At 60.8% G+C, this 57,671-nt stretch carries 51 protein-coding genes and 1 pseudogene (2 of these 52 cut by a window edge); 21 read left to right on the top strand and 31 right to left on the bottom strand.

The features are described from left to right. Positions 1 to 779: the 3' portion of a TIGR00341 family protein gene (locus F2P47_RS08030; protein ID WP_185681010.1), read on the top strand. Its footprint begins 229 nt before the window's first position; 779 of the gene's 1,008 nt are visible here — the last part of the coding sequence; the start codon falls outside the window, past its left edge; its stop codon occupies positions 777 to 779. 141 nt (positions 780 to 920) lie between these two features. Continuing rightward, a complete protein-coding gene (locus F2P47_RS08025) occupies positions 921 to 2,165 on the top strand; it encodes a cyclopropane fatty acid synthase (RefSeq protein ID WP_152215831.1) in 1,245 nt (414 codons plus the stop codon). 20 nt (positions 2,166 to 2,185) lie between these two features. Here the strand turns inward: F2P47_RS08025 and F2P47_RS08020 are convergent, their stop codons facing one another. Further along, the gene (locus F2P47_RS08020) at positions 2,186 to 2,578 is read right to left on the bottom strand and encodes a DoxX family protein (RefSeq protein ID WP_152215830.1); all 393 of its coding nucleotides are present in this window, start codon (positions 2,576 to 2,578) and stop codon (positions 2,186 to 2,188) included. 307 nt (positions 2,579 to 2,885) lie between these two features. Between F2P47_RS08020 and F2P47_RS08015 the strand changes: the two genes are divergently transcribed. From F2P47_RS08015 to F2P47_RS07980, 8 genes are all read left to right on the top strand, one after another. Continuing rightward, positions 2,886 to 4,385 (top strand): replicative DNA helicase, encoded by a 1,500-nt coding sequence (locus F2P47_RS08015; protein WP_152215829.1) that lies wholly within the window; start codon positions 2,886 to 2,888, stop codon positions 4,383 to 4,385. After that, the gene (alr, locus tag F2P47_RS08010) at positions 4,382 to 5,539 is read left to right on the top strand and encodes an alanine racemase (protein ID WP_246176802.1); all 1,158 of its coding nucleotides are present in this window, start codon (positions 4,382 to 4,384) and stop codon (positions 5,537 to 5,539) included. Before F2P47_RS08015 ends, alr begins: the two co-directional genes overlap by 4 nt. A gap of 51 nt (positions 5,540 to 5,590) precedes the next feature. Beyond that, entirely contained in the window at positions 5,591 to 6,364 is a 774-nt protein-coding gene (locus tag F2P47_RS08005) for an MlaE family ABC transporter permease (RefSeq protein ID WP_152215828.1), read from the top strand. A 9-nt stretch (positions 6,365 to 6,373) separates the two neighbouring features. Then, a complete protein-coding gene (locus tag F2P47_RS08000) occupies positions 6,374 to 7,150 on the top strand; it encodes an ABC transporter ATP-binding protein (RefSeq protein WP_152215827.1) in 777 nt (258 codons plus the stop codon). Continuing rightward, the gene (radA, locus tag F2P47_RS07995) at positions 7,150 to 8,565 is read left to right on the top strand and encodes a DNA repair protein RadA (protein ID WP_152215826.1); all 1,416 of its coding nucleotides are present in this window, start codon (positions 7,150 to 7,152) and stop codon (positions 8,563 to 8,565) included. The genes F2P47_RS08000 and radA overlap by 1 nt, the downstream gene beginning before the upstream one ends. Positions 8,566 to 8,593: 28 nt before the next feature. Further along, a complete protein-coding gene (locus F2P47_RS07990) occupies positions 8,594 to 9,280 on the top strand; it encodes a CvpA family protein (RefSeq protein WP_152215825.1) in 687 nt (228 codons plus the stop codon). 107 nt (positions 9,281 to 9,387) lie between these two features. After that, on the top strand, positions 9,388 to 10,851 hold the full coding sequence (purF, locus tag F2P47_RS07985; protein WP_246176801.1) for an amidophosphoribosyltransferase: 1,464 nt from the start codon (positions 9,388 to 9,390) through the stop codon (positions 10,849 to 10,851). Positions 10,852 to 10,863: 12 nt separating this feature from the next. Further along, on the top strand, positions 10,864 to 11,586 hold the full coding sequence (locus F2P47_RS07980; RefSeq protein WP_152215823.1) for an SDR family NAD(P)-dependent oxidoreductase: 723 nt from the start codon (positions 10,864 to 10,866) through the stop codon (positions 11,584 to 11,586). Positions 11,587 to 11,664: 78 nt separating this feature from the next. On the opposite strand, the gene der is transcribed toward F2P47_RS07980, so the two are convergent. From der to F2P47_RS07945, 7 genes are all read right to left on the bottom strand, one after another. Further along, positions 11,665 to 13,077, bottom strand: a complete 1,413-nt coding sequence (der, locus tag F2P47_RS07975; protein WP_152215822.1) for a ribosome biogenesis GTPase Der — start codon at positions 13,075 to 13,077, stop codon at positions 11,665 to 11,667. A 58-nt stretch (positions 13,078 to 13,135) separates the two neighbouring features. Beyond that, entirely contained in the window at positions 13,136 to 14,506 is a 1,371-nt protein-coding gene (locus F2P47_RS07970) for a PQQ-like beta-propeller repeat protein (protein ID WP_152215821.1), read from the bottom strand. Between the two features lie 5 nt (positions 14,507 to 14,511). Continuing rightward, entirely contained in the window at positions 14,512 to 15,264 is a 753-nt protein-coding gene (locus F2P47_RS07965; RefSeq protein ID WP_185681008.1) for a tetratricopeptide repeat protein, read from the bottom strand. A 163-nt stretch (positions 15,265 to 15,427) separates the two neighbouring features. Next, entirely contained in the window at positions 15,428 to 16,252 is an 825-nt protein-coding gene (gene panB / locus F2P47_RS07960; protein WP_152215819.1) for a 3-methyl-2-oxobutanoate hydroxymethyltransferase, read from the bottom strand. Positions 16,253 to 16,463: 211 nt separating this feature from the next. Next, the gene (locus F2P47_RS07955; protein ID WP_152215818.1) at positions 16,464 to 17,261 is read right to left on the bottom strand and encodes a hypothetical protein; all 798 of its coding nucleotides are present in this window, start codon (positions 17,259 to 17,261) and stop codon (positions 16,464 to 16,466) included. Then, complete coding sequence (locus F2P47_RS07950) at positions 17,258 to 17,821, bottom strand: tetratricopeptide repeat protein (RefSeq protein ID WP_152215817.1); 564 nt, start codon at positions 17,819 to 17,821, stop codon at positions 17,258 to 17,260. Before F2P47_RS07950 ends, F2P47_RS07955 begins: the two co-directional genes overlap by 4 nt. A gap of 401 nt (positions 17,822 to 18,222) precedes the next feature. Continuing rightward, on the bottom strand, positions 18,223 to 20,595 hold the full coding sequence (locus F2P47_RS07945; RefSeq protein WP_152215816.1) for an HAD-IC family P-type ATPase: 2,373 nt from the start codon (positions 20,593 to 20,595) through the stop codon (positions 18,223 to 18,225). Positions 20,596 to 21,031: 436 nt separating this feature from the next. On the opposite strand from F2P47_RS07945, the pseudogene F2P47_RS07940 reads away from it, so the two are divergent. The 4 genes and pseudogenes from F2P47_RS07940 to F2P47_RS07925 all read left to right on the top strand — a co-directional run. Further along, a pseudogene (locus tag F2P47_RS07940) lies at positions 21,032 to 21,282 on the top strand (transposase); the annotation flags it as partial. A gap of 372 nt (positions 21,283 to 21,654) precedes the next feature. After that, on the top strand, positions 21,655 to 23,229 hold the full coding sequence (locus F2P47_RS07935) for an AMP-binding protein (protein ID WP_185681007.1): 1,575 nt from the start codon (positions 21,655 to 21,657) through the stop codon (positions 23,227 to 23,229). 16 nt (positions 23,230 to 23,245) lie between these two features. Continuing rightward, the gene (locus F2P47_RS07930; protein ID WP_152215814.1) at positions 23,246 to 24,148 is read left to right on the top strand and encodes an SDR family oxidoreductase; all 903 of its coding nucleotides are present in this window, start codon (positions 23,246 to 23,248) and stop codon (positions 24,146 to 24,148) included. 74 nt (positions 24,149 to 24,222) lie between these two features. Then, positions 24,223 to 25,353, top strand: coding sequence for an acyl-CoA dehydrogenase family protein (locus tag F2P47_RS07925; protein WP_152215813.1), 1,131 nt, complete (start codon positions 24,223 to 24,225; stop codon positions 25,351 to 25,353). A gap of 63 nt (positions 25,354 to 25,416) precedes the next feature. Here F2P47_RS07925 and F2P47_RS07920 read toward each other — a convergent pair whose 3' ends face one another. The 7 genes from F2P47_RS07920 to F2P47_RS07890 form a co-directional block, all read right to left on the bottom strand. Then, on the bottom strand, positions 25,417 to 26,616 hold the full coding sequence (locus F2P47_RS07920) for an acyl-CoA dehydrogenase family protein (protein WP_152215812.1): 1,200 nt from the start codon (positions 26,614 to 26,616) through the stop codon (positions 25,417 to 25,419). A 93-nt stretch (positions 26,617 to 26,709) separates the two neighbouring features. Next, entirely contained in the window at positions 26,710 to 27,909 is a 1,200-nt protein-coding gene (locus F2P47_RS07915) for an acyl-CoA dehydrogenase family protein (protein WP_152215811.1), read from the bottom strand. 104 nt (positions 27,910 to 28,013) lie between these two features. After that, the gene (locus F2P47_RS07910; RefSeq protein ID WP_152215810.1) at positions 28,014 to 29,099 is read right to left on the bottom strand and encodes an acyl-CoA dehydrogenase family protein; all 1,086 of its coding nucleotides are present in this window, start codon (positions 29,097 to 29,099) and stop codon (positions 28,014 to 28,016) included. An 11-nt stretch (positions 29,100 to 29,110) separates the two neighbouring features. Further along, positions 29,111 to 30,304 carry an acyl-CoA dehydrogenase family protein gene (locus F2P47_RS07905; RefSeq protein WP_152215809.1) on the bottom strand — a complete coding sequence of 398 codons (1,194 nt, stop codon included), beginning with the start codon at positions 30,302 to 30,304 and terminating at the stop codon, positions 29,111 to 29,113. Between the two features lie 38 nt (positions 30,305 to 30,342). Further along, entirely contained in the window at positions 30,343 to 30,765 is a 423-nt protein-coding gene (locus F2P47_RS18050; RefSeq protein ID WP_152215808.1) for a Zn-ribbon domain-containing OB-fold protein, read from the bottom strand. Between the two features lie 2 nt (positions 30,766 to 30,767). After that, positions 30,768 to 31,937 carry a thiolase C-terminal domain-containing protein gene (locus tag F2P47_RS07895; protein ID WP_152215807.1) on the bottom strand — a complete coding sequence of 390 codons (1,170 nt, stop codon included), beginning with the start codon at positions 31,935 to 31,937 and terminating at the stop codon, positions 30,768 to 30,770. An 89-nt stretch (positions 31,938 to 32,026) separates the two neighbouring features. Then, on the bottom strand, positions 32,027 to 33,121 hold the full coding sequence (locus tag F2P47_RS07890) for a zinc-dependent alcohol dehydrogenase (RefSeq protein WP_152215806.1): 1,095 nt from the start codon (positions 33,119 to 33,121) through the stop codon (positions 32,027 to 32,029). A 146-nt stretch (positions 33,122 to 33,267) separates the two neighbouring features. On the opposite strand from F2P47_RS07890, the gene F2P47_RS07885 reads away from it, so the two are divergent. The 4 genes from F2P47_RS07885 to F2P47_RS07870 are packed head-to-tail and all read left to right on the top strand — an operon-like array spanning position 33,268 to position 37,687. Then, a complete protein-coding gene (locus F2P47_RS07885; protein ID WP_152215805.1) occupies positions 33,268 to 33,837 on the top strand; it encodes a carboxymuconolactone decarboxylase family protein in 570 nt (189 codons plus the stop codon). Between the two features lie 39 nt (positions 33,838 to 33,876). After that, positions 33,877 to 34,725, top strand: a complete 849-nt coding sequence (locus F2P47_RS07880) for a MaoC/PaaZ C-terminal domain-containing protein (protein WP_152215804.1) — start codon at positions 33,877 to 33,879, stop codon at positions 34,723 to 34,725. Between the two features lie 19 nt (positions 34,726 to 34,744). Next, the gene (locus F2P47_RS07875) at positions 34,745 to 36,790 is read left to right on the top strand and encodes an NADPH-dependent 2,4-dienoyl-CoA reductase (RefSeq protein WP_152215803.1); all 2,046 of its coding nucleotides are present in this window, start codon (positions 34,745 to 34,747) and stop codon (positions 36,788 to 36,790) included. 57 nt (positions 36,791 to 36,847) lie between these two features. Beyond that, entirely contained in the window at positions 36,848 to 37,687 is an 840-nt protein-coding gene (locus F2P47_RS07870; protein WP_152215802.1) for an IclR family transcriptional regulator, read from the top strand. Here the strand turns inward: F2P47_RS07870 and F2P47_RS07865 are convergent, their stop codons facing one another. From F2P47_RS07865 to F2P47_RS07855, 3 genes are read right to left on the bottom strand one after another with little or no spacing between them, the layout of a single operon-like run. Then, complete coding sequence (locus F2P47_RS07865; protein WP_152215801.1) at positions 37,688 to 38,581, bottom strand: alpha/beta hydrolase; 894 nt, start codon at positions 38,579 to 38,581, stop codon at positions 37,688 to 37,690. Between the two features lie 15 nt (positions 38,582 to 38,596). Further along, positions 38,597 to 40,279 (bottom strand): N-acyl-D-amino-acid deacylase family protein, encoded by a 1,683-nt coding sequence (locus F2P47_RS07860; RefSeq protein ID WP_152215800.1) that lies wholly within the window; start codon positions 40,277 to 40,279, stop codon positions 38,597 to 38,599. 58 nt (positions 40,280 to 40,337) lie between these two features. Then, complete coding sequence (locus F2P47_RS07855; RefSeq protein WP_152215799.1) at positions 40,338 to 41,441, bottom strand: amidohydrolase family protein; 1,104 nt, start codon at positions 41,439 to 41,441, stop codon at positions 40,338 to 40,340. 156 nt (positions 41,442 to 41,597) lie between these two features. Between F2P47_RS07855 and F2P47_RS07850 the strand changes: the two genes are divergently transcribed. Together F2P47_RS07850 and F2P47_RS07845 are read left to right on the top strand one after the other, a co-directional pair. Then, the gene (locus tag F2P47_RS07850) at positions 41,598 to 42,410 is read left to right on the top strand and encodes an enoyl-CoA hydratase-related protein (protein ID WP_152215798.1); all 813 of its coding nucleotides are present in this window, start codon (positions 41,598 to 41,600) and stop codon (positions 42,408 to 42,410) included. A 39-nt stretch (positions 42,411 to 42,449) separates the two neighbouring features. Then, positions 42,450 to 43,538: an LLM class flavin-dependent oxidoreductase gene (locus F2P47_RS07845; protein WP_152215797.1), complete on the top strand. Its 1,089-nt coding sequence runs from the start codon at positions 42,450 to 42,452 to the stop codon at positions 43,536 to 43,538. Between the two features lie 128 nt (positions 43,539 to 43,666). Here F2P47_RS07845 and F2P47_RS07840 read toward each other — a convergent pair whose 3' ends face one another. The 8 genes from F2P47_RS07840 to F2P47_RS07805 form a co-directional block, all read right to left on the bottom strand. Then, complete coding sequence (locus F2P47_RS07840) at positions 43,667 to 45,358, bottom strand: FAD-dependent oxidoreductase (RefSeq protein ID WP_152215796.1); 1,692 nt, start codon at positions 45,356 to 45,358, stop codon at positions 43,667 to 43,669. A gap of 115 nt (positions 45,359 to 45,473) precedes the next feature. Beyond that, positions 45,474 to 45,929, bottom strand: coding sequence for a DUF3237 domain-containing protein (locus F2P47_RS07835; protein WP_152215795.1), 456 nt, complete (start codon positions 45,927 to 45,929; stop codon positions 45,474 to 45,476). Positions 45,930 to 46,024: 95 nt separating this feature from the next. Beyond that, positions 46,025 to 46,816 (bottom strand): 2-keto-4-pentenoate hydratase, encoded by a 792-nt coding sequence (locus F2P47_RS07830; RefSeq protein ID WP_152215794.1) that lies wholly within the window; start codon positions 46,814 to 46,816, stop codon positions 46,025 to 46,027. Further along, complete coding sequence (locus F2P47_RS07825) at positions 46,806 to 47,588, bottom strand: HpcH/HpaI aldolase family protein (RefSeq protein ID WP_152215793.1); 783 nt, start codon at positions 47,586 to 47,588, stop codon at positions 46,806 to 46,808. Before F2P47_RS07825 ends, F2P47_RS07830 begins: the two co-directional genes overlap by 11 nt. An 11-nt stretch (positions 47,589 to 47,599) precedes the next feature. After that, positions 47,600 to 48,430, bottom strand: coding sequence for a fumarylacetoacetate hydrolase family protein (locus F2P47_RS07820; RefSeq protein ID WP_152215792.1), 831 nt, complete (start codon positions 48,428 to 48,430; stop codon positions 47,600 to 47,602). Positions 48,431 to 48,476: 46 nt separating this feature from the next. Continuing rightward, positions 48,477 to 49,379 carry a VOC family protein gene (locus tag F2P47_RS07815; RefSeq protein ID WP_152215791.1) on the bottom strand — a complete coding sequence of 301 codons (903 nt, stop codon included), beginning with the start codon at positions 49,377 to 49,379 and terminating at the stop codon, positions 48,477 to 48,479. An 11-nt stretch (positions 49,380 to 49,390) separates the two neighbouring features. Beyond that, positions 49,391 to 50,851, bottom strand: coding sequence for an aldehyde dehydrogenase (locus F2P47_RS07810; protein WP_152215790.1), 1,461 nt, complete (start codon positions 50,849 to 50,851; stop codon positions 49,391 to 49,393). After that, positions 50,851 to 52,332, bottom strand: coding sequence for a 4-hydroxyphenylacetate 3-hydroxylase family protein (locus F2P47_RS07805; RefSeq protein WP_152215789.1), 1,482 nt, complete (start codon positions 52,330 to 52,332; stop codon positions 50,851 to 50,853). Before F2P47_RS07805 ends, F2P47_RS07810 begins: the two co-directional genes overlap by 1 nt. Positions 52,333 to 52,602: 270 nt before the next feature. Here F2P47_RS07805 and F2P47_RS07800 point away from each other — a divergent pair, with 270 nt between their 5' ends. Beyond that, a complete protein-coding gene (locus F2P47_RS07800; protein WP_152215788.1) occupies positions 52,603 to 53,331 on the top strand; it encodes a TetR/AcrR family transcriptional regulator in 729 nt (242 codons plus the stop codon). A 214-nt stretch (positions 53,332 to 53,545) separates the two neighbouring features. On the opposite strand, the gene F2P47_RS07795 is transcribed toward F2P47_RS07800, so the two are convergent. The 5 genes from F2P47_RS07795 to F2P47_RS07775 all read right to left on the bottom strand — a co-directional run. Next, the gene (locus F2P47_RS07795) at positions 53,546 to 53,872 is read right to left on the bottom strand and encodes a 2Fe-2S iron-sulfur cluster-binding protein (RefSeq protein ID WP_152215787.1); all 327 of its coding nucleotides are present in this window, start codon (positions 53,870 to 53,872) and stop codon (positions 53,546 to 53,548) included. 112 nt (positions 53,873 to 53,984) lie between these two features. Next, complete coding sequence (locus F2P47_RS07790; RefSeq protein WP_152215786.1) at positions 53,985 to 55,238, bottom strand: cytochrome P450; 1,254 nt, start codon at positions 55,236 to 55,238, stop codon at positions 53,985 to 53,987. Between the two features lie 171 nt (positions 55,239 to 55,409). Continuing rightward, positions 55,410 to 57,044: a flavin-containing monooxygenase gene (locus tag F2P47_RS07785; protein WP_152215785.1), complete on the bottom strand. Its 1,635-nt coding sequence runs from the start codon at positions 57,042 to 57,044 to the stop codon at positions 55,410 to 55,412. A gap of 111 nt (positions 57,045 to 57,155) precedes the next feature. After that, the gene (locus F2P47_RS07780; protein ID WP_152215784.1) at positions 57,156 to 57,602 is read right to left on the bottom strand and encodes a PaaI family thioesterase; all 447 of its coding nucleotides are present in this window, start codon (positions 57,600 to 57,602) and stop codon (positions 57,156 to 57,158) included. A 49-nt stretch (positions 57,603 to 57,651) separates the two neighbouring features. Next, positions 57,652 to 57,671: the end of an NAD(P)H-dependent flavin oxidoreductase gene (locus tag F2P47_RS07775; protein WP_152215783.1), read on the bottom strand. It continues 1,114 nt past the right edge of the window; the window shows 20 of its 1,134 coding nt (coding positions 1,115-1,134); the start codon falls outside the window, past its right edge; its stop codon occupies positions 57,652 to 57,654.

The following is a 57,671-nucleotide window of genomic DNA, read 5'->3' as shown; positions in this document are numbered from 1 at the left end:
ATGCCATCATCCCCGACCCCGAACCGCAGGAGGATGCCCGCAGAACCGCCACCGCCACGCTGCGAGAACAGCTTTATGTGGAAGTCTCGCGCGGGGCGCGGGCCGATGCGACTTTCGTCCTTCTGGTGCTCCTCTCGACGGTCGTCGCCGCCATCGGCCTCTTCAACAACAATGTCGCCGTGGTCATTGCGGCCATGGTCATCGCACCGCTGCTTGGCCCCAATGAGGCGCTCGCCTTCGGCAGCGCACTCGGCGACCGTGAGCTCATCATCCGCGCCGCGCTGACCAATGCTCTCGGTCTCGGCCTTGCCATCGCCGCCGCAGCCTTTGCCGGCTACTTGTTGCCCGAAAGATTTTCAGGCCCAGAACTGATAGCCCGTACACAGATCGGTTATGACAGCATCATCCTCGCACTTGCAGCGGGAGCTGCCGGCGCGATCTCGCTGACCACCAGCGTATCAAGCGCGGTAGTCGGCGTCATGGTCGCGGTCGCGCTTATGCCCCCGGCCGTCGCCCTTGGCTACATGCTGGGCACCTGGCGGGTCGACATGGCGCTCAGCGCCGGAACCCTGCTTGCCATCAACATCGTTTGCATCAATCTAACCGCCCAGATCGTTTTTCTCATCAGAGGCATAAGGCCCCGGACCTGGTACGAACGGCGGGGCGCGAAACAATCCACCCTTGTCAGCCTGATCGTCTGGACGACGCTCCTCGCGGTGCTCCTCGTGATCGTCTATCTCATCCGCCATTCAGCCGGAGGCGTCGCGATACCGCTCTAGAGGTGAGAGCGGCACGCATTTTTTTATTGATTCTAATCTGGGTTTAACTTTTCATAGCCGAGCAAGGCAAATCGTACGAACCTGGATCGGTCGCGTACTGACGGGAACCGATCTCGCGTCAACTCTGGTAACGGAGGTTGTATGCTGTTCGGTGTGCTTCTGAAACAGGTCGTCAAGCGTGGCTCTCTCCGCCTGATCGACCATGACGGCAAAGTCAGGACATATGGCGACGGCACGGGCCGCCTGCTGACCATACGCCTGCGAGACAAGGGCTTGCATGTCGCCCTTGCCACCAATCCCTATCTCAAGCTCGGCGAAGCCTATATGGACGGTGCGCTTACCATCGACCAGCCGGCCACCATCTACGAACTTCTCGACCTCATACTCGGCAATCTCGGCACCAGCTATCCGAGCCGGGCCTTCAAGGCCTATGCCGCCCTCAGACGCATGAAGCGGCGCATCGACCAGCACAACCCCATCGGCAAGGCGCAAGAGAACGTCGCTCATCACTACGATCTCGACGGCGGCATCTACGATCTCTTCCTCGACGCCGACAAACAATATTCCTGCGCCTATTACGCCAATCCCTCAATGAGCCTCGAAGAGGCGCAACTCGCCAAAAAGCGCCATATCGCGGCGAAACTCCAGATAGAGCCTGGCATGAAACTGCTCGATATCGGATGTGGCTGGGGCGGACTCGCGCTGACGCTGGCGGAGGAAACAGGCGCGCTCGTCACCGGCGTCACATTGAGCCGCGAACAGCACAAGATCGCGAGCCAGCGCGCGGTGGAACGCGGCCTTGCCGATCGCGTCCAGTTTCACCTGCAGGACTACAGAACGCTCACCGACAAGTTCGACAGGATCGTCTCCGTTGGAATGTTCGAGCATGTCGGCGTCGGCCACTACGGCGAATATTTCAACGGCGTAAAAAATCTGCTTAACGAGGATGGCGTCGCGCTCATCCACACGATCGGGCGGCTTGATCCGCCCGGAGCAACCAATCCATGGATCGCTAAATATATCTTCCCCGGCGGCTATATTCCCGCCCTGAGCGAAATGGCGGCGGCCGTCGAAAAAACCGGCCTCTTCATGACCGATCTCGAAGTGCTGCGGCTCCACTATGCCGAGACGCTGAAGGAATGGCGCCGCCGCTTCATGGCGAAGCGCGACATCGCGGCAAAGATCTATGACGAGCGCTTCTGCCGCATGTGGGAGTTTTATCTCGCGGGATCGGAAACCTCGTTCCGCCACGAGGGCATGGTCAACTTCCAGCTTCAACTGACGAAGAAGATCGACGCACTGCCCCTCACCCGCGATTACATGGGCGAGCGTGAGCGCGATCTCTCCATCGCCCCCCTCGAGCGGCGCCTACGCGCGGGCGACTGATCGCCCGCGCCAGTCTGCGATCAGGCCTTGCCGCGATTGTCGATGCTGTATGCACCTGCGCCATGGGCGACGAGCTGCAGGAAACCGCCCGCCATGGCAAGGTTCTTCATGAACATGATGAACATCGTCTGATCGGCGAAGTCATTGTGGAAGATGAGGCCGGTGACGATGCAGAAGCCTGCCAAGAGGAAGGCGACAATCCGCGTCTGATAGCCGATCAGGATCAGGGCGCCGCCGCCCAGTTCCACGATCAGGGTCAGCACATAAGAGACCTCAGGCAGAGGGATGCCCTTCGAGGCGATGTAGCCGATCGTGGCCGTCGCCGACGTGGCCTTGCCGATACCGGCGATGATGAAGATAAGGCTCAACAGCAGACGGCCGAGAGGCGCGGCCAACCTGGTCAGGGAATCCATCTTGTTCTCCACAATTAATGCGCCTTTCCGACGCGCTGCGAAGAGAACTCTAGGCTCAGGCTCAACGTGCTGACTACGGCGCGAATGACAATGAATTGTTGCAGCCAAGGAACAATGCCCGCACCTAAGCGACTCGGTTTATAGTTCTTTCGTCCACAGGCTTTCCGGCACGAATATCCCTTTCCAGGCAATGCCTTGGAGATGTCGCGTCGAGTTATCAATGCCTGTGGAAAAGTTTGGTGGGGACGGCCGCCGTACCGCCGCATTCGGTACTTCACCCACGTTGTGCTTCGCGTAAAACGAGACCATGGAAAACACATCGCAAGCTTTCGCCAGCGTACCCGACGATGACGGCACTCAGGGCTACCGCGTCCCGCCGCACAACATCGAGGCGGAGCAGGCGCTGCTTGGCGCCATCCTCGTCAACAACGAAGCCTATGACAGGCTTTCGACATTCCTTGAGGCGGGGCATTTCTTCGACGCGCTGCATGGCCGCATCTATGAAGCTGCCGCGAAGCTCATCACGGCGGGCCACCTCGCCTCTCCGGTGACGCTGAAGAACTTCTTCGAGCGCGACGAGGCCCTGGCCGAAATCGGCGGGCCACAATATCTGGCGCGGCTCGCGGGCGCAGCGACGACCATCATCAACGTGGAAGAGTATGGCCGCACTATCTATGAACTCGCGATCCGCCGCGAGCTCATCCAGGTCGGCGGCAGCATTCACAATCGCGCCTATGACGCACCGATCGACGACACGCCCGCGCAGCAGATCCTCGAGGCGGAACAGGCTCTTTATCAGCTCGCCGAGCAGGGCAAATACGAAGGCGGCTTCAGAGGTTTCCACGAGGCGCTCAAGGGCGCGATCGACATGGCCGCCGCCGCCTATGAGCGCGACGGTGGACTGTCGGGCATTTCGACGGGCTTGCGCGATCTCGACAAGATGATGGGCGGCTTGCAACCGTCCGACCTCATCGTCCTTGCCGGCCGCCCATCGATGGGCAAGACGGCGCTGGCCACCAACATCGCCTTCAATGCGGCCAAGGCCTACAAGGCCGAGCATCACGCCGACGGCACAGTCGATGTGAAGGACGGTGCCATCGTCGGCTTCTTCTCGCTCGAAATGTCCTCCGAGCAGCTCGCGACGCGACTTCTCGCCGAGCAATCGGGCGTACCGTCGGAAAGCATTCGCCGCGGCCGCATCCAGGAAGAGGAATTTCATGCGCTGGTCGAGGCCTCGCGCGAATTGCAGAGCATCCCGCTCTATATCGACGATACAGGCGGCCTTACCATTGCGACCGTCGCGGCCCGCGCCCGTCGTCTGAAGCGTCAGCGTGGCCTCGGCCTTCTCGTCATCGACTACCTTCAGCTTCTTGCCGGTTCCGGCAAGTCGGGCGAAAACCGCGTGCAGGAAGTGACTCAGATCACGACCGGCCTCAAGGCGCTCGCCAAGGAACTCAACGTGCCCATCATCGCGCTCTCGCAGCTTTCGCGTCAGGTCGAAGCGCGCGACGACAAGCGGCCCCAGCTTTCGGACTTGCGTGAATCGGGCTCGATCGAGCAGGACGCCGACGTGGTGATGTTCGTGTTCCGCGAGGAGTATTATGTTCAGCGCCGCGAGCCGCGCGAAGGCACACCCGAGTATCTCGCCTGGCAGGAAGAAATGAACCAGGTCCATGCGCTCGCCGAAGTCATCATCGGTAAGCAGCGCCATGGACCGACTGGCACCGTTAAACTACAGTTCGAGGCCAATGTGACGCGCTTCGGGGATCTCATTGCCGAAGACCATCTGCCGGACCGTATGTCTTGAGCCTGCCCGAATTCTTCCGCGATGAAGCGGCCGCCGGTTTCGATCCGGCATCCGCCTCCACGATCCTTACCGTCGACCTCGATGCCATTGCCGCGAACTACCGGCACTTACGCTCGATCGGCGGGGGGGCTGATGTGGCTGGCGTGGTCAAGGCGGATGCCTATGGGCTGGGCCTTGCGCCGGTGGCGGAAACACTCGCCTGTGCGGGCTGCACCACCTTCTTCGTCACCGACACAGATGAGGGCATCGCGCTGCGCGTGGCGCTTCCCGGCGCCACCATCTATGTGACGAATGGGCTGACGCCCGGCGCAGCCGCCCTTTATCGCGGCCATGGGCTGCGGCCATGCCTCGGCAGCCTCGCGGAAGTCGAGGAGTGGAGAAAGGTCGCGAGCCATGCCGGTATGGCGCTCCCCGCCGCCCTTCACTTCGACACGGGAATGAGCCGTCTCGGCTTCGACGAGGTTGAAGCAGCCCGTCTCACCGCGGAACCCGCGCTCATCGCCGGAATCGACGTCACGCTCGTCATGAGCCACCTCGCCTGTTCGGACGAGCCGGAGCACCCGCTCAATGCCATCCAGCTCGCCCGCTTCAAGCCGATCCGCGACGCCTTCGCCTCAAGGCCTGCGAGCTTCGCCAATTCGGGCGGCGCATTGCTCGGTCCCGACTATTGCTTCGACCTGATCCGCAGCGGCTACGGCCTCTATGGCGGCACGTCGGGGCCCGGACCGAGCCCCTTCCGTCCCGCCGTTCGGCTGGAAACAAGGGTGCTGCAAATCCGCGACGTGCCCCCGGGCATCACCGCAGGCTATGGCGCGACCTGGGAGGCCAGGGGCCCGCGCCGGCTCGCCACCCTCGCTACCGGCTACGCAGATGGATATTTCCGCAGCCTCGCGGCCAGCGGGCGGGTATATGTGGGCGGGCACTACGCCCCCCTTGCGGGCCGGGTCTCCATGGACCTCCTGACCGTCGACCTGACCGGCGTACCCGAGGGCGCGGTGAAGCGCGGCGACTTTGCCGAACTCATCGGGCCTCATGTAACCCTCGACGAAGTCGCTGACCGGGCGGGCACAATCGGCTATGAGGTGCTGACGCGCTTGGGCGATCGCGCCAAGCGGCTCTACACTGGCGGCCATCTTACGGTCCCAGAATCATAAATTCGGCCGATGTGCCTTAGCATGCCGGCCACCCACTCGCGGGGAGCAGCCTTGAATTTTTTCGCAATTATCGGCCGGGTCGTGCTGGCGCTGCTTGCCGAGATTGGCCACCTCGCGGTCTTCACATGGGCCAGCATCAGCCACATCTTCAGGCCGCCCTTCTTCTGGCGCCTGCTCGGCCAGCAGATGATGAGGATCGGCTACTTCTCGCTTCCCGTCGTCGCGCTGACCGCCTTCTTCACCGGCGGCGCGCTGGCGCTCCAGATCTACTATGGCGGCAGCACGATCAATTCCGAAAGCATCGTCGCCACCATCGTCGCGCTCGGCATCACGCGTGAACTCGGGCCAGTCATGGCGGGTCTCATGGTCGCGGGCCGCGTCTCGGCGGCCATCGCGGCAGAGCTCGGCACCATGAAAGTGACCGAGCAGATCGACGCGCTGACCACGCTCTCGACCAATCCTTATAAATATCTCGTCACGCCGCGCATCGTCGCCGCCGTCATCACCCTGCCGCTCCTCGTCTTCATCGCGGACATTCTGGGCGTGATGGGCGGCTTCATCATCTCGACGGCGAGCCTCTCGTTCAATCCGGGCGTCTACGTGCAGAACACGGTCAACTTCCTGAAGGCCGACGACGTAACCTCGGGCCTCATCAAGGCAGGCGTCTTCGGTTTCGTCATTGCGCTAATGGGCTGCTTCCAGGGCTTCAACTCGAAGGGCGGCGCGCAAGGCGTGGGCCGCGCGACGACGAATGCCGTCGTCACGGCGTCGATCCTCATTCTGGCGTCGAATTATGTGATGACGTCGCTCCTCTTCGCGAAGTGAGACCTCAGAATGACTGACACGCCCAAGATCGAACTGAGGAACGTCACCAAGCGTTTCGGCTCCAAGGTGGTGCTCGACAATCTGAGCCTTGTCGTGCCGAAGGGAAAATCGCTCGTCGTCATCGGCGGTTCGGGTACCGGCAAGTCCGTCATGCTCAAATGTGTGCTGGGCATCCTGCGCCCCGAAAAAGGTGAAATCTTCGTCGACGGAGAAAATGTTCTGAAGATGTCGACGAGCGAACGCGAGCAGACGCTACGCAAATTCGGCATGCTCTTTCAGGGCGCCGCCCTCTTCGACAGTCTTCCCGTCTGGCAGAACGTCGCCTTCGGCCTGATCCAGGGACGCAAGATGAAGCGCAAGGAGGCGAAGGACGTCGCCATTGCAAAGCTCGCCAAGGTCGGCCTCGGCCCGGAAGTGGGCGAACTCTACCCTGCGGAGCTTTCGGGCGGCATGCAGAAACGCGTGGGCCTTGCTCGCGCCATTGCCGCCGATCCCGAAATCATCTTCTTCGATGAGCCGACCACCGGCCTCGACCCGATCATGGCCGACGTCATCAACGATCTCATCATCGACAGCGTGAAGGATCTCGGCGCGACTGCGCTTTCGATCACGCACGACATGGCGAGCGCGCGCAAGATCGCCGACGAGATCGCCATGATCTACAAGGGCCGCATCATCTGGGCCGGTCCGCGCTCGGAGATCGATTCCAGCGGCAACGACTATGTGGATCAGTTCATCCATGGCCGCGCCACCGGCCCCATCAAGATGGACGTGTTGAAACCCTGATGGCCCGCGCCTCGCGCAACTTCGTCTGCCAGTCCTGCGGCGCGGTTACTCCGCGCTGGGCGGGGCGGTGCGAATCCTGCGGCGAGTGGAACACGATCGTCGAGGAAGTCGCCGAAAGCTCCGGCGTCGCGGGCGGGCCCGCAAAAAGCGGCGGCAAGAAGGGGCGACACATCGAACTCGTCTCGATGGCGGGCGAAACGGCCGACCCGCCGCGCCTCGTCACCGGCGTTGCCGAATTCGACCGCGTGTGCGGCGGCGGTCTCGTTCCGGGCTCGGTGCTGCTGGTCGGCGGCGACCCCGGCATCGGCAAGTCGACGCTTCTTCTGCAAGCCATGGCGGCGCTCGGAACCCGGGGCGCAGACGTTGTCTATATCTCCGGCGAAGAGGCGATCGCTCAGGTCCGCATGCGCGCGCGCCGTCTGGGCCTTGCAGAGAGCCCTGTGAAGCTCGGCGCGGAAACGAATCTCAAGGACATCGTGTCGACGCTCGAAGGTGGCAAGGCGCCTGCCGCCGTCGTCATCGACTCGATCCAGACCATGTGGACCGACGTGCTCGAATCCGCACCCGGCACCGTGAGCCAGGTGCGCGCCACCGCGCAGGATCTCGTCCGCTTCGCGAAGCGCTACAACACGGCGGTCATTCTGGTCGGCCATGTCACCAAGGACGGGCAGATCGCAGGCCCCCGCGTCGTCGAACATATGGTCGATTGCGTACTCTACTTCGAAGGCGAACGCGGCCATCAGTTCCGCATTCTTCGCGCGGTGAAGAACCGCTTCGGCCCGGCGAACGAGATCGGCGTCTTCGAGATGGGCGAGCTCGGCCTTCAGGAAGTGCCGAATCCCTCCGCCCTCTTCCTCGGCGAACGCGACGGCGAGACCAGCGGCTCGGCGGTCTTCGCCGGGATCGAGGGAACGCGCCCCGTCCTCGTCGAGATTCAGGCGTTGGTTGCGCAAAGCTCGCTCGGCACGCCGCGCCGCGCCGTGGTGGGCTGGGACTCGGGCCGCCTCTCCATGGTTCTTGCCGTGCTCGACGCGCGCTGCGGCCTGACGCTGGCAGGCCAGGACGTCTATCTGAACGTCGCCGGTGGACTGCGAATCAACGAGCCCGCGGCCGACCTCGCCGTCGCGGGGGCGCTGGTCTCCTCGATCACGGGCAACGCACTTCCTTCCGACTGCGTCATATTCGGGGAAATCAGTCTCTCGGGTGCGATCCGCCCCGTCAGCCAGATGGAAGCGCGGCTCAAGGAAGCCGAGAAACTGGGCTTCCGCCGCGCCATCCTGCCCGCCTCGACCGCGCGGCAGCGGCCTTCGACAGGCCTCGCTCTGACCGAAATTTCCGACCTCGCGGGCCTCGTCGCCCACCTCGCCGCGGGCGAAGCGAAGCGGCCGCGCGAGCGCCGGAAGGGCGATGTATGATAAGCTGTCTGTCTCAGGGAGGGTTTGAGTGACGCTTTTCGACGGCATCGTAATTGGTGTTCTTCTGATCTCGAGCGTGCTCGCGATGCTTCGCGGCTTCACGAACGAGGTGCTGTCGATCCTCGCCTGGGTCGTCGGGGCATTGGCGGCGCTCTGGCTTTTCCCCTATGTGACCCCCCTCCTTCGCTCCGTGATCTCGCCGGACTGGTTGGCTGCGGTCGCCGCAGCCATTGGCATCTTCATCGTCGGATATGTGCTGGTGGCGGCCTTCACGGTGCGCTGGGCCGATCACCTGCTGGCGCTGCACGATCAGGCCGAAAGCCTCGACAGGACGCTGGGCTTCGTCTTCGGTCTCGCCCGGGGCCTCTTGATTGTCACCGTGGCATACCTATTTTTTGCATGGCTGGTACCCAATCCCGCCGATCAGCCAGACTGGATCAGGAACGCCCGCCTGCGGCCCATGGTCGAACAATCCGCCGCTACCCTTTTCACTCTGGCGCCGTCCGGCACACGCCGTGAGCCGCTATTTGAGACGCCGAACCAGCCCGCCCGTGCGAACGGAGCACAGCGGCAACCGGCCGCCGAGCCGCGCCCTTCCGCGGCAAATGCGCCGTCCGCATCGCCCTCGAATTCTGCCGCTGACACGGGCAAGGACGACGGCTATAACACCTCCGAACGGAGGGGTCTCGACAGGCTGTTCGAGAGTACTGAGTAACGCATACCCCTTTGGGAGCGCATCGGATGTACCAACAATTGTCTCTCCCTTTTCCGAATGCGGCCCGATCCGGCGGGTCGACCAAAGACCAGGACATGGACGCCCGAATGCAAGGCGGCATCACAGAAGATGAACTTCATGGGGACACGCTGCGCGAGGAGTGCGGCGTGTTCGGCGTTTTCGGGCACCCCGACGCCGCCGCGCTGACGGCTCTCGGCCTCCACGCGCTTCAGCATCGCGGTCAGGAAGCAGCAGGCATCGTCAGCTATGACGGCGAGCATTTCCATTCGGAGCGCCGCCTGGGTCTTGTCGGCGACCATTTCTCCAGCGGCACCGTCATGGAGCGGCTGAAGGGCGACATTGCCATCGGCCATGTGCGCTACTCGACGACCGGCGAAACCATCCTGCGCAACGTGCAGCCGCTCTTCGCCGATCTTTGGGGCGGCGGCTTCGCCATCGGCCACAACGGCAACCTCACCAACGCGATCACGCTGCGCAACGAGCTCGTCCGCGCGGGCGCGATCTTCCAGTCCACCTCGGACACGGAAACCATCCTTCAGTTGGTGGCCCGCAGCCAGAGTCCCCGCGTGATGGACCGCTTCGTCGACGCGCTGCGCCAGATCGAAGGCGCCTATGCGCTGGTGGCGCTGACGCCGAAGAAGCTCATCGGCGCGCGCGATCCGCTCGGCATTCGCCCGCTGATTCTCGGCAACCTCCACGGTGCCCCCATTCTGTGCTCCGAAACGGTGGCGCTCGACATCATCGGCGCTGACTTCGTGCGCGAGATCGAGCCCGGCGAAATCGTCGTCTGCACACGCGAAGGCATCGAGTCGCTTCATCCCTTCCCGCCGCAGCGTCCGCGCCCCTGCGTTTTCGAATATATCTACTTCGCGCGCCCCGACAGCATCGTGGACGGACGCAGCGTCTATAACGTCCGCAAGGAACTCGGCCGCCAGCTCGCGATCGAAAGCAATGTCGAAGCGGATGTCGTGATCCCGGTGCCGGACTCCGGTGTGCCCGCTGCGCTTGGCTTCGCGCGCGAATCCGGCATTCCCTTCGAGCTCGGCATCATCCGCAATCACTATGTCGGCCGCACTTTCATCGAGCCGACGCAGCACATCCGCCAGCTCGGCGTGAAGCTCAAGCACAATGCGAACCGTGCGATCGTGGAAGGTAAACGCATCATCCTCGTCGACGACTCGATCGTCCGCGGCACGACCTCGGTGAAGATCGTGAAGATGATGTATGAGGCCGGCGCCAGGGAAGTGCATATGCGCATCGCCAGCCCGCCGATCACCCATCCCGATTTCTATGGTATCGACACACCATCGCGCGATCAGCTTCTTGCCGCGAAATACGACCTCGCTGGCATGCGCGACTATATCGGCGTCGATAGCCTCGCTTTCATCTCGGTGGACGGTCTCTATCGCGCTCTCGGCCATGCAGGCCGCGACGCAGAATATCCGCAATTCACCGACCATTGCTTCACGGGCGAGTATCCGACGCCCCTCACCGACAAGGTTGGCGAACAGCGTACGGACCAATTGTCGCTGCTCTCCGAAATCGCGTAAGGCCATCTCATCATGACTGGACGTCTTCAGGGCCGCCTCGCGGTCATCACCGGCGCATCGCGTGGAATTGGCCGCGCCGTCGCGCTCGGCTTCGCGGCTGAAGGCGCTCATGTCATTCTTGTCGCGCGCACCGTCGGCGGGCTCGAGGAAGTTGATGACGAGATCCGCAAGATCGGCGGCAAGGCGACGTTGGTCCCGCTCGACCTCACCGATTTCGACGCTCTCGACCGGCTCGGCGCGACGATATTCGAGCGCTGGGGCAAGCTCGACATTCTGGTCGGCAATGCCGGCACCCTCGGCGTTCTGACGCCCGTGAGCCATCTCGAAGTGAAGGCTTGGGACAAGATCGTCAACACGAACATCACTGCCAACTGGCGCCTGATCCGCTCCTTCGAACCGCTGCTGAAGCGCTCCGACGCCGGCCGCGCGATCTTCGTGACCTCCGGTGCCGCGCAGAAGGCGAAGCCTTTTTGGGGCGGCTATGCGATGAGCAAGGCGGCGCTGGAAGCTCTGGTGAAGACCTGGGCCGCCGAATGCGCGAACACCAGCATCCGCGCCAATCTTCTGAGCCCCGGCGCGACGCGCACGGCCATGCGCAAGCAGGCCATGCCCGGCGAAGATCCGAGTGCGCTGACGAAGCCCGCCGATCTCGTACCGCTCTTCATCGAACTTGCGATGACCTCCTGCGAGAGGAATGGCGAGGTCGTGGAATACAAGAAGCCCGTGAAGGCGTAACGCGCCCGCTTCCTCCGCCCCTGAAAGTAAACTTCATCGCAAGGAACGGCCCGCATGGCCGCACCTCGGAAGAGGTTATTACTTCTTGTCCGCAAAGGGATTCTTGCGCGCGCGCATGAACAGGCGGATCGGCACGCCCGGAATGTCGAAGGTTTCGCGCAAACCGTTCACCAGATAGCGGCGATAGGCCGTAGGCACTTCCTCGGCGCGGTTTGAGAAAACCGCGAATGTCGGCGGACGCGATTTCACCTGCGCCATATATTTGATGTTGATTGCGCGGCCTTTGACGGCGGGCGGCGGATGGCGCGAAATCGCCTCTTCAAGCCAACGGTTGAGCTTCGCCGTCGAGATGCGCGCATTCCACAGCGTATGCACCTTCTCGATGGCCGGCATCAGCTTGTCCGTGCCACGGCCCGTCAGTGCCGAGAGCGTAACGATGGGCATGCCGCGCACCTGCGGCAACAGGCGCTCAAGCTCTTCCTTCAGCTCACGGAGCTTCGCCTGTGTATCCTCGACCACGTCCCACTTGTTGACCACGATCAGCATTCCGCGGCCTTCCTGCTCGACGAGATCGGCAATGTGCAGATCCTGCCGCTCGAAGGGAATGCTGGCGTCGAGCGTGATGGCAACGACCTCCGCAAAGCGGATGGCGCGCAGCGTGTCGGCGACGGAAAGCTTTTCAAGCTTCTGCGTCACGCGGGCGCGGCGACGCATGCCCGCCGTGTCCCAGAGCTTCACGCGGCGGCCGCGCCACGTCCATTCGATGCCGATGGCATCGCGCGTAATGCCCGCTTCCGGACCCGTCAGCATGCGGTCTTCGCCGAGGAGGTAATTCACCAGGGTCGACTTGCCGACATTGGGTCGCCCCACCACAGCAATGCGGAGCGGCGCCTCGAGATCCGGCTCATAGGGTGCTTCGGGATCGAAGCGTCCATCGGCGCCTTCCGCTTCGTCCAGCGCATCCTCAACGGCCTGCTCGCGCTCTTCTTCCTCGATCCGGTCCGCATAAGGCTGCAGCGACTGGTAGAGCGCCGAAAGGCCCTCACCATGTTCGGCGGAGAGCGGAATGGGCGCGCCGAGGCCAAGCTCGAATGCTTCCATGCGGCCGGACTCGCCCGCGCCGCCCTCACACTTGTTGGCGACGAGCACGACCGGCGTCGGAGATTTGCGGAGAATTTGCGCGAAGCGCTTGTCGAGCGGCGTCACGCCCGCCCGCGCATCCATGAGCAGCAGGCACACATCCGCCTCGGCGATGGCGGCATCCGTCTGCCGGCGCATACGCCCCTCGAGGCTCTCGGTGGAAGCCTCTTCGAGGCCGGCGGTATCGACGACTGTGAAAGTGAGGTCGCCGAGATGCGCTTCGCCCTCACGGCGGTCGCGCGTCACCCCCGGCGTGTCATCGACAAGAGCAAGCTTCTTGCCGACCAACCGATTGAATAGCGTGGACTTGCCGACATTCGGCCTGCCCACAATGGCAACTTTGAATGGCACGGGGCCAATGCCCTCTCTTAACTCACGACGCCCAAACTCATGGCGCCCAAACGCGGCATCACTTCAACGCTACGAGTTCCGCGTCATCGGTCAATATATAGACAATGCCGTCGGCGGCGATCGGCGCGACCAGCGTCTTGCCGGGCAGATCGATCTCGCCCTTGATCTCGCCGGTCTTGGCATCAACCATCTCGGCCTTGCCAGTCGACGAGACGAACATCAGCTTGCCGCTCACCAGCAGCGGGCCGCTCCACTCGATCGGATCCTTCTTGGCTTCCACATCCTCATAGCGAGCGAGCTTGGTCAGCCAGCGGATGCGGCCATCGCGGCGCGACAGCGCGACGATTTCCTGATCCGTGGTGATGAGGAAGATGTAATCGCCCGCGACCCAGGGCGTCTGAACACCGGAAATGTCCTTCGTCCAGACGCGCTCGCCGGTGCGAAGGTCGATGGATACCATGCGGCCGGCATGGCTGATCGCGAAAACACGGTCTTTGTCGACGACGGGACGGCCGGCAATGTCATTGAGCTCGGAGAGCGAGGTCAGCGAACCGGTGCGCGTCAGCGAATCCGACCAGAGCACAGTGCCGTTCTCGACCCGGAGCGCGAAAAGCTCGCCCGAGGAATAGGGAACGATAACGATGGACCCAGAAACGGCCGGGCTCGTGGCAGCGAGAATGCCCGCGCTCTCCGTGATGCCGCGATGGCGCCAGAGGATCTCGCCCTTGTCTTCCGACAGGCAGATCAGCTGATTGTCCGACGTTACGGCGAAAACCTTGCCCTCATGCGCCGTCGGCGAGGCGCGGAAGGGAACGCCGGCATCCGTCGTCCAGAGAACCTTGCCGCTCGCAGCATCGAGCGCATGAACCTTGCCGAAGCCGGTGGCCACGAAGAGCTTGCCGCCGTCGAAGGCGACGCCGCCACCGCGGGCCTTTTCCGAATCCTCGCCTTCCGGCGTCAGGTCCTGCTTCCAGAGCTGATTGCCCGACTTGGCATCGAAGGCTCGCACGCCGGCTTCCGCATCGAGAACGAAGACCTTGCCATCAGCGACGATGGGCGACGCGACGACGCGCGAGACGCGACCGGAACCCGCACCCGCGCTCACACTCCAGAGCTTGGTAAGGCTGCCCGGTGCGGCGAGATGATAGAAGGCGTTGTCCGCGGTGCCGCCCGGCTGTGTCCAGTCCTTGTTCAGGACGGGTTCGGGCAAGTCGATTTCGCTATCCTTGATTTCAGGATCGACCTCGAGCTTCGTGTCGAGCTCCATGACGGACAGGCGCTTGCCCGGCAGCTTCGGCTTGGGCGCGGACGAGAACATGTCGTCGAAAGTGCTGCAGCCGCCAAGGCCGAGCATGACGACCGCCATCGCGACGAGCCCTGCCGTCCTGACCCTGGACCCGAAGCCGGCAGCCCTGAAATCCGCAACCATGAACGTCACTCCGGCTTCGCGGCCGCGTCGGCGGGCGCTGCATTGTTGGGGGTCGAAGTCTCGCCAGCGGCAGCTGGCTTCTTCGCCTCGGATTTCACCACGGGCCGTGGCACATGCGGCGCAATCAGCGCCTGCATCACATGGGCGCGATCGCGAATGCCGGCCGATGTCGCGGGGTCGCCGACGATCGCATCGTAATAGCCCTGCGCCTCGGCATATTTGCCGGCCTTGTAGGCCGACATACCGAGAATTTCGCGAGCGCTGTTCTTCCAGCCGTTTTCGCTGTCGTTGAGTGCGCCGATGCGCGCCTTGATGTCATCATAGCTCGCCGTATCGACGACGATCATCGCCGCCTTGACCCGCGCCATGTCGCGCAGTGTCGCGGGGACACCGGATTTTGCGGCCAATGCGTCATAAACGACGACCGCGCCCTTGGCGTCGCCCGCCTCGACAAGTGCCGCAGCCTGACGCAGTTGCGCGAGCGCGGCATAGCCCGACGGCGCCGTCGCCGCGAATTCGGCATAAGCGGCGGCGGCCTTTGCCGGACCTTCCTTCGGCGCCTGCGCAACCAATTCAATATAGCGCGCGGAGGCCACCTCGTTGCGCGAGCGCTCCCAGGCACGCCAGCCAACTAGCGCCGACGCGATGACGATGATCCCGACCGCGAGAACGACGAGATAGATGCCAAATTTTTCCCAAAGCTGCTTCAACCGGTCGCGGCGAAGGTCTTCTTCGATTTCACGGAAGAGATCGGTCAAGAGCACACTCCGAAGGATGACCAGGAAGCAATAATCAGGGAGGCGCCAACGCGGCGCGAGACGCCCTCCCCCCCCCGCCCACTCACATGGGCGGCGTAAAATAGCCCGGGGGCCCCGGATTGGCAAACCTCATCCGGCCGGAAAGCCCCACAAACGCCTGTTATTATTTTACTTTTTTCATGCCGTAGGTGTGCTCGGCGGCGGGGAAAGTCCGCGCCCGCACTTCCCGGGCATAGGCTTCGGCCGCGCCGGCAATCTGGGCCCCCAGCGTGGCGAATTCCTTGACGAATTTCGGTGCCCGTGGCGACAGGCCCAGCATGTCTTCCAGCACCAGAATCTGGCCGTCGCAGGCCGCCGAGGCGCCGATGCCGATGGTCGGCACGTCGATCTGGCCGGTGATCTTGGCTGCCAGGGGCTCGGCAATGCCTTCGAGCACGACGGCAAAGGCTCCGGCTTCGGCAACCGCCCTCGCGTCTTCCTCGATCGCGGCCCATTCCTCCTCGACACGACCTTGCGTCTTGAAGCCGCCCATGACCTGGATCGACTGAGGCGTCAGGCCGATATGAGCCATGACGGGAATGCCGCGCTCGTTGAGATAGCGGATGGTCGGGGCAAGCCGCTTGCCCCCTTCGAGCTTTACAGCCGTGCAGCCCGTTTCCTTGATGACGCGAACGGCATTGCGGAAGGCGACTTCCGGGCTCTCCTCGTAGGAGCCGAAAGGCATGTCGACCACGACGAGCGCGCGCTCCGTGCCGCGAACAACGGCAGAGCCATGCGCGATCATCATGTCGAGCGTGACACCGAGCGTCGTCTCCATGCCGTACATGACCATGCCCAGCGAGTCGCCGACCAGAATCACATCGACATAGGGGTCGATATAGCGCGCCGTATGCGCGTGATAGCCGGTCAGGCAAACCACTGGCTCGTTGCCCTTGCGGGCGCGGATATCGGGGACGGTGATGCGCTTGATCTTGGACTGTACTGACATGGCGGATCATCCCTGCGTTGAGGCCCGGGCTCACTCAAGCCCGCCCAATAGATAATATCTGCGCGTGGAATTTCGAGGCGGCCGGACGCCGCGCCGGAAAGAGCTTCAAAATCAAGCCCTTGGGGTGCCTCCCGGCACCTTACCTGATCCTTCTGGCGCGACCTTATCCGACGCGGGGCCCCGGCGCAATCAGGCGGGCCGGCGCCGCCTGTTAGCCTGCGTCCGGCTTGTCGAGGTCGTAGGCCAGCGTGCCGGGCGGGCCGACGAGTTCGCGATAGGCGATGGAGAGCACCGCAACGCCGACGATGGCGAAGAAAATATAGAAGACCGCCGCAAGCACAAAGACGATGAGCGTCGGCAACCCGAGCGACAGCATCACTGTTCCGATGACCACGAAGGCGACGCCGATAGGCAGCGTCGCCAGCAACATCAGCAGGACGAGGCGCCAGAAATTTCCGCGCGTGCGCTCGAGGATCAGCCGCGGGTCGATCGGTTCGTCGACCGCGACGCCCGGAAGCAGAAGCAGCAACCGGGTAAAGTAATAGACGGCGACGAGCAGCGCGATAAGCCCGAGAAACGCCACCAACGACAGCGACGGATTGGCCGCACCTTCGTTCATCGCGACCGTCAATGCCGCCATGATGTAGCCCGGCAGCATGAGCAGGCCGAGGAAGATCGACACCATCAGGAAACGCGCCTCGCGCCTGCCGAAATGAAGATGAAACGCCCCCGGCGCGGCATCGCCGAGCAGAATGAAGCGATGCCAGGCCACCGCAATGATCGGCCAGAGGAAAAGCGAGGCGATCTCGAGAAGGAAGCGCAAGGCTGGATTGGCATTCGCATCCAGCATCGCGGCAACGATCGTCAGCGCAATATAGAGAAGGCCGGGCAGCCAGGTGAGCTTGAGCATCTGCCCGAAATGCACCCAGGCGCCCCTATAGGCTTCCTTGATGGCTGCGAGGACATCGAGCTTACGCGGGCTCGCGGACGGTAAAAAAGGATCGCTCATTTCGCCCCGCCACCCTGCTGCGCTTTCCGCGCGCGCTTCGCGTCGAGTGCGAAAACATGGTCCTGATAATCGCGGTTCCCGGGTTCGAGCGTGAGCGCCTGCATGTAATCGCGCCGCGCCGGGTCATACTCGTTCAGCGCCTCGTAAGCCGCGCCGCGCACAAAGAAGGACGCCGCGCGATACTTGTCGAGCTTCACCGCCTTGTCGCCATCTTCAAGCGCGCGCTTGTTTTCGCCGAGATCGCGCAAGGCGTTGGAGCGGTTGGCATAGATCATCCCGTCGTTCGGCGCATATTTGAGCGCCTCGGTATAATCGACAATGGATCGCTTCGAATCCCCGAGATTGCGATAGGCGACGCCGCGATTGATGAGCGCAGCGACGAGATCCTCTTTCGCAAGCTGCCCGGACTCGATCGCCTTGGTGCAATAGCTGATCGCGGATTTGTCGTTGCCGCTGCGGAACTGCTCGTAGCAGAGGGTATTGTCGCCGATGGCGTCGGCAAGCGCCGCACCGGGAAAAAGCCCGACGACAAGGAACCCGGCTAACACGAAGCGTCTCATCGTATCCTCCCAACAGGGGCGAGCCCAAGTCTAGCGCCGCCCGCGCATCATGAAAACCAATAACGATACCCTCGCCATCACTCGAAGAGAGAGATCCATCGAAACGCACTGAATTAAAAGTCTTTCCTCTGACGGTCAAATACTGACTGGCGGATTGTCAAAATCTTTTGCTTTTGATTTTGAATCGAGATTTGGACCACCGAAAGCTGGCCGGAGTTCAATAACAATCGGGATCAATCCGTCGCTTGCTTATATCTCCAGCGAGAATGGCGGCGTCGGGAGGGAAAGCCGTCAGGCCGCGCTAACGACTCTTCCGCAATCGACCTTCAGGAAAATTCGCAGCGATGAATGGCGTGTGGCCTGTTCTTGCCGATCAGGCGGCCCTTGATAGAGGCTACGACCTAGGCGATCCTCAAGCGAGAAAATACGAGAACCTTCACCGCCGCCAAGATGGCAGCCAGTACCGCCGCCGCAGCGAGGTCGATGGCGACCATCCAGATCGGCAACGGGGCCATGGAGATTCCAACGACGGCAAATGTCGATGCGAGCGCGACATCGGCCACAGATGACACAACCACCCAGAGGCTCGGACGAGGGCCCCACAGATGCCGCCGCCCGCGAATGGCGTAGATCGTCGCCTGGCTGCTGAAAACCAGAGTTATGAAGGCCAGAGTTCTCAAGACCCCGGCCTCCAGCATCAATCCAAAATGTCCGATTGCCAGGACGCCAGTGCAGAATGCCAATTGGCAGACGCCCATGACGACGCCCGCCGCTGTCAGACTGCTGATACGCCATACATTTGGCGCCGGGGATGGCCGCACATTGTCTGTCGTCAACGACATGGCAAGAAAATCGCCCGCGATCATCACGATGACCATAAGCAACGGCGTCAATATCCCCTGCCCCGTCAAAAAGAGACCGACGATCAGGAAGAGAATCGTCACAATCTTCTTAATGACGGAGTTCAGTGTGTAGGTCAGGATGCGTTGGAATGTCACCCTGCCTTCCTTGACTGCGGCGACGACACCCACGAGCCCGGGTTTTGTAAGAACCATACCGGCCGCCGATTTGGCAACGTCAGTGGCGGTCGACACCGCGATGCCCATCTGGGCCTGACGCAACGCCGGGGCATCGTTGGCACCATCACCGCACATGCCGACGGTGTGGCCGCCCTTCTGGAACGCCTTGACGAGCTTGTACTTGTCCTCCGGCAGGACCCCGGCGAAGACCGCGAATTGTTCCGGGCTGACGCTGTCTGGGATCGGTCTTGGCGGGCAGACCGCACCATCAAGCCCCACCGCGTGAGCCACGCTGGCTGCCGTCGCTGGAGCATCGCCCGTCACCATCACGGTGCGAACGCCCAGATCGCGCAGTTCAGCGATGAGTGCAGCCGAGTCAGCGCGCGGCGGGTCGCTTAGCGCGATCAGTCCTGTGAGCTTCATCGACTTCGGTGGTCCGAACGCGACCGCCAACACCCTTAACCCCATCTTCTCGAGTTCATCGCACATGGCTGTCGCGGTTGATGAAGGCTCGGTTAGACCGATGACTGCTGCGAAAGCGCCTTTCACAACGCGTTGCGTCTCGCCGGCTGGATCCTGGACCCTTGCCTCCGACATCTTCGTCGTCGGGTCGAACGGCACGAACTCCATCAGCTTCGACGATTCTGAAACGGCCTTGGCCGAGGCGGCTGACCGAATGGCACTGTCCACCGGATCCTGACCGCCATCCGAACTGGCCATTGCGGCCAGTGCCAGGACATGTGCCTCGTCAAATCCGGGCATGGGGCGAACGGTGGTCACCGTCAGAGCGTTCTGAGTCAGGGTGCCCGTCTTGTCGGCGCACAAGACGGTCATCGTCGCCGCCTCATCCACAGCCGAAAGGCGAGTCGAAAGAACGCCAAAATTTGCCAGAGCCCGCGCCCCGAGTGCAGACGCCAGTGTGAAGGTCGCCGGCAGCGCGACGGGGATCGATGCAAGAACCGCCGTCAGGACGAGAGGGATGATCTCGGCGGCCGGCATCTTGAGCCAGTAGGCATAGGTCACAAGGAGGAAGATCGCGACGCCATTCAAGGCGGCAAGATTGCGCACCACGCGCAAGACTGCCTGCTGCTGGGAACTTACGACATGGGCGGTGCGGACGAGTTCCGCGGTGCGTCCGAACTTGGTTCGCGCTCCGGTGGTCATGACCTCCGCCACCGCCTCGCCGCGCCGCACCAAAGCACCTGCATAGGCTTGTATGCCCGCACCGGCCTCTATGGGCACCGATTCACCAGTCAGCATCGACTGGTCGAGCAGGACTTCACCTGAGACAAGACGGACATCCGCAGGAACTACACCGCCGAGCGTTAGTTTCACAGCATCGCCCGGAACCAGTTCGACGACAGGCAGGGTCTTCCACACGCCGTCGCGCCGGACAGATGCATTCAGCGCCAGGCGCGACCTGAGCGCCGCAAGAGTCGCCTGGGCGCGACTCTCCTGGAACAATCCAAGCGCCGCATTGAACACCAACAAAGCTGCGATGATTGCGGCTTCGACGTCTTTGCCAAGTATCAATTCAAGTGCAATCGCCGCCTCAAGCATCCATGGAACGGGCGCCCAGAACTTTTCCAGCACCATGCGAAGCGGGTGCGCGCTCGTATCGGGCATTGCATTGGGGCCGAACTTCTCCCGCCGATCACGAGCATCTTCGCTTGTCAGGCCCGTCGGCCCGCCAATGTCCGTGGCGCTGCTTGATTTGGCTGAATAACCGGCTACCGAAGACGATGGGCTCGTCATATTCAGCCTCCATACCCGGGCACATGCCACGAACACACTACGCCGGGCGGCGCTGCGCAGCGGGGCACTTCGGAGTCCAACAACCCAGAGCAATAGGTTCGTCTCAACGCAGCCCGCAGGAATTCAAAAACATCATCAGCTATCCCGGCTTCCGTGAATTCCTGCGCAACGGATAGACGTAGACCAACAACGTGACGAAACAAGGGCAGCACCAGGTGGCGGCAGGTTGCCGATCATCACCAAGATCGCCTCTAACCATATATTTTTCTTATGCTGTTTCTATATGGGTTCCCTCACGCACCCATCACTCCCACTCGATGGTCAATTGAAATTCTAAGTGTCTGAATCATAAAGGCGGCAATGATTTCATGGTCTGGGCTGCTGCCGGTTTCACGGACACGAAGTTTAGGTGTCATGATGGAACCGGAGGTGGACTATGGGACGAAGGATATTCAACCGCGAGTTCAAGCTTGAGGCGGTGAATCTGGTGCGGGAACGGGGCGTGACGATAGCGCAAGCGGTCCGTGATCTTGATGTGCACCAGAATGTGCTTCGCAAATGGATCGGGGACTGGCGGTCGATCCGGCGCATGCCTTTCCCGGCCATGGCGGATGAAGCCCGAACAGCTGGAGATCGAACGTGCTTCGCCGCGAGGTCACGAAGCTCAAGGCGGAGCGCGACATCCTTGCCATAAAACTCACCGTCCAGGCTGCTTCCGGCATTGTGAACGCATGGGCTTTTCTCCATTGCGGTATCACGGCACGCCGCGGATGACGGGCGCGTCCAACGCGAGACCCGGCGAGCACAATCGCGAAATTTACGGCGGCGTGCCGGGGCTCAGCGACAGCGAAATCGACGCCCTGAAGGCCGATGGCGTCATCTGACGTCGAGGCAAGCTGATCTTTTGTATCCACGCGCCGGAGATTTCGCGGCTGCTTTCAGGCCATCGACAGCATTCCGTAAAACATTATAATGTTTTAAAAGCTATGCGGATGATTAAACTATCCGAAGTCGGCCTCTCGTGTCGGCAACCGGGGAAGAGCGTTTCAGGGAGGAACCATGACAGCTGCGTCAAGCCTGTCGTTCGAGGACGCCGCATCGAAGGGAATGATCGTCGCCTGGCACGCAGCCCATGCGCCGGACCGGCTCGCGATTTCATCCGAAAAAGGCAGCCGCAGTTTTTCAGAGTTGAATGCGCAGGCCAACCGGCTGGTCAGGGTGTTGCGTGGCGCGGGCCTTCAACCCGACGATGGCGTGGCGCTGCTCTGCATCAACCGTCCCGAATTCGTCGAGACCGTCGTGGCCTGTCAACGTGCCGGATTCCGGATGACTCCCGTCAACTGGCATCTCACGCCCACGGAAGTCGCCTATATCGTGGACAATTGCGAGGCCAAGGCTTTTATCGCGGATATACGGCTTGCTCCCTCGGCGACGCAAGCCGCTACCGCGGCGTCCGGTCTGCGCATCAAACTCGCCGTGGGCGGACCAATCGAGGGTTTTGCCTCTTACGACGCGCTGGTCGCGCGCGAGTCCGGCGCGAATATCGACGATCCCGTCATCGGCAGCCAGATGCTCTATACGTCGGGCACGACCGGTCATCCGAAGGGCGTTTACCGGGGCAGCGCGCCGGCGGCCTCGTCGCTTTTCAGCAAGATGGTCGAGACGGCGCGGTTCAACAACGCCACGGACCTGGCTGTGGTGACGGGGCCGCTTTATCACGCGGCGCCGCTGTCCCTCAATCTCCTGCTTCCGCTCTCGGCCGGCGTCGGCACGGTACTGATGGACAAGTGGGACGCGGAGGAAATGCTTCGGCTGGTCGATAAACTGCGCATCACGCATACGCATGTCGTACCGACCATGCTTCACCGCATTCTCCTTCTTCCGCCCGAGGTCCGGGCCAAATACGACATCTCGACGCTGAGGTGGATCCTCCACGGGGCGGCCCCCTGCCCCGTGCATGTGAAACGGGAGACGATCGAGTGGCTCGGTCCGGTCGTCTTTGAATATTACGGCGCGACGGAAGGCGGCGGAGTCTTTGTCCATCCGGACGAATGGCTAGAAAAGCCCGGTTCGGTGGGCAAGCCGACGGAGGGTGTCGTTCTGCAGATTCAGGACGAGAATGGCAAGGAGTTGCCGCGAGGCGAGATCGGCACCGTCTATTTCAAGGCGCCCGAAACCGGCCGGTTCGAATATTTCAAGGCGCCGGAAAAAACCGCGAGCGTCTACCGGGGCGATTTTTTCACCATGGGCGACATGGGCTATGTCGATGAGGACGGATTCCTGTTCCTGACTGGCCGCAGCGCCGAGGTCATTATTTCCGGCGGCGTCAACATCTATCCCGCCGAGATCGACCAGGAGATCCTTCAGCACCCCTCGGTCAAGGACGTGGCCACAGTCGGCGTGCCCAACAAGGACTGGGGCGAAGAAGTGAAGGCTGTCGTTCAGCTCAATGATGGTTACGAACCGGGCGAAGCGCTGGCCAAGGACATACTCGATTTCGTGGGTGCGCGGCTGGCGGCCTATAAACGCCCCCGATCCGTCGATTTCGCGGATGACCTGCCGCGGCTGACGACGGGCAAGATCGTGCGGCGGACGGTTCGCGACAGATACTGGCAAGGCGAAAAGAAAATATGACGGGAAGGGGAAAAGAATGACGTCTGGATTGTGCAAGGGCCGCGTTGTTATCGTGACGGGCGGTGCCAGAGGTATCGGGCGGGAACATTGCCTGGAATTCGCGCGTCAGGGTGCCAAGGTTGTGGTGAACGATCTCGGTGGAGAGCGGACAGGCGAAGGCCGGTCGAGCGAACCCGCCGAGGCGCTGGCGAAGGAAATCAGGGCCATGGGGGGCGAGGCGGTCGCCAATGGCGATGACGTGTCCGATTGGGACGGCGCCAAACGGATGGTCGATCAAGCGATCTCGACCTTTGGCGGCCTCGACGTGCTCGTCAGCAATGCCGGCATTTTGCGCGACCGCATGCTGACCAACATGACGATCGACGAATGGGATGCGGTCATCAAGGTTCATCTGAGAGGCACGTTTTGCCCGGCTCACCATGCCGCGAACTACTGGCGGGCACAGGTAAAGGAAGGCAAGACGGTCGACGCCCGCATCATCAACACAACCTCCGTCTCGGGCCTGCTGGGCAATCAGGGACAATGCAATTATGGCGCGGCCAAAGCCGGCATTGCCGCTTTCACGATCACGTCGGCGATGGAGCTTGCGCGCTATGGCATCACCGTGAATGCGATCTCGCCGGGCGCGCTTACCCGGATGACGGAAGATCTCGGCTATGCCGTGGCGGTACCCGAGGGCGAGTGGAACCCCCGCGATCCCGCCAATATCGCGCCGGTCGTCGTCTGGCTAGGAAGCAGCGAGTCGAAAGACGTGACCGGACAGGTCTTCGAGTCGACGGGCGGGAGGCTGACAGTCTTCGAGCGCTGGCATCGCGGGCCCGCCATCAATCCGAAACGCCGTTTCGATCCGGTCGAGCTTGGCCCGATCGTCAAGGACCTTCTCAGCAAGACGAGACCGCCGGACGCGATCGGCGGCTGACGGGAATACCAGCGGCCATATGGACCCGGGCCGTCAGGCCGAAGACAAACACCAGACAAGGATGAAAGCCGACAATGGATTTTTCGTTCAGCGAGGAGCAGACGCTGCTGCGCAATTCGGTGCAGAGCCTGCTCGCCGACAAATATGACTTCGACACGCGCCGCAAGATCGTGAAGTCGGCCGACGGCTGGAACCCGGCCATGTGGAAGCAGTTCGCCGATCTCGGCCTTCTCGCCGCGCCCTTTTCGGAAGAGCAGGGCGGCCTCGGCGGCGGCCCCATCGAAACGATGATCCTGATGGAAGAGTTCGGCCGTCACCTCGTCGTCGAACCCTTCGTCGAGACGGTCGTGCTCGCCGGCGGGTTCCTCCGCGAGGGCGGCTCGAAGGCGCAGCAGGACGCCTTCATCCCCGGCATCGTTGACGGCTCGACCGTTTGGGCCTTCGCCTATGCCGAGCCGCAGGGCCGCTACAACCTTGCCGACCTCGTCACCACGGCGAAGAAGGACGGCGCGGGCTACACGCTGAACGGTTACAAGGCCGTCGTTCTCGGCGCCCCCTGGGCCCAGAAGCTGATTGTGACCGCGCGCACCTCCGGCGGCCAGGGCGACCGCGACGGCGTCTCGGTCTTCATCGTCGACAAGTCGGCGGCGGGCGTTTCGACCCGCGACTACCCGACGGTCGATGGCCGCCGCGCTTCGGAAATCACCTTCGAGAACGTCAAGCTCGGCGCCGACGCGCTGATCGGCGCGGAAGGCAAGGCCCTGCCGCTCGTCGAGAAGATCACCGATCAGGCGATCGCCGCTCTCTCCGCCGAAGCCATCGGCTGCATGGGCGAACTCAACAAGGCGACCGTCGAGTACTGCAAGACGCGCAAGCAGTTCGGCGTTCCCATCGGCAAGTTCCAGGTGCTGCAGCACCGCATGGTCGACATGTTCATGGCCTATGAGCAGTCCGTCTCCATGACCTACATGGTCAACCTGAAGCTTTCGGAGAGCGACGCCGAGCGCGTCAAGGCCGCCGCCGGCGCCAAGGTGCAGATCGGCAAGGCCGGCCGCTTCGTCGGCCAGCAGGCCGTGCAGCTTCACGGCGGCATGGGCATGACCGACGAACTCAATGTCGGCCACTACTTCAAGCGGCTGACCATGATCGACACCCAGTTCGGCAACGTCGATCACCAGCTCAAGCGCTATTCGCAGGCGGCGTAAGTTCGCCGGGTAAACTAGGGGCCGCATCCAAGGATGCGGCCCTTCGCACGTCCGGATGGTCCGTCAAAGTCCCAGAACGGCCTTTGCAATGACATTGCGCTGGATTTCGTTCGAACCGCCATAAATCGAAGCGGCGCGACCGAAATTATAGGCACTCGTCACGCTAACCGCATAGGCGGGCCCGACGGGCGCTTCATTGGCGATTCCCATCAAATGTTCCTTCTGGAACGGCATGGCGTAGAAGGCCGCTGCTTCGACGGCAAGCTCCGACAACGCCTGCTGAACTTCGGTCCCGACAATCTTCAAGGTCGAGGAAGAGGGGCCCGCAGGGCGACCCGCCACCTCCTCCGCGACGATCCTCAGATTGGTATATTCAAGACCCGTAAGCTTCACCTCGATTTCGGAAAGCCTCGTCATGAATGCCGGTTCGTCCGCCAGCGCCGCGCCATCGCCAAGCCTTTCCTGTTTCGCGATCTTTCTGAGATGCGCGATCTTGCGCTTGGACTCAGGAACACCTGCAATGCCGGTGCGCTCATTGACGAGCAGGAACTTCGCGTAGGTCCAGCCCTTGTTTTCATCGCCGATGCGGTTCGTCACCGGCACCTTGACGTCAGTGAAAAAAACTTCGTTCAAGTGATGCAGGCCATCGATGGAAATGATGGGCTTCACCTCGATGCCGGGCGTCTTCATGTCGATCAGAAGGAACGAGATGCCCTCCTGCGGTTTAGCGGTCTCATCCGTTCGCACGAGACAGAATATCCAATCGGCTTCGTGGGCATAGGACGTCCAGATTTTCTGACCGTTGACGATGTAATGGTCGCCCTGACGCACGGCCCTGGTCTTCAGCGAGGCGAGGTCCGATCCGGATCCCGGCTCCGAATAGCCCTGACACCACCAGACATCGCCGGTAAGAATGCCCGCCAGATGCTGCTTTTTCTGCGCTTCGTTGCCGAAGGTGTAGATCACCGGGCCGACCATCGACAGACCGAAAGGCGACAGACGCGGCGCGTTAGCGGCGGCCATCTCCTCGTTGAAAATATGCTTTTGCATCGGCGTCCATCCAGTGCCGCCAAACTGCTTGGGCCAATTGACCGCTACCCAGCCTTTCTCGTGGAGGTCCTTCTGCCAGCGCTTGAGCGCACCGCGCTCGCCGGACGCGCCCACTGTGTCTTTCTCCGCCAGTTCCCTGGGCAGTTTTTCCGAAATGAACCGACGGACTTCCGCGCGGAAGGCTTCATCCTCTTTCGTAAGCTCGATATCCATCTACTGACCTTTCGCGGCAACGATCCGGGTGTTTGTATTTTTTATTATAATGAATTTATCCGAGCGGGCAAAAGATCGAATTGTCCGCCTCTTTCAAAGATTTAGAATCGCCTTGGCGATGACGTCGTGTTGAATCTCATTCGATCCACCATAGATGCTCGCGGCGCGGCCATAGCCGTAATCCGCCCACACGTTCCACGCATGGGCAGGACCTATACCCCGTGCGTTGACGCCGCCGGGCAAGACTCCCTGCTCGAACGGTTCGATATAATAGCCGACGGCTTCGACAGCGAGCTCGCCCAAGGCCTGCTGAACCTCGCTGCCGACGATCTTCAGCAGGGACGATTGCGGTCCAACCGCCTTTCCCGCCGCCGCATCGGCGAGAATCCGCAGATTCATGTATTCAAGACTGGTGAGCTTGACTTCTATCTCGGCGAGTTTGCGCTGGAACGCGGGATCGTCCATCAACGCCCCCCCATCCGCGTTCCGCTCCGCTCGTGCTATCGCCCTGATATGCGCCGCCTTCTTCTTGGACTCGGGGACGCCGCCGATACTCGTTCTCTCATGGACAAGCAGGTACTTGGCGTAGGTCCAACCCTTGTTTTCCTCGCCTATGAGATTTTGCACCGGCACCTTGACGTCGGTAAAAAACACTTCGTTGAGATGGTGCAGACCGGCGATCGAGATGATCGGACGCACTTCGATACCGGGTGTCCTCATGTCGATGAGCAGGAAGGAAATCCCTTCCTGCCGCTTGGCGCTCTGTTCGGTACGCACCAGGCAGAAAATCCAGTCAGCCTCATGCGCATAGGACGTCCATATTTTCTGGCCGTTGACGACGTAATGATCGCCGTCGCGCACCGCCATCGTTTTAAGCGAGGCAAGATCGGAACCGGCGCCCGGTTCCGAATAGCCCTGGCACCACCAGACATCGCCGGAAAGTATGCCCTGCAAGTGGCGGCTCTTCTGTTCGGCGTTGCCGAAGGTGTAGATCACCGGGCCAACCATGGTCAGCCCGAAGGGCATCAGACGCGGTGCATTGGCTTTGGCGATTTCCTCGTTGAAGATAAACCGCTGCGTCGCGTTCCATCCCGTGCCGCCATACTCCTCGGGCCAGGCGGGCGCGGCCCAGCCTTTTTCGTAAAGCGTCTTGTGCCAGCGCTTGACCACACTTTTGTCGGTCATCACACCCAGGGCCGGCGAATCCGCACATTCCGGCGGAAGATTCGCCGCGATAAATCCTCGAACCTCGTCGCGAAATGCCTCATCCTCCGGTGTGAAGTCGATATTCATGCGTATCTCCCCATTGCCGGGCCGGTGCAAATGTTACCGCGCCGGGAGTCGCCGCAACACTCATCGACAGCCGTATCCATGCTTCCCGATATCCAGATCGGGGTCTAGGCGGCCCAACCCTGCAAGCGCGCGGCTTCAAGACGAACCAGCTCCGGCCCGCCCAGCAGCTGCCGGTCGAAACCAATACGCTTGAACCAGTAATGCAGGCCAAGCAGATCGGTGAAGCCCATGCCGCCATGAACCTCGGTCGCTGTGCGCGCGACGAAGCGGCCCACTTCCGACAGGTGGCTCTTGGCATGACAAGCCATGAGGTGCGCGTCGCCCGGCACCTCGTCCAGCGCATGGGCCGCATACCACACCAGCGAACGTGATGGTTCGAGAGCGGCCGCCATCTCGGCGCAGAGGTGCTTCACGGCCTGAAACGACCCGATCACGCGGCCGAACTGCTTGCGCTCTCCCGCATAAGCGACCGCCTTCTCGATCATCATCTGACCCGCGCCAAGGGTATCGGCGGCAAGCATGACCCTGCCGGCATCTATCACCCGCGCAACCGCGTCGGCGCTGGATCGGGGCAAGGGCTCAGCCGCGACCTGATCGAAGACAAGTTCGCCAACCGATCGGGTCTTGTCGATGGTGTTGAGCGCCCGCCGCGATAATCCCTTCGCGTCGGGCAAAACGAGATGAAGTCCATGGTCGCTGTCGGCCACGATGTAGAGATCGGCCTCAGCCCAGTCGATTACGAAGAGGGACTTGCCGGTGAGCGTTCCGTTCCGGGCTTTCACGCCGGCATCTTCGCGGATGCCGATTTTTTCCGTGACGGCCACGCCTGCGAGAATCTCGCCCGCAGCGATCCTCGGAAGCCACTTTTCCTGCTGAGCCTCGCTGCCTGCGAGCATCAGCGCGAGCGGCGCCATGACGGCGGTCCCAAGGAAAGGCAGCGGCGCCACATGCCGACCGATCATCTCGTAAACGATCGCCGCGTCGAGAAATCCAAGACCCATGCCGCCAAAATCTTCCGGGATCAGCATTCCAGGGATGCCCATCTCGCTGGCGCCCGCCCACAGGGACCGCTGAACGGTATGCGTGTTCCCGGCGGCAAGGCGCACCTTGTCGAGCGGCGCATTCTGTTCAAGAAAACGGCGGACGCTGTCCTGCAACATGCGCTGCTCTTCCGACAATGCAAATTCCATCGGATAAATCCCTATTTTGCCTGCTTCGGTTCGCGCGGCATACCAAGCCCACGTTCCGAAATAATGTTTTTCTGAATCTGCGCCGTGCCGCCGCCGATGATGAGCCCAAGCTGAAACATGTATCCCCACTGCCACGAGCCGTGGCTGCGCAGATAGGGGCTGTCGTCGTAGAGAACGCCAAACTCTCCCATGACGTCGATCGCGAGCGCCGATATTTGATGGGTAAGTTCGCAGGATTGAAGCTTCACGATCAGACGCGCCAAGCCGGGATCCTCGCCCTTGCTGGCGCTGGTCAGCAGCCGGAGCCCATTGAACTTCATGGCGGCAAGTTCCGCCTGAAGCCTTACCAGGCGGTCCCGGAAAATCGGATTGTCGATGGCCCGCTGCCCGTCGACAGTCTCCTCGCGCATCAGGTCGACAAGGGCCTGGAACCTGGTTTCCATGGCGGCCGGATCGCCCAGCATTCCGCGTTCGTATTTCAGCGTTGCGTTGGCGACAAACCACCCCTGCCCGCGCTGGCCGACGATCTGCGTCTTCGGCACGCGCACATCGGTGAAGAAGACTTCGTTGAATTCGGCATGGCCCGTCATGGTGGTGAGCGGACGGACTTCGATGCCGGGCGTCTTCATCGAGAAGATCAGATAGGAAATGCCTTCATGCTTCGGCTTGTCGGGCTCGGTGCGCACCAGGCAAAAGATCATGTCCGCCTCGTGCGCGGTACTGGTCCAGATTTTCTGGCCGTTGATGACGAAATCGTCGCCATCCACAGTCGCCTTGGTCTGAAGGCTGGCGAGGTCTGAACCTGAACCCGGCTCGGAATATCCCTGGCACCAGACCACCTCGCCGCGAAGCGTCGGCTTCACCCATTTTTTCTTTTGCTCCTCGGTGCCAAGTTCCAGAAGCGTCGGCACCAGCATGGAGATACCCTGGTTCTGCAACGCCGAAGGCACACGAGCAGCGGAAAATTCCTCCGCGATGAGGCGCGATTCGAGAATGTCCGGCTTGGCACCGTAGCCGCCGTAGTCTTTCGGAATCGTTCGCGCGGCATAGCCGTTCTGGATCAGCAGCTGCTGCCAGGAACAGGCTTCGGGGGACGGGCGCCCGGCAGCGCCGAGACCCTTAGGCGCCTGATTTTTGTGTTTTGTCAGGAACGCCCTGACCTCTTCCCGGAAGGCTTCGTATTTGGGGCCGTATGCCAGATCCATTTTCGATCTCCGATGCGTAGATGGCGATTGGCTCTGTTTTATTTCAGGGCGGGCTTGAAACACGGAAGCTTGAATCCGTCGCCGATGTCCTTGAAGACAAGGGCCACAGGCATGTCGAGTTCCACCGCCTCCGGGTCGCAGTCGAGCAAGCGCGTCGCCATGCGGACGCCTTCTTCCAATTCGACCACCGCAGCTATGTAGGGCACGTCGCGTGCGAAAGCCGGATGAAAGGGCTGGTAGGTCACCGTCCAGGAAAAAACGCGGCCGCGGCCGCTGCTCGGCTTCCACTCATAATTCGGCGAGCTACATTTTGCGCACATGTAACGCGGCAGGAACCGCCAGGTTTCACAATAGCTGCACTGCTGAAAACGCAGGACGCCGTCCTGGCAAAGCTTCCAGAACTCCGCATCGACCGGATCGACGGTCGCGGGCTGAGGATATTTCGGTTGCTGAATTTCCATTTTTACCTCCTCAAAATCGCGAGGCTACCATCGCCGAGATCGCCCCATCCGGTCACGAGTCCGATTTCGGCATCCGGAATTTGCCGCTTGCCCGCATCGCCGCGCAATTGGCGGGTCGCCTCAAGCACATGATTGAGACCCCACACATGCGCCTCGCTCAAAAGTCCGCCATGCGTATTGAGCGGGAACTTGCCGCCGAGCTCGATCTGTCCATCCTTGACGAAATCGAGTGCGCCACCCGGCTCGAAATAGCCCAGGGCTTCGAGCTGGAGCAGCACGACATAGGTGAAACAGTCGTAGACCTGCAGAAAGTCCATGTCCTTCGGTGTCACGCCGGCCATGGCGAACGCGCGTGGCGCGGCGTAGCTTAAACCGATCTTGAAGGGATCCGGCCGTGACGGAATATCGTCGGCAGGATAAGGATGGCCCTCGGCCGCGCCGGAGATATAGACCGGCCTGTGAGGCAAGTCCTTCGCCCGCTCGGCGCTCGTCACTACGACGGCGCAGGCACCATCCGTTTCAAGACAGCAATCGAATAAACGAAACGGCGAGGACACCATGCGCGACCGCATGTAATCGTCCATCGTCATCGGTTGGCCGCAAGTCAGGGCGCGATCGTTGAGTTGGGCATGTTTGCGGCACGCCATCGCAATCCAACCCGTCGCCTCGGGGCTGACATTGTAAAGTTTCGAATGCCGCGTCGCGAGCCAAGCATACATCTGCACCGGCAACAGAACGCCATAGGGGAGATAGTAACCCCGGATGGTCGAGGTCAGCGTATTCATATTCATCGGCCGACTTGGCGGCACCCCCGCTTTAGGACGCAGCGCCGAATAGCCGTTCCAGCCGAGCGTGACCAGCACGTTGTCGCAGGCACCGGAGGCCACGGCCATGGCAGCATTCTGCAACGCCGTGGTCGGGCTCGCGCCTCCCATGTTGACCGTCGAGGCATATCGCAGCACATCGACGCCGAGGTTGGCGGCCAGTTCTTCCGACGTTGTATAGACGGGCGGCGGCACCATGCCGTCAATGTCCCTAGGCTTCAGCCCCGCATCCGCGATGGCCCGCCTGGCGGCATCGAGCATCATGGCCACGGCCGTCTGGTCCGACCCTTTTACATAGCCGGTCTCGCCGATCCCGACGATCGCAGCCTTGTCGCTGAAATTCCTCACGAAACTGCCCTCATCATCATTGCCCCCCGCACGCAGCCATTTCGTTGAGCCGCCGCATGCTTCCGTTTGAAAAATATTCTGTAGACAGATCACGTCACCGGAATGAGACAGGAATGGACGGATTCCTGCCCCTCGATCTGGCGCGCCAGCGTCTTGATCGCCAGTTCAGCTTCCTCAAGCTTGAAATTATGAGTATGCATGAGTTCAAGAGGATATTTGCGGCGCTCGATCATCTCGATCGCCTTCTTGTATCCCGACGACGTAACGCCGATCGCGCCCTTGATGGTGATTTCCTTCATGACGATAAGGTCGGACACGAAATCGGAGACAGGCTTGAATCCCTTGACGCCGGCAAGGACGACCGTTCCGCCCATACGGACACAATCCAGCGCATCACGGACCGGCTGAGTCGCGTAGGACGTGACCTCAACGACGACGTCCGCGCCCTTTCCGTTTGTCAGCGCCCGCACGCGATCGACAACATTCTCGTTCTGCACGTCGATAATGTGATCGGCACCAAGAGCAAGGGCCATCTGGAGCTTGTTTGAATCGGCCGCAAGCCCCGTGATTATGATCTTTCCCGCGCCGGCTTCACGTGCGGCAACGACGCTCGCAAGCCCGCGCTGTCCGGGCCCAAAAATCAAAACGGTATCGCCAACCTGCGTCTGCGGAATCTCTACCGCCCAGCGGAAGCCTGCACCCAGCGGATTGAACATGACCGCCAGCTCCGCTGGAAAGCTCTTGTCCATCTTGTGAAGGATCGTGTTGGGCGCGAGATACATATATTGCGAATAGGCGCCCCAGAGGCCCGGCGCCTCCGTGAGCGGAATATACGAATAGATCTGGCGGCGGTCGCAGAGGTGATAATGCCCGCCGACACAGGTGTCGCAGCAATGGCATGACAACATCGTCTCGATGGCGACCCGATCACCAACATCGACGCCCCAGCGCCTGGCGGCCTTGTCGCCGATTGCCTCGATGATCCCGAGAGGTTCGTGCCCCGGAATCACCGGCATCGGAGTCCGCAAGACCCCTTCGTATTGTTCGTAATCGCTGCCGCAAATGCCGCAGGCTTCGATGCGGAGGATGGCGCTGTCGTCGGCGATCTGGGGGATCGGCAAATCGCGGGCTTCGAGTTTGCGCGGAGCCGTCTGCACCATCGCCATCGATTTTTTCGGCAACATTTTCGACTCCCTGTTCCGTGTCGGTACCGACGATGCGTCGATAACACATATATATTTTTTTATCCTTGTATGTGTTATAAAGATCAAAAGGTAGGATGCGAAGCCCTAAACTTCCGACTTCGCCAAATTTTGGGGACGACAAAATAATGACCGACGAAACGCCCAGGGTTCCCCTGCTGTCGATGGCGGAAGCGACGGCCGCGGCGGCGAAAGCCGGCATATCCGAACAAATGGCGCCGCTCAGCGTCTTCAGGGTCTTGCTCCGGCATCCCGATGTAGCGCGCGAGCTTGCCTCGACGCTGACCACCCTGCTTTTCCAGGGCAACAAGCTCGATGCAAGACTGCGCGAACTCATCATCATGCGCATCGGCTGGAAGACGAAATCGCTCTATGAATGGACGCAACATTGGCGGGTCGCCCGCATGCTTGACATTCCGGAGGCGGATCTGATCGCCACGCGGGACTGGAAAAATGCTTCCTGCCTGTCCGACGCCGACCGCGCCATTCTCGCCGCGACCGACGAGACGCTCGACGGCGGCATGATTTCGGACGCCACCTGGACTGCCTGTGCGGCGCACCTGAAAACCGCCGAAGAGCGGATCGAACTGGTTGTCGCTATCGGCAACTGGACGCTTTTCTCGCAACTGCTCAAAAGCCTGAAAATCCCGCTTGAGGATGGCGTCGTTGCCTGGCCACCGGACGGCAAGAAACCCTGAGCGGACGAGGAATGACAATTACGGAACAGGATCGCGACAATGAGCGGAAAAAAGGCGATTTCGAAGGATCTGGTCGGCATGACGTTTCCGGCCGTCGATGTGGAATGGTCCGACAAGGACACGATGCTCTATGCACTCGGCGTCGGCGCTCGCCCCGCCGATGGGCTTGATTTCATTTATGAAGGCAGAGGACCGAAAGTTCTGCCGACCTACGCCGTCATCCCCGGCGGGCGAGGGCTCGCCGGGCTGATGAGTGGCGTCGAGATGAAGTTGGAAATGCTGCTGCATGGCGAGCAATCCGTCGAGTTGCTGCGTCCCCTGCCCTCATCGGCCAAGATCAAGGTAACGGGACGCGTTTCCGAGGTTTGGGACAAAGGCAAGGCGGCCGTTATCGGGGTTGAGAGCACAGGTTCCGACGAGAAGGGGCCCCTCTTCAAAACTCACGCGACGCTATTTGTGCGCGGTGCCGGCGGATTCGGCGGAGAGCGCGGCCCTGCGGGCGTCGACTCGACGCCGCCGGTCCGGACGCCTGACGCAGTGGTCGAGGATGTGACGCGCCCCGAGCAAGGGGCAATCTACCGCCTCTCGGGCGACCGCAATCCGATCCACATCGATCCGGACTTCGCCAAACTGGGCGGCTTTGAAAAGCCCTTCGTCCACGGGCTTTGCACATATGGCTTCGTCGGCCGCGCGGTCCTGCGCGAGCTTTGCGGCAACGATCCCGCCCGCTTCAAATCTCTCAGCGGACGCTTTGCCGCTCAGGTCTATTTCGGCGACACCATTATAACGAAGATGTGGAAAACGGGCGACGGAGTCGCGATCGTGCAGGCCGAGACGCAAAACGGTAATATCGTCCTGTCTCAGGCCAAAGCGGCATTCAAGCCCTGACGGACGGAAATTAGTCGAAGTGAAAAAAACGCCAGATATCTTTGCTCATCTGCTTGCACCACTCGATCTCGGGTTTACCGCGCTCAGAAACCGCGTGTTGATGGGATCAATGCACACTGGCCTCGAAGAGATGCCTGACGGTTTCGAGCGACAGGCAAAATTCTTCGCACGGCGCGCAAAGGGCGGCGTCGGAATTCTTGTCACCGGCGGTATCTCACCGAACAGGGCGGGAAGGCTTGCGGAGCGCGCGTCGGTCATGACTAAGGACCTCGTTGAGGGTCATCGTGTGATTACGCGCGCCGTCCACGATGAGGGCGGAAAGATCGTTCTCCAGCTCCTGCATGCGGGCCGCTACGGTCGGCATGCAGAACTGGTGGCTCCCTCCGCAGTCAGATCCCGCATCAATCCGCTTACGCCCCGCGCCCTGGGCGATGATGAAATCCTCCAGACCATCGAGGATTTTGGTACTGCCGCAGCACTCGCACGCGAAGCCGGGTATGACGGCGTTGAAGTCATGGGTTCGGAGGGCTATTTTCTCAATCAGTTCACTGCGGCGCGTACAAATCAGCGCACAGATAGCTGGGGCGGTTCGGCGGAGAACCGGCGGCGCTTGCCGGTTGAGGTCGTCGGGCGTGTCCGCAAGTATTGTGGCCCGGACTTCATTATCATTTACCGGATATCCGTTCTCGATCTTGTCGAGGGGGGCAATTCCTGGTCGGACGTCGCCGCCCTCGCAAAAGATGTCGAGGTGAGCGGAGCAAACATCCTCAATACCGGCATAGGCTGGCATGAATCGCGTGTGCCAACGATCGCTCATATGGTGCCGCGCGGCGCTTTCACTTGGGCGATCAAGCGGCTCAAGGCGGAAGTCGCGATACCCGTGGTCGCGTCCAACCGGATCAATACGCCGGAGCAAGCGGAGCAACTGATTGCAGACGGACAAGCCGACATGGTTTCGCTCGCGCGTCCGCTATTGGCCGATCCGGATTTTGTTGCGAAAGCGGCATCGGGCGCATCGCCGAACATCAATACTTGCATCGGCTGCAATCAGGCCTGCCTCGACAACGCCTTCACCGGACGGCTGACGACCTGCATGGTCAATCCTGCGGCATGCCGGGAAGTCGAATTCAAGATCGCGCCAGCAGCCAGAGGAAAGCACATCGCGGTCCTTGGCGGCGGCCCGGCGGGTCTTGCCTGCGCGGTGACGGCGGCCGAACGCAACCACAAGGTGGCGCTATTCGAAGCCGACATCGAAATCGGTGGTCAATTCAATCTGGCGCGGCGGATTCCCGGCAAGGAGGATTATGCCGAGACTATCCGCTATTTCAGGAACCGGCTCGACGAACTGGGCGTCGAGGTCCGCTGCGGCCGGCCGGCTTCGCTCGCCGATCTGGAGAGCGGAGGATTTGACGAAATCGTCGTCGCAACCGGCGTTCGCCCGCGCCGTCTCGACATTCCGGGTGCGGATCACCCGTCGGTTATGACCTATGTAGAGGCTATCACAAACACCGCACACGTCGGTACCGAGGTTGCCATTGTCGGTGCCGGCGGCATTGGCTTCGACGTGGCGGCGCTCCTGTCCAATCCGCATGGCCCACACGATCCGTCGCATCCCGATGTCGAGGGATTTTCATCCGAGTGGGGAATTGATCTGAGCTATACGCAGCCAGGCGCGTTGCTGCCCGCCAATCATCAATGGCCGTCATCGCGCAAGATTCATCTTCTCCAGCGCAAGCCGCGCGATAGTTTCGGCGCCAGCCTGAGCAAGACCAGGGGATGGGCGAATTTTCTGGAGGTGATGTTCCGCGGCGTTACGATGACCGGCGATGTAATCTATCGGAAAATCGACGATGCCGGGCTCCACATCGAGGCAGGCGGCAAACCGCAGACGTTGAAAGTTGACACGATTGTCGTCTGCGCCGGGCAGGAATCGGCGGACGATGCGTTGTCGTTGGCTCGGTCCCTGAGCAAACCCGTTCATGCAATCGGCGGGGTCGACAAGCCTCAGCAACTCGATGCGGTCAGGGCGATCGAGGACGGCACGCGCCTCGCGCTCTCTCTTTGAGGAAACAAATGAAAAAACGAGGCGCGGCAAGAGACCATATAAAATCAGAGTTGTCGCATGAACGCTAACGTCCTCAAATCCGAACTGCCCTCGGCTGCAACGGTAAAATCCGCGACCCGCGTTCTGGAGATTTTCGAGTATTTCGACGAAGTCAGACGCCCAGTGACGATTCAAGACGTGGCGCAGGCGCTGAGTTATCCTCATTCCAGTACCGCCGCCCTTCTGAAAAGCCTCGTCAGCCTCGGCTATCTGGAGCACGACGACCGGGTCAAGACTTTTTTTCCGAGCATCCGGATATCCTTGCTGGGAAACTGGGTGGAAGCCGAGGCGTTACCGATCCGGAATGTCCAGCGCCTTATGAGACGGCTTTCGGCCGATACGGGATGCACGATCATCCTCGCTACGCGACTGGGAGCTTATGCTCAATATGTGAAGGTGATTCAAGGTACGTCGCCCATCCGCTTTCATGTCAAGCCAAGCACCAGGCGAATGCTCGCTTTTTCGACGATGGGCCGCGTTCTGCTGAGCGAACTCCCCTTGCCCGAAGCGAGACGTTTGATTCAAGACGCCCTTGCCGCCATGCCGGAGCGGCGGGGATCGATGCAGGAGATCGAAGACGAACTGCAAAGAATCAGAAAGCGCGGCTTCGCGCTTTACAGCGATCTCGTGACGCCGGGAGCCACCATGCTGGCGATGCCCATTCCGATGGGTTCGGCCGGACGCCCGGTCGCGATCGGGATAGCCGCTCCCAACGAGTATTTTCGCAATCGCAAACAACCGTTCACGGAGTTATTGAAAAACGCCATCGCCGAGCACATCTCACAAAACGGTCGAGGCTTTAAGGAGACTCTCGCCGACGAGGACCAACTTGAAATCGACGACGATATAGCGCCGTAATCATCCGAGCTTTGTATCCAAGAAACCGGCCATCTCGTCGATCGCCGCCCGGCCTTCGCTCAAGACCGGCGCAAACCAGTGCCAGACATGAATCATGTTCGGCCAGACATGGAGATCGACGGATACGCCAGCCTCTTTCAATCTATCGGCCAATAAGTGGCTATCCGAGAGCAAAACCTCCGAACTGCCTACCTGAATCAGGAATGGCGGCAATCCCTTGAGATCGGCATATACCGGCGATGCCAGAGGCGTCCTGCGCGGGGTTGAAGTTCCCAGATAGGCCGCCGTCCACAGCTCAAGATCGGCATGGCGCACCATCGGGTCCACGTTCGCTTTCGCGCCATAAGATGCGCCCTTATTTTCAAGATTGGCCCACGGCGAAATACAAACGGCCGCAGCCGGAAGTCTGAGACCGGCATCGCGCGCCGCCAGAAGCACGGCGACCGTCAGGCCGCCGCCAGCCGAATCTCCTGCAACAGCGAGCTTAGCCGGATCGACGCCCGTCTCGATCAACCAGCGATAAGCAGCAAGCGCATCATCGACCGCCGCCGGAAATGGATGCTCTGGAGACCGCCTGTAGTCAATCAGCAGAACCCGGCCATTCAGGGCAAGCGCTGTGTGCGCCGCAAGATGGCGATGCGAGTCGAGAGAACCAAGCGCATAGCCTCCTCCATGCAGATAGAGCAAAACCCGCTTGCCGGCACCGGCAGTCGGCGCCAGCCATTCGCCGGGAACCCCGCCAGCGGAAACCGGCGTGACCGTCACGCCTTCGGGAAGACCGAACGCCTTGCCAGCCTCATCATACGAGGTACGAAAATCCTCAAGAGAACGAGCTTCCTCGGTCACAAGGCCCGTAAGCAGCTGACGAACGACAGCAAGTTCCTCAAGACTCATTTTTGCACGCCCTCCTCAGGCCGCCGCACCATGGCGCAGTAGACGGCCCGGCAAACGACCTTCAGCGCCCAACACGTCGACGCCATTGCGCCGGATCAATGTCCCGTTGACGACGACGGCCGAAATGCCCGAAGCATCGGAAACCAGCCGGTCTTCGCCAGCAGGCAGGTCATAGACCCTGCGAAGGGGACTTGCGCCAACCGTTTCGGCGTCGAAGATCAGGACATCGGCGGGCATTCCCACAGCGAGGCGACCGCGATCCTTGATGCCGAACACCTCGGCGGGCCGCGATGTCAGCATCCGGACCGCCTCCTCCAGCGTCAAAACGCGCTTTTCACGGACCCATCTCCCGAGAAGATGCGTGGAAAAACACGCATCGCAGAGTTGGCTCGCATGCGCGCCTGCGTCCGAGAGGCCGAGCACCGTGCAGGAATCGCGCAGCAACGTTGCCACTTCATCTTCGTCCGCGTTCGCGACAGGCAGGCGGAACCGCGTTTGCAGATCGCTTTGAATCGAGAGATCCAACGCAAGATCAATCGAGTTGCATCTGAGTTCCGCTGCTACGTCGCGCACCAGCCGTTCCCCGAACTCCGGCCGACCCGGACAATGAGCGATGACCGCCTTGTCCCATGCATTGAGCATCGGACCACGCATCGCGTCCCGGAATCCCGCCCGGAAAGAGTTGTCGGCGTAAAGCCTCAGCTTTTCCGCGCGGTCGGCTTTGTTCACCGGCGCGAAGACCGGCATGCTCTGGAACAGAAACGGCTGATCGAATCGAAATTCAAAATTGAGGGGCCTGCAGGTGACCTGCGGAAATACCGCGTAACCAGCCGACTGAAGTTCGATTGAGCGCGCCAACTGCTCGGCCGCGGAGCCGACATTCAGCACCCCGCCACCGCCCAGCAACGCCGTCCAACTGACATGGCGGCCGGAAACGCGGTTCAATTCCGCGAATTCGTCGAATGACAGTTCCTTGCCGACAGTCGCCTGTATCACGCCTTCGCCCGCGTCGCCCAGCGCCGACGCGATCTCCCGTATCTCGCTGAACTCCGCCAGCCGACTTGGAACCGGTCTGCCCTCGTAGCCTACATGCGTCGGCGATTTCGAGGTCGCATAGCCGAGTGCGCCCGCTTCGAGGCCCTCGCGCATCAGGCCTTTCATTTGCCTGACCTCCTCCGGTCGCGCCGCCCGTTCGGTGGATTCAGGCCCGAGGGCATAGAGGCGAAGCGGCGTATGCCCAAGAAGAACGGCCACGTTGATCAACGTACCCTTCTTTTCCACGACGTCGAGATATTCGGGAAACGTCTCGAACCCCCATTCATCGCCGAGACCGGCCTCCAGCGCCTTGACGCTCATGCCCTCGACATTTTCGAGCGTCCGCAGAATAAGGCCGCGGTGCTCCTTGCGCGTCGGTGCGATGCCGAACCCGCAATTGCCCACCACGACCGTCGTCACGCCGTGCCACGGCGAGATCGACAGACTCCTGTCCCACAGAAGCTGGGCATCGTAATGCGTATGTATATCGACGACGCCGGGGGCAACGACCTGCCCCCGGGCGTCGATAGTCGTCCTCGCCCCGGCGGGGGCCTGCCCCATAGCCACAACTTTGCCATCGCGAATACCGATGTCTCCGGCATAGCCCGGAGAGCCGGTGCCGTCGACAATGAATCCACCCACGATCTTCAAATCGTAGTCCATGAAAACGTCCTCCCCGTGAATCGAAAAAACCCGCGCCTTGACGTCAGTATACGGATCGTCAAACGGCGAGCTTGTAGAGTTCCGCGACGTTATCGTGGCATATCCAGTTGCGTTCCTGCTCGCTCAGATTTTTCGTGTGCTCTTCAAGCATTGCCTGCGACCAGGGCCAGGTCGAATCCGAATGCGGGAAATCGTTCGCCCACATCAGGCGGCGAACATTGCACATATCCTTCATCCTGAAGGCAACCCAGTCGTCCTGGAACGTCACATAGATGTTGTCGTTGAAATAGTCGCTCGGCATCCGCTTGAGCGGCGGCGCCTTCATCCAGTAGCGATGACGCTTGTAGGCATGGTCCATGCGATACATGTAGTGCGGAACCCAGCCCGCATCGGCCTCGACGCAGACAACCTTGAGGTCGGGGAAGCGATCGAAGACACCGCCGAATATGAAGGTGCCCATCACATCCTGGCAGCCACGAATGATCGACAGGAAGCCATTGATACGCGGCCCCCGGACCTGACCCGACAGACTGTCCGATTTGCCGGTCAGGATGTGGAACGAGAGCGGCATGTCGCACTCGACGGCGGTCGCCCAGACCTTGTCGTATACAGTTGAATCATAATCCTCGACGGCGGGATTTCCGGGCATCATCACGCCCTTGAAGCCCATCTCCTTCGCATGCCTGATTTCCGCAACGCCATCTTCCGGCGATCGCATGGAAACCTGCGCAAGACCGTAAAGACGGTCAGGCGCCTCCGCGCAGTATTCCTGCAACCAGCGATTATAAGCGTCGAAGCAGGCCTTCTTGTAGTCGAAGTCGGGATGGTTGCAGATCACCATCCCGACGGTCGGATAGATGAACTCGGCCGCAACGCCGTCCTTCTCCTGGTCCGCGACGCGGAACTTGGCGTCCCAGCCGCTCTTCCACAGGTCTTCGAAGGCGACGCCCTCTGTTGTGATCTCCGCCGGATCCTTGCCCGCGGCGGCCACCAGCCCCATCGGAACTGGAGACCCCATACCATCGACGATGAAAGCGTCGCCAACCTTGTCGATCCGCTGGATGCGCGGCGCGCGATCGCGGAATTTGGGGTCAATGTAATCAACATAGCAATGCGGAGGTTCGGTGATGTGTGAGTCCGCGGATATGGGCCTCTTGATCATTGGCTCTCTCCCAGCGTCGCATTTGGTTTCAAGACCGCGACTTTTAATTTGATAATCCCTGATCAGAAATATTCGCTGGCCGCGCAACCCGAGTCCAGATAAATTTACATCCATGCGATCGGAAACACATATCTGTTATTCGGAGGAGACGCGAACATGACGATGGAACCGGCCCTGCTCGAAAAAAGGGGCCATATCGCCCTTGTCACGCTCAACCGACCAGAAGCGCGCAACTCGTTCAGTCCAGAGATGTTGGTCAGGCTTGCCGGTCATTGGGAAGAGGTGCGCGACGACGCGAATATCCGCGTCGCCATCGTCACCGGCGCCGGAGACAAGGCGTTTTGTTCGGGCGCGGATCTCGGGCAACTCATCCCGCTCATAAATGGCGCACGCAAACCGCAAAACGAATGGGACCAGAAAATTCTGGCTGATCCGAATATCCTGGCCAAGGGCTTGTTGCGCACATTCGATGTGACAAAGCCGGTCATCGCCGCGATCAACGGCTTTGCCGTCGCAGGCGGGATGGAGCTGGCACAAGGAACTGACATGCGTATCGCCGCGGATACTGCAAAGCTCGGTGTGCAGGAAGTCAAATGGGCGATTTTTCCGGGCGGCGGCTCAACGGTGCGCCTTCCGCGCCAGATACCTTATGCAAGGGCGATGGAACTGTTGCTCACCGGCGATCTGATCAGCGCGCAGGAAGCCTACGATCTGGGATTCCTGAATCGTGTCGTTCCCCAGAAGCAGGTGCTCGACGCGGCATTCGAACTCGCGGAGAAGATCGCCGCGAATGGGCCGATCGCCGTTCAGGCGATTCGCAAATCCGCCCGCGAATGTCTGGGACGCCCCGAGAGCGAGGCGATGGATATGGAGTCGCGCTTCGCAGCACCCGTGTTCAAGACCGAGGATGCCCGCGAGGGGCCCAAGGCATTCATGGAGAAGCGCAAGCCGAACTATAAGGGCCGCTGAAACAAGAAACCGAAATCATTACGACAGGGAGATATTCCGATGCAGTTCGGCATTCAGATGGTTTTTCAGAATTTCGACAGAGCCAACTCCGGCGTAACCGACGGCCAGGTCTATGACGAGGAGATCCGTCTCGGGCTTTTGGCGGAAGAACTCGGCTTCGACGCATTGTGGCCCGTCGAGCATCATTTCGAGGACTATTCGTTTTGTCCCGACAACACACAGTTCCTGAGCTACATGGCGGCGCGCACCAAACGCATCAAGCTGGGCACTGGCGCCGTCATCCTCCCCTGGAATGTGCCCGTTCGGATCGCGGAAAAGGTCGTCCTGCTGGATCACCTTTGCCAAGGCCGAACACTCTTCGGGATGGGTCGCGGCCTGGCGCGCAAGGAATATGCCGGCATGGGCGTGAACATGGACGAAGCCCGCCAACGCTTCGATGAAGCAAGCCCGATGATCATCGACGCTCTCGAGACCGGCTTCATCGAAGGGAGCGGCCCCTTCTATCCGCAGAAGCGGACCGAAATCCGTCCCAATCCGCGCGGCTCCTTCAAGGGGCGCATCTATCAGGTCGCCATGTCGCCGGAATCTGTTCTTCAGTGCGCGAAGGCTGGCGCGCGGATGGTGATCTTCGCTCAAAAGCCGTGGGAGGCTCAGGCCGAGGCCGTCAAGGAATACAAGGCTGCGTACAAGACGCAGCATGGTGACGACGCACCGCCGATCATGATATGCGACTTCACCTATTGCGACACCGATCCTGCTCGCGCGAAGGAGTTAGGACAGAAATATGTGACCAACTATCTGCTTTCGGTACTCGATCACTATGAACTGGCCGGCGAGCATTTTAAAAACGCCAAGGGCTACGAGTCCTACGCCCAAGCCGTCGACGCCATTCGCGCGCTCGGCAAGGATGGAATGGCGAAGACCTATCTCGATGTCACTGCCTGGGGGACGCCCAAGGAAATCGTCGAGAAGTTCGAATATCGCAAATCGCTTCTGGGCGAATTCGACATCAATCCCTGCTTCCTTTTCGGCGGCATGAGCTACGAGGAGGCAGCCGAAAGCATGCGTTCGTTCGCCAGACACGTCATACCGGCCCTGAGAAAGAGCAGCAAACGCAAGGTGGCTTGACCGTCTGCTTCTGGAAGCCCCGTGGCGGTCTGGTCCGTAAATCAGGCGACGACCCGTCTTGTCGCCAGATGCTCCGTGGACGGAGATCTGGCGACAAGACAATTTCCAAGTCAAACATACCTAGAACGTCAGATGCGTCCCGCTGCTTTCATGGCAGAAATGTAACCGAATGTCATGGCCGGGCCGATAGTCGCGCCGGGCCCGGGGTAGGAATTCCCCATGACGGACGCCGTGCTGTTTCCCGCCGCCCAAAGGCCCTCGATAACCTCCCCCGACTGCGAGACCACCTGTCCGAACTTGTTGATAACAAGCCCGCCGCGTGTGCCGATGTCGCCGGGATAGAGCCGGATAGCGAAGAAGGGAGCTTTCGTCAACGGCGCCAGGTTCGGATTTTTGAAATAGGGATCGCCATACATGCGGTCATGCGCACTATCGCCCCTGTGATAGTCCTCATCGACACCGGTCTCGGCAAGCTTGTTGAATCGCTCCATCGACTTCGCGAGACGATCCGCCGGAACACCTATCTTCTCCGCAAGTTCCGCAAGGCTTGGCGCCGAGACCACGTCGCCGCTTTCATTCCACCGCTTCGGTATGGGCTGGCGCGGCATGTTCGAGGCAATCATATAGTAATCCTTGTAGGCCTTATCCAGGATAAGCCATACCGGCACGCAGGACGTGCCTGTCCCGTTATGCATTTCGTAAATCCTGGTGACCACGTCGCAATAGGGCGCCGCCTCGTTTACAAAGCGATCGCCCGAGGAATTCACGATCATCGATCCCGGCAGCGAGCGCTCGAGAACGCAAAAATGCGGGTTCTCGTTGGCGTTTACGTGACTGACCGGACCCCACCAGGCGTCGTCCATCAGATCGAGCCGGGCACCAATGCTCTCGCCGGCACGAATGGCATCGCCCGTATCGCTTTCGGCGGCAAGCGACCATTTCGAGCTTGTGGGATGCGGCAGATAGCGGTCGCGCATTTCCTGATTGTGGGCGAAACCGCCGGCGGTCAGCGCCACGCCGCGCCGCGCCTTGTACCGAAGCGTCCTGCCGCCCTTCGACACCTCGGCGCCGACGACGCGACCGTTCTCCGTCACCAGCGACGTCAGGGCCGTATTCACTTCGAACGGAATGTTGGCACGCAATATGGAGTAAAAGAGCCGACCGGCGGTGCCCTGCCCCGCCGTCATCACTTTTCTTCCAAGCAGCCTGTTTGTGATCGTGTTGTAAGCCGCCTTCATGAACTTGAGTTTTCCGTCCCAATGACGGCTCATCCGGGCGACCGAAAACAACTCGAACAGCAGGAGGCCGGCGTAATGAGTGCCCGATAGAACCGGCGGGCGGAAATATTTCTGATTGTCGCCAAGCAAAGTCCCGTTGAAGGGAACGGCTTCCAGGGCGCGGCCTTCAGGGAAGCCACCAGTCGCTTCGGGGTAATAGTCCGAATATCCCTTGCTCCAAACGAAGCGCGTTTCAGTGTGATCGCGCAGGAACTCGATCATCTGCGGACCGTACTTCACAAACGATTCCTGAACTTCCGAGGGCACGCGGTTGCCGACCGTGCTGGCCATGTAGGTCCTGGCCCGTTCCTCCGAGTCCGGTAACCCGCCTTCGCGCACCAGGTAGTTGTTGGGAATCCAGACCACACCACCCGATCGAGCCGTGCTGCCGCCCATATAAGGCGCTTTTTCGATCACCAGCGTGTCGAGGCCCAGATGATTGGCCGTCAGGGCCGACACCATTCCGGCGCCGCCGCCGCCCACGACCAGCCAGTCCACTTCCTTGTCCCAGCGAATGCCGGCTCCCGCTCCGTTATCAGCCATATGCGTGCTCCCTCAATTTGTCCGACGCGCCGAAACCCTATGCCGCCCACTTGCTGCGCCGCATGAACGAACGGCAGGCGACCCGCCACCTCCCCCGCTCCCCGGGGTGCATGTTTCAATCGTGCGCCTGCTCGTAAACCTGATACTCGATGCCGCCGGGGTAAACGCGTCCTTCGCCGACGCCCAGAACCCTGTTCAACCATTTGTATTTTTCGGCGCCGGTCTCGAAACGCAGCTGGCTCAAAAAATACGAGTCGCCGATTTTCGTTTCTCCGCCGCTGAGCGCCGCGGTGACGAACTTTTCATTATATTCGAGAAATCCCGTATAATGGACATAGATGTATGCGCCGTCGTTCGTCTGCAGAACGATCCGCACGTCGATATGCCCCAAATTCTCGGAATCGATGACGATCCAGTCGGCGCCACTGCTGCAAACGGTGCCCGTGAGGCGCCTGCCCTCGAACGCGCCCCCCGTAATGTTGGCGACAAGCCGCTTGCCATGCGTCGTGTCGCCAATGTCGAATGGCGAGGCGACAAGAACGTGAATTTTCATCAAGGGAACCAGCTTCATGTGCTTTTAATCCTTGTACGGAATGATATAACCTGCATATGCGAGAGGTTGCGCGTCACTTTTCCTGTTTGGCGCAGTCACCGGCCGTCCACGACTCAGGTAAAACTCATCGACAGATCGCCCAATCCCTGGTCGAAGCGGCACAAAACGTCGTCGCCGGCCTTAACGGGGATTGCCCGCACAAAGGACCCGGTAAGCACGACCTGCCCCGGCTCGAAAACAACGCCGAATTGGCCGAGCTTGTTCGCAAGCCAGGCGACGGACGTGACGGGATTGCCCAGAACCGCAGAGGCCTCACCCTCGACTTCCAACTTGCCGTTCAACTTCAATTCGCCATGCACGCGCCGCACGTCGATCGCATCGAGCCGTCTTGGATTGGCGCCCAGCACGACAGCGCCGCAGGCAGCCAGATCGGCCACGGTGTCGATGATGCCGAAACCGGCTTCCGGCATGACGCGGAAATCGACAATCTCGATCGCAGGGACAACAAAATCGGTCGCCCTGATGACATCGACGGGCAGCACGCCCGGCCCCTTGAGTGCGTGCTTCATGACGAAGGCGATTTCGATTTCGATCATCGGGCGGAAAAACCGGGAAGCATCGATCGGCGTCGCTTCAGGCAGGAACATGTCGTCGGTTATGGCGCTGAAATCCGGCTCCGAAGATCCGGCCATTTCCTGCATCGGTTTCGACGTGAGCCCTACCTTGTAGCCCTTCACCTTCGCGCCCGCGTCAACCTTGCGGCGGATGAACTCTTCCTGAACCAGATAGGAATCCTCGATGGTCAAACCAGGATAGGTGCCGGTCAGCCGCCGGAGCGGCCTGCGTGTCTCGTAGACGTCGAAAAGCTCGTCAACGATTTTTGACCTTGTCGCACTATCCAGCATTTTTTGTTCTCATTTTTTCTTTTACAGCCGTGAGGCTCGCCAGGCTCGCCGAAGAGAGCGCCGCAATGTCCGTCGTAACCGAGACCATCTGAAACCCCTGCGCGACGCGCAGCGGCGCGACGATCGCGTTCGACAGGACGGCTACCGCCTTGCCGTGCCGCTGACAGGCAGCGACAATGGTTTTTATGGCATCGTCGAAAACAGGCTTTCCGTCATTGTCTCCCGGCGGCAGGCCAAGCGCGACCGAAAGGTCGAACGGCCCCACCAGGGCGGCATCGACCCCCGGCAAGCCGACGATTTCATCGACCTGATCGAGCGCAGAGCGCGTCTCAATCATCGGAATGACGGCAACACGGTCATTGGCCGTGAAGGCATAACCCGCGCCGTCGCGCGTTCCGACACGCACAGGCCCGAAGCTGCGGCGCCCCACCGGCGGATAGCGGCAGGAGTCAACCAAACTCCTCGCGTCGTCGGCCGTCTGAATCATCGGAGCGACGACGCCAAGGGCACCCGCGTCCAGAACGCGGCCGATGATTCCCGGCTCGTTCCAGGGCACACGTACAATTGCTGGAAGTCCGCGAATGTCGGCGGCGCGGATCATATCAAGCGCCTGTCCGTAGTCCATGCAGCCATGCTGCATATCGACGAGTATCCAGTCGAAGCCAAGCGACGAAACGGCCTCGACTCCGAGCGCGCCGGGCATCATGCACCAAGCGCCGAATGTCTCCTCTCCAGCCGCCCAACGCGATTTCAAAGACACGGCTTCCGCCATTTTCATATCCCTCAGAATTGCCCGAGAGCGACGCGACGAACTATCTCGGTATCCGTCGGCTCGTGGCCGACCTTGTGGGCGGGGGCAGGTACGTCCTGCACGGTGTTGGTGATCTTACCGATGCCCGTCACCTCCACTTCGACGACGTCGCCCGGGTTCATGGGCCGGGAATTGGCGGGCGTACCGGTGAGCACGATGTCGCCCGGCAGGAAGGTGATGTGGCGCGAGAGGTCGGCGAAGATGTAGTCGATCGGGAAGGTCATCTCGCTGACCGGACCCTGCTGCACGACCTTGCCGTTGATATAGGTCCGCACCGTCTCCTTGCGGATGTCAACGCCGCGCACGATCCCGGGACCGACGGGACAGAAACCGTCCTGTCCCTTCACACGCAGCATGGAGCCCGCGTCCGTGTCGCGGAAATCCTGCGCACCGACGTCGTTTGCCGGCGCGAATCCCGCCAGATAATCCCAGACATCCTCACGTGCGACATTGCGCATGGGCTTGCCGACGATCGCAGCGATCTCGCCTTCATAATTCAAATATTTGCAGTTCGCGGGCCGGTTGAGAAAGCCGCGATGCGAATTGAGCGTCGTGAGCGGCTTCTGAAAATAGGTCGGCGTAACGAGCGGCGGCGCCTTGAACTCGACGCGGCGCGAGTCGTAGTTCAGATGAATGCAGATGATCTTGGTCGGATCGCAGGGCGGCAGATAGGTCGCATCAGCATCCTCCACCGTCCTCCCATCTCCAAGCCGCAGCTTGTCGCCCTCAGGGCGCACCCAGGTCGGCACGCCTTCATGCAGGATGCGCCGCCATTCCTCACGGGGACCTTTCAGGACCGACATGACTTTCTCTCCCTTGCTCTTCCATTTTTCGTGACCCGCGCCGTAGTCAGACTTCCATCAGACCCTTCTTCATCACCGCTTCGTCCGGTTCGTGACCGTAGGTATCGCGCTGGTAATATTCCGATTGATGCGTCGCCTCGCGCGCACCCCAGCCCACTTCGCACATCCAGCCGGACGGGTTCATGAAGTAGAAGGAATACATATGGTCGTTGGCATGGCGGCCCGGGGTCATGGGGACCGAAATGCCCGCCTGGCGGACGATCTCATAGGCGAGGCCGACATCGTCCAGATTGTCGACTTCGATCATCAGATGATTGATACGCTTTTCGCCGGGCGGGCCGAAAGCGACCGTATGGTCGCGTGCATTGCAGTGCATGAACATCAGGTCGAATGGCTTGTCGAGCCCCGGAAAGGGAATGCGGTATTCGATGCCGCCGCGCATGCCGAGCAGCTTGTAGAACTCATAGGTCTTTTCGAAGCCGACCGTTTCCTTCTGGATCAGATGGCCAAGCCCGCCCTCGCCGGTCTTGAAGCGGCCATGCATCCGGCGACCCGGGTGGAAGGGCTTGTCCGCCTGCACCTGAGGTCCGTGGAAAATCTCGATCGGGAATCCACTCGAGTCCTTGAGTTTCATGATCTCGAGAACGCGGCGATCCGCCGCTTCCGCCTCGGAGCCGATGCGTACATCAATCCCCGCGCCTGCGAGCTTCCTGTGCATCTCGCGGAATTCCTCGACGCCGGCAACACGGAAGCCGAGATAGTTCAGATCGTCTGTTCCGTCCTCTTCGAGAATGAAGCGGTGATGCCAGTAGTCCATCCGCAGATAGCAGCGGCCAGGCTCTCCCTCATCCACCACTTCAAGCGCTAGGATATTTGCGGCGTAATCTTTCCACGCCTCGAGGCTCTTGACCCCGAGGCCCATATAGCCGAGCTCCGTTACCTGAACCATGTGTGCCTCCCTCAGGCGAACGATCCCTTGCGGACCGATATGTTCTTGATGTCCGCGTAGAAGTCGAAACTCCATGCGCCGCCTTCGCGACCGATGCCGGAGTCGCGGCTTCCGCCGAATGGCGCCGCGAGATCGCGAACGAAGAAGCAATTGACCCAGACGGTGCCCGCCACAACCTGCGAGGCCATCTTGGTCGCCCGCGTCTCGTTGCCGCTGAAAAGCGTCGCCGCTAGGCCGTAGCGCGTGTTGTTGGCAAGCTCGATCGCTTCGTCGTCGGAGGTGAAGCTCTGCCAGGTAAGCACGGGACCGAAGACCTCGCGTTGCGCGATCTCAAGCGACGGGCTCACATTGGCAAAGAGCGTCGGCTCGAAATAGAGGTCGCCGAAATTTGCGCGAGAACCGCCCCAGAGCGGCACGGCACCGTCGGCCTTCGCACGCTCGACGAAACCCGCCACGCGGTCGAAGTGTTCTTTCGTGATGAGCGGCCCGACGCGCGTGTCCTTGTCGCGTGGATCGCCGACGACCATGTGGCTGGCCGCGTCTCGCACTTTGGCGAGAAAGCCGTCTTCGATCGACTTCTCGACCATGACGCGGGTACCCGCGAGGCAGACCTGACCCGCGTTCATGTACTGAGCCGCGACCGTCTGGGCCGCCGCGTCGAGATCGGCGTCGGCGCAGACGATGAAGGGCGACTTGCCGCCGAGTTCGGCGCTCATCGGCGTGATCGAACGCGCCGCCGCCTGGCCGATGATCTTCGCCGTATCGGTCGAGCCGGTGAAGCTGATCCGGTCGACATCGGGATGGTTAACGAGTGCGTTTCCCGCTTCCTCGCCGATCCCCTGCACGACATTGAGGACGCCCGCGGGAACGCCCGCCGCATGTGCAATGTCGGCCATCAGCGAGCAGGTGAGCGGCGCCCACTCCGGTGGCTTCACGACGACCGTATTGCCGGCGGCAAGCGCCGGGCCGACCTTCCATGTCGTCAGCATCAGAGGCGCATTCCACGGCGTGATGAGCGCCGCAACGCCCGCCGGATCGTATTTCACATGATTGACGACTTCGGGAGAGTCGATCGAATGACCGTCGAGCGTCAGCGCCCAGTCGGCAAAAAATTCGATGTTCTGTGCCGCGCGCGGAATAACGCGGTGCACATTGCCAAGAAGCAGGGAGCCGTTATCCATCGTTTCGACAGCGGCGAGCTCCGCCGCGCGCGCCTTCAGCCCGTCAGCGAAACGTTTGAGGATCGGCAAACGGCCTTTCGGACCAAGAGCCGCCCAGCCCGGGAATGCCTTGCGCGCCGCGGCGACCGCCTGACCCACTTCCGCCTTGCCGCCCGCCGCAACATCGGCGAGATGGGAGCCATCCACCGGCGAGACGTCGGCAAATCTCCGCGGCGAGGGAACGCGCCGCCCGTCGATCCAGTGATCGGTCGAGACATCGACGCCCGCTACATTTGCTATATTTTCCGCCATCACACAGCCCCCGCGACGCGACGGTCGGCTTTGTTCACTGCTCCGATGTCCTCCGCCAGAAAGCGATCAACCAACTCGTTGGCGCGAGTGCGGTCGCCGAACAGATGGGCCATCTGATAGTTACGGGCCGAAGATCCGAGATAGAAGCGCTCGTACTGAAGGTTCCGGCCGGCAAGGCCCGTGCCAACGAAATCCCATGCGAGCCGAAAGACGCGCGCGCGCTGCTCGGCGCCCACATCGCCGGCGCCGCGCAGATAATGGTCGATGAGCGGTCGAAGACTGGGATCGTCGAGTTGAGCTCGGCTCGGGGCGGCGAAGACGTTATGCGACCCGATGAGCTGGATGATTTCACTGACCCGCGCCATCCATCGTGGCATCGACGCGCGAATGGCGGCGAAGGGTTGGGCGTCCGGCAACCAGACGCCATTTCCATAGTCGATAGCTCCGTCTTCGGCGGCCTTCAGGCAGGCGCGTGTCAATTCGGCATAGCTCCAGATTTCGCCGAGCATCTCCCATGTCTGCGGCTTGACGTCGTTGATCACCTCGGTCATCCGCGAGGCGAGGCCCCAGGCAAATTCGAGTTTCGTCAGCGCCCGGATCGTCGTCTGCTGCATGACGTTCGGCCACCAGCTGCGCATCATGACCGAATTGTAGACGGCGGTGTTGCAGTTGACGTGCAGACGGTCCCGGGGCACTTCGACATTGTCGAAGATCACGAAGGCATCCTGCTCATCGAACCGGGCCGAGATGGGGTGATCGAAAAAATTGCTGCTTTCGGAAAACGAATCCCGGCAGATGAATTTGAGACCAGGGGTGGATATCGGAATGCAGAAGGAGATCGCGTACTCGTCGCAATCGGGCGGCAAGGGATGAGACGGATAGACCGCAAGCTCGTCGGCGAAAGGAGCGAGCGTCGCGAGGATCCGCGCACCGCGCACGACGATGCCGTGCTCCGTTTCGCCGACCTTGCGAAGGGCCACATCGTTGCCGGGTTGCGGCGCATCGCCCTGCGCCTTGTCGATGGTCGGATTGACGATCGTATGCGTCAGCGAAATGTCGTGGCGGCGCAGATATTTCTGATAATTGACGAGGTTCTCCGCGCCTTCCTCGTTGCCATTTACGGCCCATTCCTCGGCGCGGCCAGCGAAGCCCGCATAGGTCACATTCATATAGTCCGGCGTGCGGCCCATCAGGCCGACCGAATAGGCGGCGATTTTTTCCAACCCCGCGCGACGGCGCGCCAGATCCTGCCTCGATCGAGGAATCATATGGCTAACATTGATCTTCTCGCCCGTCTCCGGATCCGGCATCAAGCAGGCGTCAGCCTCTTTATGCTGGAGATCGTAGACGGCTGCGACGCCACGCGCCGCGCCCGCGAATGCGGGGTCGTCGGCGACGCTCTCGATCTTGCGGTCGCCGACCCAAATCTCCCGAGGTTGCTTGAGGCCTTCCAAAAACTGTGCGCCCGTACGTGCCGGCATGGCTTCCTCCCTTTATACTCGTCTTGATTCTTGTCTCGACATCCGGCTCAAGTAGCATGGCTGGTAAATCCACCCGCAGCCACCCATATTTTATATACACTCATTTATGAGTAGCATCATATATTCCGCGCGTTGCACAAACTTGTCAACCGGCCAGGTTCGCCGACAATTGGCGCAGGAATGGTCAAGATACTTGCCGCACCGCCAAATAATCTGACAGAAAGGGCCCGGCGGCAGCCGGGCACAACCATACAATAATCAGGACGCGCGATGGACACATCCTCGAAAATAAGCAAGCAAGCCAGCGCCAAATCCGCAAAGAGGGAACATCCGCAGACGGAAGGGCGAAGAGAGCGCAACAAGCGGGAAAAGGTCGCGCGCATCACGGCGGCGGCCCGCACTCTGTTTCACATCAAGGGTTATACGGAAACGACCACGCAGGAAGTGGCGGAAGCTGCCGACATCGGAGCTGGCACACTATTTCTCTATGCTAAATCAAAGGAAGACCTCCTCATCCTGGTTTTCAAGGATGAAATGAGCCAGTTGATAGAGGAAGTGTATGGAACAATTCGGAAGAAGGCCCCGTTGCTCGAGCAAGCGGAGTCATTGTTCGACGGGTTTATTGAATATCACAGACGCGATGTTGTCATTGCCCGCGCGCTAATTCGCGAACTCAGCTTCTCCGGCAACCCTGGGCGCCGGAAAGACGTGCTCACCATTCCAGAAGCGATTATCGAAAAGCTTGTCCATTTCGTCTCAGCAGCTCGGGCGCGCGGCGAAATTCGCGCCGATATTGATCCGGTCGAAGCAGCGCGATGCCTGTTTGCCATCTACTATCAGCAGCTGCAAACCTGGCTGGGAACCTATGTCAGCCACAGCGCCTTCAAGCAAAACATGCATGTACTTCTCAAATTCGTGGTCGACGGAATGTCCGTAGGCGGCATACGCAAAATAGAACCCTCGCGAAATAAACGAACGTCGCAGACCGGGAAAAAATGAGAACAGACTCGTTGTGCCGACACCCAGAAAAAACAGCGCCGTCGAAGGCGAATGAGTTTGGTGGATTCAGCGTTCCAACTCTGCCGACTTTCGGGATCAGCACGAAGACGAGGTTTTGGTCGGGAGGATCTCTCTCGACCCAAGGTGCAGTCGACGCCCGTCTTTCAAGGGGAGGATCGGGGGAGAAACCTCGAAACCCGCGCGCCGACTGCGACTAGTGCTGACCGTCAGGTATTCTCAACATGAGACCGTCGAGATCGTCGGTCATGGTGATCTGACAAGCAAGGCGGCTGTTTTCCGTCGAACCTTCGGCAAACTGCAGCAAGTTGGCTTCCATGCCGCCGGGCTCGGCCATGCCGGTCCGGGCCATCCACGCGGCATCGACATGCACATGGCAGGTCGCGCAGGCACACTCGCCCCCGCAATCGCCGTCGATGCCCGGCACACTGTTGTTGACCGCGGCATCCCTCGCGGTCGTGCCGCTCTTGACCACGATGGGATATTCGGCGCCGTCCGGTTCGATAAAAATGACTGTGGGCATTTTTTTCTCTTGTCGATCAGGCTGGATGAAATGGGGGCGAGAGCGTTTTCGCGACGGGACGGGCACCCCCGTTACGTCGCGAATTCATTGATGCGCCAGACCGGACCCAACTCTAATGCGCGTGCAGCTTCACCGGCAAATGGGTGAACCCGCGGATGAAGTTGGACAGCGTTCTCTCGGGCGCGCCGACGACCTCCACCTTGCTGAAACGCTTCAGGATTTCTTCCCAGATGATGCGCAACTGCAGCTCCGCCACGCGGTTCCCCATGCAGCGATGCACACCGAAACCGAAGGAAAGATGGTGACGGGAATTCGGGCGGTCGATGATGAACTCGTTCGGACGGTCGATCACCTCGTCGTCCCGGTTTCCCGAGAGGTACCACATGACGACCTTGTCGCCCTTCCTGATCTTTCTGCCACCGATTTCGGCGTCCATGAGCGCCGTCCGACGCATATGCGTCAGCGGCGTCTGCCAACGGATGATCTCGGGGATCATTTTCGGGATGAGGCCCGGATCGGCCATGAGCTTGCGATACTCGGCCGGGTTCTGATTAAGCGCGAGCACCCCGCCGCTGATGGAATTACGCGTGGTGTCGTTACCACCAACGATCAGGAGAATCAGGTTGCCCAGAAATTCGAGATACGGCATGTCCCGCGTCGCCGGCGAATGCACCATCATCGAAATCAGATCAGACTTTGGCGGCTCGTTGACCCGCTGATCCCACAGACCCTTGAAGTATTGCGCACATTCGAGGAGTTCCTCGCGGCGCTGCTCAAACGAAGAAACCACGCCCGTCTCTGGCGTTGCGGTCGCAACATCCGACCAGCGAGTGAGCTTGCGCCGCTCCTCCCAAGGGAAATCGAACAGTGTCGCCAGCGTCATCGTCGTAAGCTCGATGGAAACCCGATCAACCCAGTCGATCTCCTCGCCGATGGGAAGCGAATCGAGAATAAGCCCTGCGCGCTCGCGGATGATGGGCTCCAGCAGAACAAGATTGGACGGGGCGACCACCGGACTGACTGCCTTGCGCTGAGCGTCGTGCTTGGGCGGATCCATCGCAATGAACATCTCAAGTTCAAGCGACGCTTCGCCGCTTTGCATGTCCTGCAGGGCGATGCCACCAAGTTTAGCCTCCGAGGAGAACGTCTGGTGGTTCACCTCGACCTGCATGATGTCCTTGAATTTCGTTACCGACCAGTAGGGCCCGTAGGCGCTCTCGGGGCAATAATGGACGGGGTCTTCCCGCCGCAGCCGGGCGAAGTAGCTCCCGATCGTGTCGCTTTGAAAGAGCTTTGGATCGCTGACATCCATCTGAGAAAGCGGGACCGTCGAAGCTGGATCTCTAACCAATGTGTCGGTCGTCATCTCTTTGTCCTCCCGATCAATGTCTACGCGGCATCCACCCGTCATGGCGCATGCAATCCCTTGCCCCTTGCATAAATTCATTATAATAAATCATATGGACGATTCAGCGTCAAACACTTTCACCCCCGCAGGCCGCCCCAAAAAACCGGCAGCGAGGCCGCCGCAGATCCATCAATCCAGGACAAATCCCTCATAATCCTTGGCCGCAGCGGCATTGCACCGGTCCATATACATGGGCACGCCGGGGAAATTCAGAAGCTGACGCGGCTTTCCCGGAATGTTGGCGCCCATGTACCAGGAATCGGCCTTGGGAAAGAGTGTCATGTCGGCGATGGCGCTCAGGAACTGCGTCCATTCTTCCTCCGCCTGAGCGGTCGCCTCGATCCGTCCCTTGTTATTCTCGCGCATATGCTTGAGGCAATCGACGACCCATTCACCCTGCAATTCGGCGCTTGTCGGGCCGTTGCTGAATCCGGCCGGACTCTGCGGACCGTAAAGAAAAAGCATGTTCGGGAATCCCGACGTCGCGAAACCGAGATAAGTACGCGCACCCTCGGTCCATTTTTCCTTGAGCGTCACGCCGCCCGTCCCGCGTATATCGATCTGGGTCAACCCGCCGGTCACGGCATCGAACCCCGTCGCCAGGACAAGCATATCGACCTCAACCAGCCCATCCGCCGTACGCACGCCTTCGGGAACTATTTCCACGATCGGCGTCTCGCGCACATCGACCAAGCTGACATTGTCCTGATTGAACGCTTCGTAGTACCACTGCTCCAGCGAAGGGCGCTTGACGCCGAAGGGATGCGGCGGCTCCATCGGCGCGAGTTTGTCCGCCAATGCCGGATTCTTGATCCGGGCGCGGGTCTTGTCGCGCCAGAAATCGTACATGGTACGATTTGCGTCCTCATTCGTCAGGATGTCGGCAAATCCACCAATCCAGTAGTGGAAGCCACCTTTTTGCCAGAGCTTTTCATAAAGCGCGCAGCGCTCTTCCGGCGGCACTTCCAGCGCGGACCTTTCGTCCCTCAGAATGTCGAATCCGCCAAACGTCTCCCGCCGTATACGGAATATCTCCGGATAACCAGCCTTCATCCGCTGCTGCGTCTCGACGTCGAGCTTGCGCTGCTGCATCGGCAGGGCGAGGATCGGCGTGCGCTGGAACACCGTCAGATGCGCCGCATCCTTGCTGGCCTCCTGCACCACCTGAACGCCACTCGCTCCGGTTCCCACGACGCCAACCCGCTTGCCCGTGAAACTGGCGCCTTCCTGGGGCCACAACCCTGTGTGAAATGATTCTCCAGCGAAGCTTTCAAGACCCTTGTAGTTCGGAATATAGGGTTTCGACGCAAAACCTGTGCAAAGGATAAAGAACCGGGCGCGCACGACGGTGCCATCAGTCGTACGGATGACCCATTGATCGCGCGCCTCGTCGAATTCCGCCGCGCTGACGCGCGTGCCAAATCTTATGTCACGGCTGAGATCGAGTTTTTTGTCGACATAGTGGAAGTAGCGGCACAGTTCATCCCAAGCCGGAAACCTCTCGGTCCAGTTCCAGTCGCGCCACAATTCCTCGATCGAAAATTCATAAATCGGGACATGAGAATCGACCCGCGCGCCGGGATAGCAGTTCCAGTACCAGACGCCCCCCAAGTCGGCACCAGCCTCGAACAGGCGCACTTTGAAACCTTCTTGCCGCAGGCGGTGAAGCTGATAGACGCCGTTGAATCCCCCTCCGACAATGAGGGCATCGAATACTTCGGCATTGTCATCTTTTTGCGTCTGGCCGGATTGTACCGAACTCATGGAAACCGCATCCCTTCATATCCCCACCACGAAGCGGTGAGTGTCGTTATCGAAACCATATTCTGTCGCCGAGCAATCTTCCCCGCAGCACCGGGAGGGGAGCGGCGTTGCCTAAGCTGGCTTTGGATCGCGAATGAGAACGGTGCCCTGGGCCGCACAACAGGCGCGGCCCTCGTTCGTCACATCTATACGAACCACCGCAGTCGATTTTGTCATCGCGATCAGTTCGGCCACCGCTATCACCTTGCCCGACGATACCGGCGCCAGCAGATTGAGCTTGAATTCCGTCGTGGCCGCCCACTGCCCTTTCCGCATATGCGGATAGCAAACGCAGCCGAGAACATGGTCGCACATCGCAGCCAGCACCCCACCATGCATGTTTCCGATCGGCGTCAACAGCCGGTCGGAGACTTCCATCTCGGCAGTGAGCTTGCCCGGCTCGATATGCGTGATACGGACCCCCAGAAACTCGGGCAACCCTTTCATTGAATTGCTGGCGTCTATGAAACCCTGTGCGATTTCATGGTTGAACTCCGGCAGTTTTGCAACAATTGCCATCTCGTTTTCTCCGAAACCTTCAATGATCCCCAGGGCGCGCAGCCGAGGCTTACAGATAGATATTTGCCC

Origin of the sequence: Parvibaculum sedimenti (assembly GCF_009184905.1) — a bacterium.
Taxonomy (GTDB): domain Bacteria; phylum Pseudomonadota; class Alphaproteobacteria; order Parvibaculales; family Parvibaculaceae; genus Parvibaculum; species Parvibaculum sedimenti.
This window is presented reverse-complemented; position numbering and strand designations above follow the sequence as displayed.

Coding starts and splice junctions, on each gene's coding strand:
- F2P47_RS08025 (WP_152215831.1), top strand. CDS start 921: ATGCTGTTCGGTGTGCTTCTGAAACAGGTCGTCAAGCGTGGCTCTCTC.
- F2P47_RS08020 (WP_152215830.1), bottom strand. CDS start 2,578: ATGGATTCCCTGACCAGGTTGGCCGCGCCTCTCGGCCGTCTGCTGTTG.
- F2P47_RS08015 (WP_152215829.1), top strand. CDS start 2,886: ATGGAAAACACATCGCAAGCTTTCGCCAGCGTACCCGACGATGACGGC.
- F2P47_RS08000 (WP_152215827.1), top strand. CDS start 6,374: ATGACTGACACGCCCAAGATCGAACTGAGGAACGTCACCAAGCGTTTC.
- radA (WP_152215826.1), top strand. CDS start 7,150: ATGGCCCGCGCCTCGCGCAACTTCGTCTGCCAGTCCTGCGGCGCGGTT.
- purF (WP_246176801.1), top strand. CDS start 9,388: ATGCAAGGCGGCATCACAGAAGATGAACTTCATGGGGACACGCTGCGC.
- F2P47_RS07980 (WP_152215823.1), top strand. CDS start 10,864: ATGACTGGACGTCTTCAGGGCCGCCTCGCGGTCATCACCGGCGCATCG.
- F2P47_RS07970 (WP_152215821.1), bottom strand. CDS start 14,506: ATGGTTGCGGATTTCAGGGCTGCCGGCTTCGGGTCCAGGGTCAGGACG.
- panB (WP_152215819.1), bottom strand. CDS start 16,252: ATGTCAGTACAGTCCAAGATCAAGCGCATCACCGTCCCCGATATCCGC.
- F2P47_RS07955 (WP_152215818.1), bottom strand. CDS start 17,261: ATGAGCGATCCTTTTTTACCGTCCGCGAGCCCGCGTAAGCTCGATGTC.
- F2P47_RS07950 (WP_152215817.1), bottom strand. CDS start 17,821: ATGAGACGCTTCGTGTTAGCCGGGTTCCTTGTCGTCGGGCTTTTTCCC.
- F2P47_RS07945 (WP_152215816.1), bottom strand. CDS start 20,595: ATGACGAGCCCATCGTCTTCGGTAGCCGGTTATTCAGCCAAATCAAGC.
- F2P47_RS07935 (WP_185681007.1), top strand. CDS start 21,655: ATGACAGCTGCGTCAAGCCTGTCGTTCGAGGACGCCGCATCGAAGGGA.
- F2P47_RS07930 (WP_152215814.1), top strand. CDS start 23,246: ATGACGTCTGGATTGTGCAAGGGCCGCGTTGTTATCGTGACGGGCGGT.
- F2P47_RS07925 (WP_152215813.1), top strand. CDS start 24,223: ATGGATTTTTCGTTCAGCGAGGAGCAGACGCTGCTGCGCAATTCGGTG.
- F2P47_RS07920 (WP_152215812.1), bottom strand. CDS start 26,616: ATGGATATCGAGCTTACGAAAGAGGATGAAGCCTTCCGCGCGGAAGTC.
- F2P47_RS07915 (WP_152215811.1), bottom strand. CDS start 27,909: ATGAATATCGACTTCACACCGGAGGATGAGGCATTTCGCGACGAGGTT.
- F2P47_RS07910 (WP_152215810.1), bottom strand. CDS start 29,099: ATGGAATTTGCATTGTCGGAAGAGCAGCGCATGTTGCAGGACAGCGTC.
- F2P47_RS07905 (WP_152215809.1), bottom strand. CDS start 30,304: ATGGATCTGGCATACGGCCCCAAATACGAAGCCTTCCGGGAAGAGGTC.
- F2P47_RS18050 (WP_152215808.1), bottom strand. CDS start 30,765: ATGGAAATTCAGCAACCGAAATATCCTCAGCCCGCGACCGTCGATCCG.
- F2P47_RS07890 (WP_152215806.1), bottom strand. CDS start 33,121: ATGTTGCCGAAAAAATCGATGGCGATGGTGCAGACGGCTCCGCGCAAA.
- F2P47_RS07885 (WP_152215805.1), top strand. CDS start 33,268: ATGACCGACGAAACGCCCAGGGTTCCCCTGCTGTCGATGGCGGAAGCG.
- F2P47_RS07880 (WP_152215804.1), top strand. CDS start 33,877: ATGAGCGGAAAAAAGGCGATTTCGAAGGATCTGGTCGGCATGACGTTT.
- F2P47_RS07870 (WP_152215802.1), top strand. CDS start 36,848: ATGAACGCTAACGTCCTCAAATCCGAACTGCCCTCGGCTGCAACGGTA.
- F2P47_RS07865 (WP_152215801.1), bottom strand. CDS start 38,581: ATGAGTCTTGAGGAACTTGCTGTCGTTCGTCAGCTGCTTACGGGCCTT.
- F2P47_RS07860 (WP_152215800.1), bottom strand. CDS start 40,279: ATGGACTACGATTTGAAGATCGTGGGTGGATTCATTGTCGACGGCACC.
- F2P47_RS07855 (WP_152215799.1), bottom strand. CDS start 41,441: ATGATCAAGAGGCCCATATCCGCGGACTCACACATCACCGAACCTCCG.
- F2P47_RS07850 (WP_152215798.1), top strand. CDS start 41,598: ATGACGATGGAACCGGCCCTGCTCGAAAAAAGGGGCCATATCGCCCTT.
- F2P47_RS07845 (WP_152215797.1), top strand. CDS start 42,450: ATGCAGTTCGGCATTCAGATGGTTTTTCAGAATTTCGACAGAGCCAAC.
- F2P47_RS07840 (WP_152215796.1), bottom strand. CDS start 45,358: ATGGCTGATAACGGAGCGGGAGCCGGCATTCGCTGGGACAAGGAAGTG.
- F2P47_RS07835 (WP_152215795.1), bottom strand. CDS start 45,929: ATGAAGCTGGTTCCCTTGATGAAAATTCACGTTCTTGTCGCCTCGCCA.
- F2P47_RS07830 (WP_152215794.1), bottom strand. CDS start 46,816: ATGCTGGATAGTGCGACAAGGTCAAAAATCGTTGACGAGCTTTTCGAC.
- F2P47_RS07825 (WP_152215793.1), bottom strand. CDS start 47,588: ATGGCGGAAGCCGTGTCTTTGAAATCGCGTTGGGCGGCTGGAGAGGAG.
- F2P47_RS07820 (WP_152215792.1), bottom strand. CDS start 48,430: ATGTCGGTCCTGAAAGGTCCCCGTGAGGAATGGCGGCGCATCCTGCAT.
- F2P47_RS07815 (WP_152215791.1), bottom strand. CDS start 49,379: ATGGTTCAGGTAACGGAGCTCGGCTATATGGGCCTCGGGGTCAAGAGC.
- F2P47_RS07810 (WP_152215790.1), bottom strand. CDS start 50,851: ATGGCGGAAAATATAGCAAATGTAGCGGGCGTCGATGTCTCGACCGAT.
- F2P47_RS07805 (WP_152215789.1), bottom strand. CDS start 52,332: ATGCCGGCACGTACGGGCGCACAGTTTTTGGAAGGCCTCAAGCAACCT.
- F2P47_RS07800 (WP_152215788.1), top strand. CDS start 52,603: ATGGACACATCCTCGAAAATAAGCAAGCAAGCCAGCGCCAAATCCGCA.
- F2P47_RS07795 (WP_152215787.1), bottom strand. CDS start 53,872: ATGCCCACAGTCATTTTTATCGAACCGGACGGCGCCGAATATCCCATC.
- F2P47_RS07790 (WP_152215786.1), bottom strand. CDS start 55,238: ATGACGACCGACACATTGGTTAGAGATCCAGCTTCGACGGTCCCGCTT.
- F2P47_RS07785 (WP_152215785.1), bottom strand. CDS start 57,044: ATGAGTTCGGTACAATCCGGCCAGACGCAAAAAGATGACAATGCCGAA.
- F2P47_RS07780 (WP_152215784.1), bottom strand. CDS start 57,602: ATGGCAATTGTTGCAAAACTGCCGGAGTTCAACCATGAAATCGCACAG.